Here is a 46,934-nt window from a genome sequence, read left to right as displayed (position 1 = left end):
CAGAGCGGACCGATCCCCGCCTGACGTCAGTGCGTGCGTACATCCAGAGGCTGCCGGCCAGCGGCCGGCACTACCGTGCCCGTCTGCAGGAAGGGCCGAAGCTCCTCCTGCAAACACAGTTGCTACAGGGACGTATTCACGGCGTCCCCCGACACTCCCACCCGCACGCCCCAACGAGCGATCCCGCTTCTGAACCCACCGCAGAGGGGGCTCAGCCCGTTGGCCGGGAAGCCTCAGTAGCCCGCCGCCTGCCCATCCTTGCGACTCTCCGACGCGCCGTAATACACGCCCGTGTCCGGATCACGCAGGATCGCCTGGTAGCCGCCGTACGGACCATCGGCAAACACCACGCGGTGACCCTTGCGCATCAGCGCACGCACCGTCTCGTACGGGAACCCGGTTTCCAGGTTGACCTCGCCACCATCGGTCATCGCCGTCGCCTGCCCGGTCGGCTCGGTCGAACCTTCGTGCTGGATGCGCGGCGCGTCGCCGGCTTCCTGCAGGTTCATGCCGAAGTCCACCAGGTTCATCACAATCTGCGCGTGCCCCTGTGGCTGCATCGCGCCGCCCATCACGCCGAAGCTGGCATACGGCTTGCCGCCCTTGGTGATGAAGGCCGGAATGATGGTCTGGAACGGACGCTTGCCCGGTGCGTAGCCATTGGGATGATTCTTCTGCAGCACGAACATCTCGCCGCGATCCTGCAGGATGAAGCCCAGCCCCGGCGGCGCCATGCCGCTGCCCATGCCGCGGTAGTTGGACTGGATCAGCGACACCATCATGCCGTCGGCGTCGGCCACGGTCATGTAGATCGTGTCGCCCTCTTCCAGCTGCTTCGGTGTACCCGGCTGCACTTCCTTCAGCGCCTTGTCCATCGAGATCAGCGCGCGGCGCTGCGCGGCGTAGTCCTTGGAAATCAGCTTCTGTACCGGTGCCGGCTGGAACGCCATGTCGGCGTAGAAACGCGCGCGGTCGGCGAAGGCGAGCTTCTTCGCTTCCACGAACAGGTGCACGTGCTCGGGTGAGCCGAACGGAATTTTCGAGAAGTCGTAGCCTTCCAGCACGTTGAGGATCTGCAGTGCGGCGATGCCCTGGCTGTTCGGCGGCAGTTCCCACACGTCATAGCCACGGTAGTTGCTGCTGACCGGTTCAACCCACTCGCCATGGTGGTCGGCCATGTCCTGGTAGCTCAGGTAGCCGCCATTCTTCTTGAAGTAGTCGCCGATGGTGTGGGCAATGTCGCCCTTGTAGAAGGCATCACGCCCGCCGTCGGCAATCTTCTGCAGGGTGTCGGCCAGGTTCGGGTTCTTCCACATCTCGCCCTTGCGCGGCGCGTGGGCGTCGATGGTGAACTGTTCCTTGAAACCCGGATACTGCGACAGCTTCGGCACCGAGCGATCCCAGTAATAGGCGATCACTTCGGCCACCGGATGCCCTTCGCGCGCATAGCGGATGGCGGGGGCCAGGTTGTCGGCCATCGGCTTGCGACCGAACCGGGCGTGCAACGCGAACCAGCCATCCACCGCGCCCGGTACCGATACCGGCAGCGGACCGGTGGCCGGAATCTCCTTCAGGCCACGGCGCTGGAACTCGGCCAGGGTCAGCGACTTCGGCGAGCGGCCGGAGCCGTTGTAGCCGTAAAGCTTCTGCGTCTTCGGGTCCCACACGATGGCGAACAGGTCGCCGCCGACGCCATTGCCGGTCGGTTCCATCAGGCCCAGCGCTGCGTTGGCCGCAATGGCGGCATCGACCGCCGAGCCACCGGCCTTCATCACGTCCAGCGCGATCTGGGTGGCCAGCGGCTGCGAGGTGGCGGCCATCGCATGCGGGGCGATCACCTCCGAACGGGTGGCGAAGGTGTGGCCGGTAATGCGGTCGGCGGCCTGGGACAGCATGGGCACGGCAGCCAGCACGGCAGCCGCCAGCAGGGAACGGGCAAGACGTCGGGACACGGTCGGGTTCCGATGGAAGGGTGGTGACCCGATCTTCGCTGCTGCGGCGATCAGGGGCCATCGGGCATAGGTCATGGACGACAGTCCTTCGGTGGGTGCGGACCTTGGTCCGCACTGCTTTCGGCTTCGATGACTCCGGCGCGGACCAAGGTCGGCACCTACCAAGGCGAAATCACCCGGATTCCGCGCAAAAAACCCGATGAAAAGAGTGAATTCGGGTTCACCGAAACACTTTCAGCGGCAACCATCCTTGTGCCACAAGCGATTGCACTGCATGCAGTGGAAACTGACGGGAATATCGCTGCGAGGGTTGACAGCGCCGAAACGGCTGTGGTTTTCTCGATCACATGTTGCATCACAACACGCCACCCCGAACCCACATTGAAGCCGCCGATACCGGCGCCGCCTCGCTGCGTTCGATTCTTGTGCTCGTACTTATTACCCAACCAACAGGTGCGGGACGAGCCAGCGTGTAAGCAGCAAATACACCGGAACTCTTCAAAACCCGCACCCGCCCAGGTGCGGGTTTTTTCATTTCAGGACCTGGTTTCAGACGCAACCACCATGACCAACGCCCATCGCACAACCCGGACCCGCTGCACCACGAATCCTCGTGGTGGCAGTACCTGTGCGACGCGCGGCGTTGCCCTCCCCGCTTTTCCCTGACCGGCCGGTACGTCGCTTCGACTGCCGGCCGTCTTTTTTCTTCCCACCCGCAAGGAACCTCCCCCATGAGCACCAACGAACTGCCCCAGACCAAGATCGCCGTCATCGGCTACGGCAGCCAGGGCCGCGCGCACGCGCTGAACCTGCGTGAATCCGGCTTCGATGTGGTGGTAGGCCTGCGCCCGGGCGGCCCCACCGAGGTCAAGGCGCAGGCCGATGGCTTCACCGTGAAGGCACCGGCTGATGCGGTGAAGGATGCCGACCTGGTCGCAGTGCTGACCCCGGACATGGTGCAGAAGAAGCTGTACGAGGACGTGCTGGCACCGAACATGAAGCAGGGCGCGGTGCTGCTGTTCGCGCATGGCTTGAACGTGCACTTCGACATGATCAAGCCGCGCGACGACCTGGACGTGGTGCTGGTCGCGCCGAAGGGCCCGGGTGCGCTGGTCCGTCGCGAATATGAGATCGGCCGCGGTGTGCCGTGCATCTGGGCGGTCTACCAGGACAAGAGCGGCAAGGCCGCCGAGTACGCACTTGCCTACGCAGGCGGCCTGGGTGGCGCACGTGCCAACCTGATCCAGACCACCTTCAAGGAAGAAACCGAAACCGATCTGTTCGGTGAGCAGGCGGTGCTGTGCGGCGGCGCTTCGGCGCTGGTGCAGGCGGGCTTCGAGACGCTGGTGGAAGCCGGTTACCAGCCGGAAATCGCCTATTACGAAGTGCTGCACGAACTGAAGCTGATCGTCGACCTGTTCTACGAAGGTGGCATCTCGCGCATGTTGGAGTTCATCTCCGAGACCGCGCAGTACGGCGACTACGTCAGCGGCCCGCGGGTGATCGACGCCGGTACCAAGGAGCGCATGAAAGAAGTGCTGAAGGACATCCAGGACGGCACCTTCACCAAGAACTGGGTGGCCGAGTACGAAGCGGGCCTGCCGAACTACAACAGGTTCAAGCAGGCCGACCTGGAGCATCCGATCGAGAAGGTAGGCAAGGAACTGCGCGCCAAGATGGTCTGGTTGCAAGGTCAAGCCGCGTAACAACGCGGCACCCCCACCCGCTCTGCAAGGTTCCCCCATGAACTCTCCCACACACCGCAGCGCGCCGCCCAACGGCGCGCGCTGGCTGACCCAGGCGCTGGAGGCCGAGGGTGTCCGTACGCTGTTCGGCTACCCGGGCGGCACCATCATGCCGTTCTACGACGCGCTGGTGGATTCGTCGCTGAAGCACATCCTGGTACGCCATGAGCAGGGCGCGGCGCTGGCCGCCAACGGCTTTGCGCGCGCCAGTGGCCAAGTTGGCGTCTGCGTGGCGACCTCCGGGCCGGGCGCGTCGAACCTGGTCACCGGCATCGCCGATGCGATGCTCGATTCGGTGCCGATGGTCTGCATCACCGGCCAGGTCGCCACGCCACTGCTGGGCACCGATGCGTTCCAGGAACTGGATGTGTTCGGCTTGACCATGCCGATCGTCAAGCACAGCTGGCTGGTGCGCAGCGTCGATGATCTGCCGCGCGTGGTGGCCGATGCCTTCCGCATCGCCCGCGAGGGCCGTCCCGGACCGGTGCTGATCGACCTGCCCAAGGATGTGCAGCTGGCCGATGCCAGCCACCTGCCGGCGCATGTGCCGGCCAGCGTCGAACCGCCGCCGGCCGCCGCCGACGCCGCCATCGCCGAAGCCATCGCCGCATTGGCCGCGGCCGAGAAGCCGGTGGTCTATGCCGGTGGTGGCATTGCCCTGGGCGATGCCGTGCAGGACCTGCGCGCGTTCGTCGAAGCCAGCGCCATCCCGACCGTGATGACCCTGCGCGGCCTGGGCGCGCTGCCTCCCCAGCACCCGCAGTCGCTGGGCATGCTGGGCATGCACGGCACCCGTGCAGCGAACATGGCCGTGCAGGAGAGCGACCTGCTGCTGGTGCTGGGTGCGCGTTTCGATGATCGGGCGACCGGCAAGCTGGCCGAGTTCGCGCCCTTCGCCCGCGTGGTGCACATCGACGCCGATGCGTACGAGATCTCCAAGCTGCGCAGCGCCGATGTCGCCGTGCCCGGCAACGTCGGCCATGCCATCCGCGCCCTGCGTGCGGCCTTCCCCTCCCCCAAGGCCCACCAGGACGCATGGCGCAAGCGCTGCGCACAGCATCGCGACCGCTTCGCCGCCCGCTACGACGCACCGGGCCAGCACATCTACGCCCCGGCGCTGCTGAAGCGCCTGAGCGAACTGGCGCCGACCGATACGGTGATCGCCTGCGACGTCGGCCAGCACCAGATGTGGGTGGCGCAGCACTGCCGCTTCAATCATCCGCGCAACCACCTGACCAGCGGTGCGCTGGGCACGATGGGCTTCGGCCTGCCGGCGGCGATGGGCGCGCAGTTCGCCTGCCCTGAGCGCACCGTGGTACTGGTGTCCGGCGATGGCAGCTTCATGATGAACGTGCAGGAGCTGGCGACCATCGCCCGCTGCCGCCTGCCGGTGAAGATCATCCTGCTGGACAACAGTTCGCTGGGCATGGTGCGGCAGTGGCAGGAGCTGTTCTTCGCCGAGCGTTACAGCGAGATCGACCTGTCCGACAACCCGGACTTCGTGGCCCTGGCCAAGGTATTCGGCATCGCGGCCACGCGCATCGATGCACGTGATGACGTTGAAGGCGGCCTGGCCGCGCTGCTGGCCGAGCCCGGCCCGGCACTGCTGCACGTGGCCATCGATGCGCGCGCGAACGTGTGGCCGCTGGTGCCACCCAATACCGCCAACAGCACCATGCTGGAAAGCAACCCTGCACATGCACGCCAGGAGATCCCCAATGCAATACCGGCTTGACCTGGTGCTGCAACCGGCCGAAGGCGCGCTGCTGCGCGTGATCGGCATGGCCGAACGCCGCGGCTTCGCACCGCGCGCGATCACCGGTGCGCCGGTGGCCGCCGATGATGGCCGTTGGCACCTGCAGCTGGTGGTGGACAGCCAGCGCCCGCCGGAAACACTGTGCCGGCAGATGGAAAAGATCTACGACTGCGTTTCGGTGCAGATGACCGCACTGGAAGGAGTATCCGCATGAACGCCCGTACCGTATTCACCACGGTGCCGGTACGGAGGCGTCTTCTTCGCCGCCCGTGCCCGCAGGCGCTGGTCGGCAACACCCTGCTGGTGGCCCATGCCGGCCGCTGATGCCAGCACGGAAAGCGATGTCGGCGACGTAACCGTTGCCGACGTACTGGCTGCGCAGGCCCGCCTGCGCCGCTTCCTGCCGCCCACGCCGCTGCACCATGCCGAGCGCTTCGGCACCTGGCTGAAGCTGGAGAACCTGCAGCGCACCGGCTCGTACAAAGTGCGCGGCGCGCTGAATGCCCTGCTGGCCGCCCGCGAACGTGGCGATACCCGGCCGGTGATCTGCGCCTCGGCCGGCAACCACGCGCAGGGCGTGGCCTGGGCCGCCTATCGCCTGGATGTGCCGGCCATCGCCGTAATGCCGCATGGCGCACCGGCCACCAAGATCGCTGGCGTCGCCCATTGGGGCGCGACGGTGCGCCAGCATGGCAACAGTTATGACGAGGCTTATGCGTTTGCCGTCGAACTGGCGCAGCGCCATGGCTACCGCTTCCTGTCCGCGTTCGACGATGCCGATGTCATCGCCGGCCAGGGTACCGTCGGCATCGAGCTGGCCGCGCATGCGCCGGACGTGGTGATCGTACCGATCGGCGGTGGCGGCCTGGCCTCCGGTGTCGCCCTGGCGCTGAAGTCGCAGGGCGTGCGCATCGTCGGCGCGCAGGTCGAAGGTGTCGATTCGATGGCCCGCGCGATCCGTGGCGACGTGCGCGAGATCAATCCTGTGCCGTCGCTGGCCGATGGCGTGCGGGTGAAGATCCCCGGTTTCCTGACCCGCCGCCTGTGCACCTCGCTGCTGGACGATGTGGTGATCGTGCGCGAAGCCGAACTGCGCGAGACCCTGGTGCGGTTGGCACTGGAAGAACACATCATCGCCGAGGGCGCCGGTGCGCTGGCACTGGCCGCCGGGCGTCGCGTCGCCGGCCGCCGCAAGTGCGCGGTCGTCTCCGGCGGCAACATCGATGCCGGCGTGCTCGCCGGCCTGCTCACCGACATCCGTCCGCGTCCGCCACGCAAACCGCGCCGACGCCGGGCAGAAACTCCGCGCTCGCCCGGCAAGGCGACCGCCACCGCTTTCCCAACGCCTTCCCCTTCCCCCCTGCAAGCCGTCGCACCCGCTGTCGAGGAGATTTCCCTGTGACCACCATCGAACGAATTACCACCCCGCGCATCCGCATCTTCGACACCACCCTGCGTGACGGCGAGCAGTCCCCCGGCTGCAGCATGAGCCCGCCGCAGAAGCTGGTGATGGCGCGTGCGCTGGACGAACTGGGCGTGGACATCATCGAGACCGGCTTCCCGGCCAGCTCGCAGTCCGACCGCGAAGCGATGGCCCTGATCGGCCGCGAACTGCGCCGCCCAAGCCTGAGCCTGGCGGTGCTGTCACGCTGCCTGCAGGCTGACATCGAGACCTCGGCGCGTGCACTGGAAGCGGCGGCCAACCCGCGCCTGCATGTGTTCCTGTCGACCAGCCCGCTGCACCGTGAGCACAAGCTGCGGATGACCCGCGAGCAGGTACTGGAATCGGTACGCCGGCACGTAGCGCTGGCGCGCTCCTACATCGATGACGTCGAGTTCTCCGCCGAGGACGCCACCCGCACCGAACTGGATTACCTGATCGAGGTCTCGCGCGTGGCGATCGCTGCCGGCGCCACCACCATCAACCTGCCCGACACCGTCGGCTTCACCACGCCGGAAGAAATCCGCACGATGTTCCAGCAGGTCATCGCGGGCGTCGCCGATGTGCCGAACGCGGGCAACGTGATCTTCAGCGCGCACTGCCACAACGACCTGGGCCTGGCCGTGGCCAACTCACTGGCCGCCATCGAAGGTGGCGCGCGCCAGGTCGAATGCACCGTCAACGGCATCGGTGAACGCGCCGGCAACTGTTCGCTGGAAGAAATTGCGATGGTGTTGAAGGTGCGCCAGGCCTTCTACGAGCAGGACACCGCCATCGACACCCCACGTATCGTCGGTACTTCGCAGCTGCTGCAGCGCCTGGTCGGCATGCCGGTACAGCGCAACAAGGCCATCGTCGGCGCCAATGCCTTCGCCCATGAATCGGGTATCCACCAGCACGGCATGCTGCGCCATCGCGGCACCTACGAAATCATGCGTCCGGAAGACGTGGGCTGGGAGGACTCGCAGATGGTGCTGGGCCGCCACAGTGGCCGTGCTGCCGTCGAAGCGCGCCTGCGCGCGCTGGGCTTCTGGCTGGAAGAAGACGAGCTGAAGCTGGTGTTCGAGCAGTTCAAGGGCCTGTGCGAGCAGCAACGCGTTGTCACCGACGCCGACCTGCAGACACTGATGCAGGGCGGCTCCACCGCACAGGGCTACCGCCTGGCCTCGATGACCATCAGCGATGTCGGCAGCCGCGCCAATGCGCTGGTCGAACTGTCCGACCCGGACGGCAACCGCGTGGCCGAGACCGCGCAGGGTGATGGTCCGGTCGATGCCCTGTTCGGCGCCCTGTCGGCCGCCACCGGCGTGCAGCTGATGCTGGACAGCTACCACGTGCACAGCGTCGGTATCGGCGCCGATGCACGTGGCGAAGCCAACCTGAGCGTGCGCCACGAGGGCGTCGAGTACGACGGCACCGGCACCAGCAAGGACATCATCGAAGCCTCCGCGCTGGCCTGGCTGGACGTAGCCAACCGCCTGCTGCGCCAGCGCCAGGCCAACGCCGGCGTCAGTACTGAAGCACCTGCCACCGCCACTGCCTGAGGAATCCAAGATGAGCGCCTTCGACACCGCAACCGCCACCAGCAGCGCTGGCCAGCAGTGGAATGCCCAGGACTATGCGATCGACGCCGGCTTCGTGCCGACCCTCGGCGGCGCGGTAGCGCGCCTGCTCGACGCGCGGGCCGGCGAGCGCATTCTCGACCTGGGCTGTGGCGATGGCGTGCTCACCACTGAACTGGCCCTCAGCGGCGCACACATGCAGGGCGTCGATGCCTCACCGGAAATGGTGATCGCCGCGCGTGCACGAGGTGTCGATGCGCAGGTGATGGACGGCCACGCGCTGACCTTCGATGGCGCGTTCGATGCAGTGTTCAGCAACGCGGCGCTGCATTGGATGCCCAACCCGGATCGCGTGCTGGAAGGCGTGCGCCGCGCCCTGCGCCCCGGCGGCCGCTTCGTCGCCGAGTTCGGCGGTCATGGCAACGTGGCCACGATCATTGCGGCGGTACAGGCCGCGCGCGTCGCCCATGGCCACGGTGCCAGCGCATTCCAGTGGTACTTCCCCAGCGCCGATGCCTACGCCGAACGCCTGCGCCAGCATGGCTTCCAGGTGCAGCTGATCGAATGCCTGCCACGCCCGACCGCGCTGCCGACCGGCGTTGCCGGCTGGCTGCGGGTGTTCGCCGCACCGCTGCTGGACGACCTGCCGGCCGTCGCGCGCGCCACCGTGCGCGATGCCGCCGCCCTGCTGGCGGATCTGCCGCGCAACGCCGCTGGCCAGCCGCTGGCCGACTACGTGCGTCTGCGCGTGCTCGCGCGTCGGCGCTGACCTGACCCTGTTACTTTCTCTTCGATGTCCGCTACTTCGTACTCCTGCCAGGCAAACGCATGACTTCCGCACCCCGCACCCTGTACGACAAACTGTGGGACGCCCACGTGGTGGTTCCAGAAACCGACAGCGCGCCCGCCGTGCTGTATATCGACCTGCACCTGATCCATGAAGTGACTTCGCCGCAGGCCTTCACCGAACTGCGCGAGCGCGGCCTGAAGCCGCGCCGTCCGGATCGGACCAAGGCGACGATGGACCACTCCACGCCGACCCTGCCGCCCGCCGCCGATGGCACCCTGCCCTACGCCAGCGCCGCGTCCGAAGCGCAGGTCGCCATGCTGGCACGCAACTGCGCCGAGCACGGCATCGAGCTGTTCGACATGGCCTCGGACAATCGCGGCATCGTCCACGTGATCGCACCGGAACAGGGCTTCACCCAGCCCGGCATGACCATCGTCTGCGGCGACAGCCACACCTCCACCCACGGTGCGTTCGGGTCGCTGGCCTTCGGCATCGGTACCAGCGAAGTCGGGCATGTGCTGGCCACGCAGTGCCTGCTGCAGCGCAAGGCGAAGACCTTCGCGATCACCGTCGATGGCCCTCTGGCACCCGGCGTCGGCGCCAAGGACGTGGTGCTGCACATCATCGGCGTGATCGGCGTCAATGGCGGCACCGGCCACGTGATCGAGTTCCGCGGCAGCACCATCGAAGCGATGGACATGGAACAGCGCATGACCCTGTGCAACATGTCGATCGAAGCCGGTGCACGCGCCGGCATGGTCGCTCCCGACCAGGTGACGTTCGACTTCGTTGCCAATACGCCACGTGGTCCCAAGGGCGCCGACTTCGACGCCGCCGTGGCCCGCTGGACGCAGCTGCGCAGCGACGAAGGCGCGCGCTTCGACAGCGAGGTGCACATCGATGCTGCCGATATCCGCCCGACCCTGACCTGGGGCACCCACCCCGGCACCGCCATCGCGGTGGACGCGCCGATCCCGGCAGCCAACGATGCCGCCGCGCAGAAGGGCCTGGATTACATGCACTTCCAGGCGGGACAGACGCTGGCCGGCACACCGGTGGACGTGGTCTTCGTCGGCTCCTGCACCAACGGCCGCCTGAGCGACATGCGCGAAGTAGCGCAGGTGCTGCGCGGTCGTCGCATCGCCGAGCGCGTGCGCATGCTGGTGGTGCCCGGCTCGGAAATCGTCAAGCGCCAAGCCGAAGCCGAGGGCATCCACGAGATCGTGCGCGCGGCCGGTGCCGAGTGGCGCGAGCCGGGTTGTTCGATGTGCATCGCCATGAATGGCGATCTGGTCGCCCCCGGCCAACTGGCAGTCAGCACCAGCAACCGCAATTTCGAGGGCCGCCAGGGCCCGGGCTCGCGCACCCTGCTGGCCTCGCCGATGAGTGCCGCCTGGGCCGCCGTGCAGGGCCACGTGGCCGATGCCCGTGAACTGTTCGCACAGGAGGTGGCCTGATGAGCGGCTTCCGCACCCTGCATTCGGCCAGCGTGGTGCTGCGCCAGACCAATATCGATACCGACCAGATCATTCCGGCGCGGTTCCTGTCCACCACCGAGCGCGCCGGCCTGGGCCGCAACGCGTTCAACGACTGGCGCTGGCAGGCCGATGGCTCCCCGGTGGCCGACTTCGCCTTCAACCAGCCGCACAACGCCGGCCGCAGCATCCTGCTGGCCGGGCGCAACTTCGGCTGCGGCTCATCGCGCGAGCATGCGCCGTGGGCGCTGACCGACCTCGGCCTGCGCGCCATCGTCAGCAGCGAGATCGCCGATATCTTCCGCGGCAATTCGCTGAAGAACGGCCTGCTGCCGATCGTGCTGGACGAAGCCGACGTGCAGGTGCTGATGCAGCGCCCGGACGATGAACTGACCATCGACGTGGCCACGCGCGAACTGCGCACACCCGATGGCCGCGTCTACTCCTTCCCGTTGGACGGCTTCTCGCAGACCTGCCTGCTGGAAGGCGTCGATCAATTGGGTTATCTGTTGGGCCGTGTCCCTGAAATCGAACGTTACGAGGGTGAGCATGCACGCTGAGATTGTTGTCCTGCCCGGTGATGGTATCGGCCCGGAAGTGGCCGCCGCTGCGGTCGCCGTTCTGAACGCCGTGGCCGAACGCTTCAACCACACCTTCACCTTCAGCGAGCACGATATCGGTGGCATCGCCATCGACCGTCACGGCGAGCCGTTGCCAGCCTCTACCCTGGCCGCCTGCCAGGCCGCCAACGCGGTGCTGCTGGGCGCGGTGGGCGGCCCGAAGTGGTCCGACCCTAACGCCAAGGTGCGCCCGGAGCAGGGCCTGCTGGCGATCCGCAAGGCGCTGGGCCTGTATGCCAACCTGCGTCCGGTGCGCACCCACGAAGCGGCACTGCACGCCTCGCCGATCAAGGCCGAGCTGCTGCAGGGCGTGGACTTCGTGGTGGTGCGCGAACTGACCGGTGGCATCTACTTCGGCGACAAGACCCGCGATGCCGACAGCGCCAGCGATCTGTGCCGCTACACCGTGGTCGAGATCGAGCGTGTGCTGCGCACTGCCTTCCGCCTGGCGCAGCAGCGGCGCGGCAAGGTCACCTCGGTGGACAAGGCCAACGTGCTGGAAACCTCACGCCTGTGGCGTGACGTGGCCGCGCGCATCGGCCGCGAGGAGTTCCCGGACGTCGCGCTGGAACACCAACTGGTCGATTCGATGGCCATGCACCTGCTGGCCAAGCCGCGCGAATACGACGTGATCGTGACCGAGAACATGTTCGGCGACATCCTCACCGATGAAGCCTCGATGCTGGCCGGTTCACTGGGCCTGCTGCCCTCGGCATCGCTGGGCGAGCCGGGTGCGGTGGGCATCTACGAGCCGATCCATGGTTCGGCACCGGACATCGCCGGCAAGGGCATCGCCAACCCCTACGCGACGATTTTCAGTGCGGCGATGCTGCTGCGCCATTCGCTGGGCCTGGAAGCCGAAGCCGCAGCGGTGGAAGCGGCGGTGAACGCAGTGCTGGACGATGGCGTGTTCACTGCCGATCTGGCGGCAATGGGTTCGGCCGTGAGTACGGCGACGGCCACCGACGCGGTGCTGGCCAAGCTGGGATGACACACGCGGGTGCCGGGACATGCCCGGCACCCTTTGCATGCCGATCGGTAGCGCCGCCCTACCCCGCCTGCTGTTGGTTGCCCGGCATGAGATCAGCTCAGCGCGTGGTGCTGCGCGCGTAATCGCTGGCGCAACCGGCAACAACGCGGCCTTCGTTGGTGCGCATCACGATGTGCTGTGGGATCCAACTGCCACCGCTGAAAGCAACCGGCGGCAACAGGCGCTGCCAGGCAGCCTTGCCGACCCTGTGCGAGGTATCCAAGCCTGCCTGGGCAAGCACGGGCTCCAGCGCAACGTCGCCAAGATCCGCGCCGAAGAAGCCACCGAACGCCAGCGCAATCGTGTGTGTGGAAACGCCGTAGGCCTGGATGGGCGCCTGCAATCCGATCAGCAGCAGGTGCAGATCATCATCATCGACGCTGTAGTTCACCTCGTTGACCGAACGGACTTCCTGCGGCCATTCGAACTGCGGCTGTTCGTAAAGCCGCTGCCAGAACGCCTGCAGCCGGCGCATGCTTCCTTCGTCGGCGCGGCAGTGAATGGCATTCTGCAGGTCCTGGACTTCAACAACCGGCAGCTGTCGTACGGCTGCCCCGTTACCCTTCGTGGCAGGAGCGCAACCCAGTCGATAGCCGTCGCCCGCACTGCGCACGATGATCGGCGTGTAGGGCGTCGACCATAGCTCGAACGGCTCCTGCAGCGTGCTCGACTGCAGCCGCAAGCCGTACGCAGCGACGATACGATCGCGCTGTGCGGAGTCCAGCGCAACTGAGAAACCGAGCGCATCAGCGAACAACCGCGGTACTTCGACACCGTGGACGGTCATCGACTGTGGCGGAGTGATGACGGTCACCCGGTGATCGTCATCCTCGCCCTCCTGCTCGAATCGCCAGTCGCGCAGGTACGGCAGTCGTTCGGCCGCGTCGGCATAGCGTGCCGCGCGCAGGCGGCTGATGACGGCCTGCTGGACGTCCGCGCTCGCACCGCACTCAAGTACGTCCCGCAGGTCATGCAGGAACGGCAGAGCATCGGCGTCTGCCGTCTGCGCAGTGGCAGACCCGCTGCAGGCGACCAGCAGCAGCGCCGAGGCGCAGGTCGTGCGGAAGAACATGGCAGGCGCTCCGGCCCTGGAACTGGCCGCTATTGTGCCCGTGAACGCCCTGATGCTGTCCACTTGGGGACCAACAGTAGATCCACGCCATGCGTGGATGAACGTATTGGAAGCCAGGAGCACCCACGCATGGCGTGGATCTACGGCACGAACTCAAGCCTGGCGTGTCTCTACTTGGTGGTGTAACCACCGTTGACCAGGATGGTCTGCCCGGTCATCCACCAGCCATCGGTTACCAGGAAGCGGATCCACGGCACGATGTCGGCGATGTCGGTCAGGCCGGTACGGGTGAATGCCGACAGCGCCGCGGCGGTCTTGTGATACGCCTGCGCATCGGCACTCTCGGCCGGATAGAAGAACGGCGTATCCATCGGCCCAGGACCGATCGCAGTAACCGAAATCCCACGCTCACCGAATTCCTTCGATGCTGCGCGGGTGAAGTGCTCCACCGGCGCCTTTGTACCTGCGTAGCTGGAATAGAACGGCGTGAACGCGCCGAGCAGTGAAGTGACCAGCGTGCAGATGCGGCCGCCGTCGTTGACATGGCGCCCGGCTTCCTTGAGGAAGAAGAACGCCGTCTTCGCATTGACCGCGCTCATCTGGTCGTACTCCACCTCGCTGATCTCCAGCATCGGCTTCTTCAGTACTTTGCCGACGGTGTTGATGGCGATGTCAGGGCGACCGACGGCGGCAACCGCGTCGGCGAACAGGCGCTCCATCGCCGCCGCCGAGGTCAGATCGGCCTGCAACGCCACCGCCTTGGCGCCTGCGGCCTGCACGGCGGCAACGGTCGCCTCGGCATCGGCCTGGGTGGCGGCGCTGTTGTAGTGGATGACGATGGCCTTGGCGCCCTGCTCGGCGAAGTCGCGGGCGATCAGCCCGCCGAGATTCTTGGCGCCACCGGCGATCAGCACGGTCTTGCCCTGGATACGGTGGTCGGTCATGGCATCGGTCTCGGGGAAGAGGCTGCCGGACTGGCAACCCTGTGCTGACGACGATATCGTGCAGAAATCGCGGATAAAGCCCGCAACATTGACTTAACTTTCCAGAGTGGGCGAACAATGGACCGGATCGAGCGTTTCCGCATCTTTGCGCGGGTGGTGGAGTGCTCCAGCTTCACCCGCGCCGCCGACCAGCTCGGCCTGCCCCGTTCCACCGTGTCTGCGGCCGTGGCGGAGCTGGAGCAGCGTCTGGGCACCCGCCTGCTGCAGCGCTCCACCCGCAGGGTCTCCACCACGCACGATGGCGACACTTTCTACGTACGCTGCCTGCGCCTGATCGCCGAAATGGAAGATGCCGAGTCGCTGTTCCGCCAGGACGACGCACAGCCGAAGGGCCTGCTGAAGATCGATGTGCCCAGCCGGATCGGTCGCCGCATCATCGCTCCGGCCCTGCCCGACTTCTTTGCACGCTATGCGCAGGTGGAAGTGGACCTGGGCATGACCGATCGGGCGGTAAACCTGATCGAAGACGGTTGCGATGCGGTGCTGAGAGTCGGCCAACTGGGTGACTCCAGCCTGGTGGCCCGCACGCTGGGCCAGCTCGACTTCGTCAATGTTGCCGCACCGGCTTACCTGCGCGAACACGGCGTACCGCAGCATCCTGCCGACCTGCAGCAGCACCGTGCGGTGAACTACGCATCGCCGACCACGGCGCGGGTGGAGCCGTGGGAATGGGAGGACGGCGCGCAGCTGCGCACGCTGCCGATGACCGGCTGGGTGCGGGTGAACAACGCCGAGGCATCGATTGCCTGCTGCGTCGCGGGGCTGGGACTGCTGCAGATTCCGCGCTACGACGTGCAGGCCGAACTGCAATCGGGCGCGCTGGTGGAAGTGATGCCGCAGCACGTCGCGCAGCCGTTGCCGGTGACCCTGTTGCTGCCGCATCGGCAGCATCGCGCGCAACGTGTGCAGGTGTTTCTGGATTGGCTGGAGCCGCTGCTGCGCGACGGTTTGCAGCTGCAGTAGATCCACGCCATGCGTGGATGGACGGGCCAGGACATCCGCAGCCACCCATGGGGTGGCTCTACTGGTAGATCCACGCCATGCGTGGATGCATGCATCCGTGCCAACCAAGGTTGGCACCTACCAGGGCGGTGGCCAACCTCAGTAGATCCACGCCATGCGTGGATGGGCGGGCCACGCATCCGTGCCAACCAAGGTTGGCACCTACCAGGGGCGGCGGCCCGGGAAACCCGGGGCATTACGCCCCGGATTCGTCCGGCTTGACCCGGAACCACGCCGCATACAACGCCGGCAGGAACACCAGCGTCAGCACCGTGCCCACGATCAACCCACCCATGATCGAAATCGCCATCGAACCGTAGAACGCACTGCGCGACAGCGGAATCATCGCCAGCACCGCCGCCAGCGCGGTCAGCACGATCGGGCGGAAACGCCGCACCGTCGCATCGATGATCGAATGCCAGCGGTCATGCCCGGCATCGATGTCCTGCTGGATCTGGTCGATCAGGATCACTGAATTACGCATGATCATGCCCGCCAGCGCGATGGTGCCCAGCAACGCCACGAAGCCGAACGGCGCGCGGAACAGCAGCAGGAACAACGTCGCACCGATGATGCCCAGCGGCGCGGTCACCAGCACCATCGCCGCACGCGAGAAGCTGCGCAGCTGCAGCATCAGCAACGTGGCCACCACGATCAGGAACAGCGGCATGCCGGCCTTGATCGAGTTCTGGCCGCGTGCCGAATCCTCCACCGAGCCGCCGGTTTCCAGCAGGTAGCCGCTGGGCAATTCGGCACGGATGCCATCCAGCGTCGGCACGATCTGCTGCACCACGTCCAACGGCTGCTTGCCATCGCTGATGTCGGCACGCACGGTCACCGTCGGCAGGCGGTTGCGGTGCCAGATGATGCCGTCCTCGAAGGCGTATTCCAGCCGCGCGACCTGCGACAACGTCACCGCGGTGCCACTGCTGGTCGGAATCGCCAGGCTGCCGAGCAGGTCCAGCTGCGCGCGCTCGTTGTCCGGGCCACGCAGCAACATCTCGATCTGGCGGTTGCCTTCACGATAGGTGCTCACGCTCATGCCCGACAACGAACTGCTGAGGAACTGGCTGACCTGGGCACTGCTGACACCCAGCGCGCGTGCACGATCCTGGTCGATCACCAGCCGCACCACCTTGCTCGGCTCGCTCCAGTCCAGGTTCACGTTCATCACGTGCGGGTTCTCGCGCACCTTGGCCTCGACCTTGCGCGCAATCGCCTGCACCTGCGCGATGTGCTCGCCGGACACGCGCATCTGCACCGGATAGCCGACCGGCGGGCCGTTCTCCAAGCGCGTCACGCGCATCTGCACATCCGGGAACTGCCTGATCACGTCCTTCAGCATCCAGTCGCGGGTCGATTCGCGGGCCTTGGCGTCTTCGGTGAGCACCACGAACTGGGCGAAGTTGGTGGCCGGCAGCTGCTGGTCCAACGGCAGGTAGAAGCGCGGAGAACCGGTGCCGACGTAGGCCACGTAGTTGCTGATGCCTTCGCGGCCCTTCAACAGCTTCTCTAGCTTGTCGGCCTGTGCCTGGGTCGCGGCCAGCGACGCACCTTCGGCCAGCTCGATGTCCACCATCAGTTCCGGGCGGGTCGAGTCGGGGAAGAACTGCTGCGGCACGAAGCGGAACAGCATCAGCGAACCGATGAACAGCGCGATGGTCGCGCCGATCACCCACCAGCGATGGCGCAGGCAGGTATCCAGGAAGGCCCGGAAACGGGTGTAGAACGGCCGCTGGTACGGATCATGGTCGTGCGCATGCTCCTTCGGAGCGATCCAGCGCGCGAGTGCCGGATGCCGGTCTGCCCACTGCAGGCGCTTGGCACGCCAGCGACCGGCCAGACTGTCCGGCTTCGGCAGCTGCGGATTGAACAGGTCCGGCAGCATCTTGTCGCCCAGGTACGGGATGAACAGCACTGCCGCGATCCATGACACCACCAACGCGATGGTCACTACCTGGAACAGCGAGCGGGTGTATTCACCGGTGCTCGATGCGGCAGTGGCGATGGGCAGGAAGCCGGCAGCAGTGATCAGGGTGCCGGTCAACATCGGGAAGGCGGTGGATTCCCAGGCGAAACTGGCCGCGCGCAGGCGGTCGTAGCCCTGCTCCATCTTGGTGGCCATCATCTCCACCGCGATGATCGCATCGTCCACCAGCAGGCCCAGTGCCAGCACCAGCGCACCCAGCGAAATCTTGTGCAGGCCGATGTCGAAGTAGTGCATGACGAAGAAGGTCATCGCCAGCACCAGCGGAATGGTCACGCCCACCACCAGGCCGGTACGCAGGCCCAGCGAGAAGAAGCTGACCAGCAGCACGATCACCACCGCTTCGGTGAGTACCTGCACGAACTCGCCCACCGACTCTTCCACCGCATGCGGCTGGTCGGACACCTTGCGCAGCTGCATGCCGGCCGGCAGGGTCTTCTGCAGGCGTTCGAACTCGGCATCCAGGGTGGCACCCAGCTTGAGGATGTCACCGCCGTCCTTCATCGCCACCGCCAGGCCGATCGCATCCTGGCCCATGAAGCGCATCTTCGGCGAAGAGGGATCGGCAAAGCCGCGCTTGACCTCGGCAATGTCGCCCAAGTGCAGCGTACGTTCGCCGGCCTGGATCGGGAATCTGCGGATGTCCTCGATCGAATCGAACTGGCCGGTCACGCGCAGCTGCACGCGGTCGGTCGGAGTCTCGAAGAAACTGGTGGCGGAAACCGCGTTCTGATCGGCCAAGGCCTGCTGCACCTGCTGCAGCGATACGCCCAGCGTGGCCAGCTTGGTGTTGGACAGCTCGATCCACACCTTCTCGTCCTGCAGGCCGACCAGGTCGATCTTGCCAACGTCGGGCACGCGCTGCAGTTCCAGCTGGATGCGATCGGCATAGTCGCGCATCACCGCGTAGTCGAAGCCTTCGCCGGTCAGCGCATAGATGTTGCCGAACGTGTCGCCGAACTCATCGTTGTAGAAGGGCCCGACGATCTCCCTCGGCAGCGTCGCGCGGATATCGCCCACGCGCTTGCGCACCTGGTACCACAGGTCCGGGATCTGCTTGGAGCGCAGGCTGTCGCGCGCCATGAAGATCACCTGCGACTCGCCCGGCCGCGAGTACGAACGGATGAATTCGTACTCGCCGGTGTTCATCAGAGCTTTCTCGATCGGCTCGGTCACCTGCCGCGAGACCTGCTCGGCGGTGGCGCCCGGCCACATCGTGCGTACCACCATCGCCTTGAAGGTGAACGGCGGATCTTCGGACTGGCCCAGGTGCTTGTACGACCAGGCACCGATGACCGCGAACGCCAGCATCGCGAACAACACCAGCGCACGGTTGCCCAGCGCCCATTCGGAGAGATTGAAGCGGCGCACGGGTCAGTGCCCCTTGCCTGCGGCCGGCGCCGGCTTGGCGGCCGACGGTGCCAGCACCGGGCGGTTCTGGCGATCGACCGGCGTCACCACCTGGCCTTCGCGCAGCAGATGGCCGCCGGCAGCGACCACCCAGTCCGCCGCGCCCACGCCGGACACCACGGGCACGGCCTGCGCGCCATAGGCACCGACCTGCACCGGGGTTGCCTTCAGCGCACCACTGGACGGATTGACCACCCACACGCTGGCCTTGCCGTCACTGCCGCGCAGCACGGCCGCCAGCGGCAGCTGCAACGCGCCGCTGCGACCGGCAGTGGCGAACACCCGCGCACTCTGGCCCAGCTCCACTTCGCTCAGTGCTTCCGGCGCCAGGCTGACCCGCGTGGCATAGGTGCGGGCCTGTGCATCGGCGGCCGGGGCGATCTCGCGCAGGGTGCCGGGCAGAAGCTGACCCGGGCGGTTCCACAGTTCCACCTGCACCGACTGCCCGACCTTGTAGTCGCGGATGTTGCTTTCCGGCAGCGCGATCAGCACCTCGCGGCCACCATCGGCGGCCAGGGTGAACACCGTCTGCCCCGCGCTCACGACCTGCCCGGCTTCGGCCTGGCGGCTGGCGATCACGCCATCGGCGGGCGCGCGCAGCTGCGCGTACTCGGCCTGGTTGCGGGCCACGGCAAGGTTGGCCCGCGCGGCATTGGCCTGGCCTTGTGCGGCCTTGAACGCCGCCGTCTGCTGGTCCAGTGCCGAGCGGCTCACCAGCTGGTCTTCGGCCAGCTTGGCGTAGCGCTTCTGGTCATCGCGGGCGCGCACCAGGTCTGCTTCCGCCGCCGCCAGCTGCGCCTGCGACGCCGCCGCCTGCGAGGCGTAGTCGGCCGCATCCAGCTCGGCCAGCAGCTGGCCCTTCTTCACCCGCTCGCCGGCGTCGACGTGGCGCTTGACCAGATTGCCGCCAACGCGGAACGACAGGGGACTTTCCTGGCGGGCACGCACCTCGCCGGGGTAGGCGGCCGCGGCTTGTCCGTCCTGCGTGGTGGGATGCACCACCAGCACCGGAATGGCCTCCACCGGCTCGGCGGCCTGCTTGCCGCACGCTGCCAACACCACGACCAGTACGCCTACGCCCAACCAACGCATGTTTTTCATGAGGTACAGGACCTGAAAAGAAATCCGGGGGGAACGCGCCGGCAACATACTGTTGCAACGCGTACATTAGTGAACCAGCCGGTATAGTATAAATATCGAACCGCTTGGTCTAGTATTAGCGGGATGAGTTCTCCCACTTCCCGAAAGCCGTTGGCCAAGCCCGCTGCCAAGGCTGCCGGTCCCGGGCGCCCCAAGGATCTGGGCAAGCGCGCGGCGATACTCGAGGCAGCCAAGACACTGTTCATCGAACAGGGCTACAGCGGCGTGAGCATGGACAGCATCGCGGCCCAGGCCGGCGTCTCGAAGCTGACCGTATACAGCCATTTCGGCGACAAAGAGACCCTGTTCTCCGAAGCTGTGCAGTCCAAGTGCATGGAGATGCTGCCCGACGCACTGTTCGTGGCCGACGTCGAAGGCCCCCTGCGCGACCAGTTGCTGGGCATCGGCATGGCGTTCTTCGAGATGATCACCTCCGACGCGGCCCTGTCGATCCAGCGGGTGATGATGGCCCCGGAGACCGACGAGCGCCTGCGCGAACTGTTCTGGCAGGCCGGCCCGCAACGCACCTGCGAGGCGCTGGCCGACTTCATGCGCTTGCGTGCCGAGCGCGGTGAACTGGACATCCCCGACTGCTACATCGCCGGCCAGCAGTTCCTGACCCTGGTGAAGGGCGAAGTGCACATGCATATGATGTGCGGCATGCCACTGTCACCCGTCGAGACCGATGCTGCCCTCCACGTGGCCGCCAGCGTGGATTTCTTCCTGCGCGCCTACGCCCCGCGAGAGGCCGGAACCGCTGGATAACCAAAACTGAACGAACCGGAGGTCGCGATGACTTCCGGCACTGCGACCCCGGCCACCCCGCAGCTGATGCTCTGGGCGCGCCGCCGGCCTCCGGCACCGGTAAAATGGCCGGCCCACTGCGCTGGATTTGAACCTCATGACGATTGATTACGCCCACGCCCGCGAACTGATGGTGGAACAGCAGATCCGTCCCTGGGACGTGCTGGACATCAAGGTGCTCGACGTCCTGGCCCGCCTGCCGCGCGAGGCCTTCGTCGCCGACGCGCACCGGGCGCTGGCCTATGCCGATGTCGAACTGCCGATCGGCAACGGCCAGAAGATGATGAAGCCGGTCATCGAGGGCCGTACCCTGCAGGCACTGGATCTGCAGCCGGGTGACGAAGTGCTGGAAATCGGCACCGGCAGCGGCTTCCTGTCGGCCTGCATCGGCGCGCTCGCGCGCGACGTGTTGAGCCTGGAAATCGATCCGGAACTGGCCGCTGCTGCACGCGCCCGCCTGGATGCCACCGGCCTGGGCACCAACGTGCGCGTGGAAGTGGCCGATGGCCTGGCCTGGCAGACCGAACGCCGCTTCGACGTGATCTGTGTCACTGGCGCCGTTGACGTGGTGCCGTCACAGTTCGCTTCGTGGTTGCGTCCGGGTGGTCGTCTGTATGTCATCCAGGGCCGTTCGCCGGCCATGGAAGCGCTGCTGGTGAAGGCCGATGGCAGCACCGAGTCGCTGTTCGAGACCGATATCGATTACCTGCGTGGTGCCGCCCCGGCCCCCCAGTTCCACCTCTGAGTCCAAGGAAGCCGCAATGATCCGCCGATCCCTCGCTGTTGCGCTGGCCACTGCCCTGCTGCCGTTGTCCGCCCATGCCGCCGACCTGCTGCAGGTCTATGAAATGGCGCGCAATGGCGACCCGCAGCTGTCCGCCGCCGAATCCACCCGGCTGTACGACAAGGAAGGCGCCGTGCAGGCGCGCGCTGCCCTGCTGCCGCAGATCAACGGTGCAGCGCAGCTGAACCGCTCGCGCAGCGAGCCGAACGCTGATGCCAACTCCGGCTCGTTCACCAGCAAGCGCCGCAGCTATACCGTTGATGGCACCCAGACGCTGTTCAACTGGACGCAGATCAACAACCTGCGCTCACAGCGCGAGCTGAGCAAGGCGGCGGATTTCACCCTTGATTCGGCCAACGACAACCTGATCGTGCGCACCTCGGCGGCTTACTTCAACGTGCTGGTGGCGATCGAATCGCTGAACGCCGCACAGACCAACGAAGCGGCCGCGAAGAAGCAGTTCGACTTCGCCGACAAGCGACTGGAAGTGGGCCTGGCGCCGATCACCGACGTGCACGAAGCACGCGCCCAGTACGACCAGGCGCGCGCCAACACGATCGTTGCGCAGAACACCCTGGCCGACAACTACCAGGCCCTGACCGAACTGACCGGCCAGCCGGTGATGAACCTGAAGGGCCTGCCGGCCGATTTCCGTCCGGAAGTGCCGGCCAACCGCGGCAACCTGGACCAGCTGGTGCAGCAGGCGACCACGCAGAATCCGGCGCTGAAGGCGCAGGAACTGAAGGTCGGTGCCGCCGAAGCCGGCGTGCAGGCGGCCCGTGGTGGCCACTACCCGACCCTGTCGCTGGGCGGCAGCTGGGGCAAGAGCGCGACCTGGGGCGACAGCGTCGGCGCCGGTTCGCTCTCCCCCGATGCACGCACCAACAGCATCGGCCTGACTCTGAGCGTGCCGATCTTCTCTGGCGGCGCCACCCAGTCCGGCGTGCGCCAGGCGCTGGCACAGCGTGACATCGCCCAGGATGGTTTCGAGCAGCAGAAGCGCGCACTGGACCGCAACACGCGCAATGCCTACCAGACCCTGGTGCAGGGCATCAGCGAAGTGGAAGCGCGCCGCCTGGCCGTGGTTTCCGCACAGAGCGCCTACGATGCCTCGCAGGTCGGCCTGGAAGTGGGTACCCGCACGGTGCTGGACGTGATCCAGAACCAGCGCATCCTGTTTTCCGCGCAGCTGGATTACGCACAGGCCCGCTACAACTTCCTGCAGAACCGCCTGCTGCTGAGCCAGGCCGTGGGTGGCCTGGATGTCGCCGAGCTGCAGGACATCAACCGCCTGCTGACCCAGGACGCGGGCAACCCGTCCACGACCACGAACTGAGTCGGCGCACCGGTCTGATCAGAAAGCCACCCGCAAGGGTGGCTTTTTTAGTGATCGCAGATGGCTGGCGCCGCGCGTGGCGCTAGCGCGAACGCCCCGCCTGTCGACGCATTACGCCTGCCGAAACGACCGCCAGCACCACCAGCAGCGGCAGGAACAGCCGGGACGTAACAGCTGGCAACAGGCACAGGGCGGTCGCCACAAGTGCGAGCAACATCGGGATCAGTCGCCATTCGACGCCCGCCGTCCGCGACTGCCATTGGCTGCGGGCAACGCCCAGGCACACGGCGGCAAGGACCAGCAGGCCTGCAGGCCCGGGCAACTGCGGAAGCCAACCATCCGGCAGCGACAACGCCAAGGCAGCCGCCAGCACGGTCAGCGCAAGCGTCACCAGCAGACGCGCATGGGGGCCCGCATCACCCGACGCAGGCCGCCACAACTCCAGCCCCAACCGCGCCGCCAACAGCAGCGACACCATCTGCAGGGCCGCCAGCCCGGCGCTGCCCGCCAATGGCAACAACGGCAGAAACCATTGCAGCTGCGGCACGCCCTGCAATGCCACCGACAGCGGCCGGGTGCTGGCCAGGGCCGCAAACTCGACCAGGCCCGATTGCAGCGCAGCCACTACCATCAGCCACAACATCGCCATCAGCAACGCCGCGCCGGCGGCGTTGGAAACCTGCGGACGAGGGCGCGGCAGCCTCCCGGCAAACCCTGCCAGCAGACCTGCACCGAGCAGGACACCGAGCAATGCCACACCCGCTGCAAGCACGCCGCCCAATCCGAAGCGGTAGGGCGCGGTCGCTGATGGCAGCCAGGGAATCCAGTGTGCGTAGTGCACGTGGCGTGCCGCCAGCAACAACAGCAACAGGCCCACGCCCAGCTTCACCGTCAGCAGTGCACTGGCCACCAGCAACGCGCACGGCATCCGCAACACTGCAGTGGCAGCGCCCAGCAGCAACAACAGGATCGACGCCGCCATCGGCAATGGCATCCACTGCGTGGGAGCGACGTCGACGGCCCCAGCGGCGGCGTACAGATGGCTCGCCATCGATTGCGCCTGGCCTGCGGTGGTCGCCGTCAGTTCCAGCAGCAGGGCGATCACCAGTACATCCGCAAGCGGCTTGCCCCAGGCGGCACTGAGCAGACCGTGCAGACCGGAAGGATCCGGCACGCGCCGCATCGCCGAACGCAGGCAATACAGCATCGGCAGCGTGCCCAGCGCCGCCAGCAGCAGGCTGAGGACAATGGCGGGCCCGGCCTGCGCCGCCGTATGCTGGCCGACCAGGGCGACAACGCTGCCGCCCATCAGCAGGGTCAGCGCCACCACCAGCAGATGGTCGGTGCCCAACCCTCTGGTCTTCGCGCTGCCCTGCAGCGCGCCTCCGTTGTCGCCGATCATTCAAAGCTCCCTTGATGTCGTCCAAGCGCGGTCGACAGCAGGCTGGCAGCCTGACGCGGTAGGCGGAATCGGAATCTGCGCCATACGAATGATGCTGTGACAGCCTGCACGCAGCGGACGGCGGCAGCGGTCCGGCTACGACAGATTCAAGGCCATCAAGCGCGCTTGATACAGGCGATCACGACAGAGAGAGCCAGCGGGCAGGAGGCCTGGCGGCAACACACGGGGGCTCAGGCCAGCGGTGGCGGCAAATGCGGAGCCACCAGCTGCAGGGTCCGCTGCAGCGCGCCGCGACCATTGCTGACCAGCGTGCAACCGGCGCGGGCCATGTCTTCACGCGCCTGCGCGTCGTCGAGCAGGTGCAGCAGCAGATCACCCACCGCCTGCACGTCCTCACCGATCAGCAGTGCGCCGGCCTCACGCATGCGCCGCGAGATCTCGGCGAAGTTGTGCAGGTGCGGGCCAGTCACCGCTGCAGTGCCCATTGCCGCAGGCTCCAGCAGGTTGTGGCCGCCGATGGCCTGCAGGCTGCCGCCCACGAAGGCAACCTGGGCACAGCCGTAGAACGGCATCAGTTCGCCCAGCGTGTCGATGACGAAGACATCGCTGGCGGCCCCTGGCCACTGCTGTGCGCGCCGCGTCGCCACGTTCCAGCCCTGCTCGCGGGCCAGCGCCTCCACCTTGGGGAAGCGCTCCGGATGCCGCGGCGCCCACAGCAGCAGCAGGTCCGGATGCTGCTGGCGCAGGCGGCGGTGCAGGTCGATCACCGCCTGCTCTTCGCCATCATGCGTGCTGGCCGCGATCCATACCGGGCGCATGGCCGGTACGTGGGCATGGAACTGTTCGATGAACGGCTGCACGTCCGGCGTGGCGATGTCGAACTTCAGGTTGCCCAGCGCCTGCACCTGTTCCGGCGCCGCCCCCAGCTGCACGAAGCGTGCGGCGTCGTCCTGTGACTGTGCGGCCACGCAGGTGACCGTGCGCAGCGCACGCCGGATCAACGCCGCCAGTACGCGGTAGCCGCGCAGCGACCGTGCCGACAGGCGTGCATTGAGGATGTAGACCGGAATGCGACGGTCGCGGCAACCGAACAGCATGTTCGGCCACAGCTCGGTTTCCAGGATCAGCGCCAGGCTGGGCTGGAAGTGGCCGAGGAAGCGGTTAACGCTGCCCGGCACGTCGTAGGGCAGGTACACGTGGTCCAGCGCATCACCCCACAGCGCGCGCACCCGTTCCGAGCCGGTCGGGGTGATGGTGGTGATGACCCAGCGGATGTCCGGCCGCTGCGCGCGCAGCGCGTTGACCAGCGGTGCAGCGGCGTTGACCTCGCCCACCGAGACCGCGTGCAGCCAGACCCGCGGCTGGCCGCTCGGCTGCGGATAGGACGCATAGCGTTCATCCCAGCGCCGGAAGTATTCACGGACCCGGAAGCCGCGCCAGACCAGGTGGTACACGGTGATCGGCAGCAGGAGGTACAGCACGGCCGAGTACAGGCCACGCAGGATCCATTCGACAGGGTCTTTACGCATGCGGCAAGGATACGGGAGCCCCCCGGGAAAGACACGCGGCCGGGTTGGTAGAATGGCGGCATGTCCGATGCCACCACCGCCGTCCGTCCGTCGCTGCGCGATCCACGCAACTGGCCGATGTTTGCCGTCATGTTCACCGCCTTCGGGATCGCCCGGCTGCCGTGGACGCTGCAGCGCGTGCTCGGCCGCGGCGTCGGCTCGATCGCCTGGCGCCTGGCCGGCAGCCGCCGCCACGCCGCCGAGGTCAACCTCAAGCTGTGCTTCCCCGAGAAGGACGAGGCCTGGCGCAAGCGCCTGGTGCGCGACAGCTTCGACGCACTGGGCGTGGGCATCTTCGAATGCGCGCGCTCCTGGTGGGGCAGCATCGACAGTATCCGCCCGCAGGTGCACATCGAAGGGCTGGAACACCTCAAGCAGATGCAGGCCGAAGGCCGTGGCGTGCTGCTGGTCTCGGGCCATTTCATGACCCTGGAGATGTGCGGCCGCCTGCTGTGCGACCACGTCGACCTGTCGGGCATGTACCGCAAGCACAAGAACCCGGTGTACGAGTGGGCGGTGAAATTCGGTCGCCTGCGCTACGCCAAGGCGATGTACGCCAACGAGGACATCCGTGCGACGGTGCGCCACCTGAAGAAGGGCGGCTTCCTCTGGTACGCGCCCGACCAGGACATGCGCGGCAAGGACACGGTGTTCGTACCGTTCTTCGGCCACACCGCATCCACCATCACCGCGACCCACCAGTTGGCGCGGATGACCGGATGTGCGGTCATCCCCTACTTCCATCGTCGCGAAGGCGGGAAGTACTTCCTGAAGATCGGCGCGCCGCTGGAGAACTTCCCCAGCGAAGATGTCGAAGCGGATACCGCGCGGGTCAATCAGGCCATCGAACAGATGGTGCGCGAGGCGCCGGACCAGTACCTGTGGATCCATCGCCGCTTCAAGCGTCAGCCCGGTGGGCGGAGCGATTTCTACAAGTGATTTGACGGGCGGTCGGGAACGCCCCATCCACGCATGGCGTGGATCTACTGAATAGACACGACCATCGTCGCGCGCACTCCAGTAGATCCACGCCATGCGTGGATGCTCTCCGTTCCGACACCGGAATCTACAACGGCCAGCGACACCACGCATGCGGGTATTCCCCCAACTCGCTGGCCAGTCCAGCCCGCACCGGATTGGCCAGGATGTACATCGCCTTTTCATGAAGGGATTCATCGGTGCGCACCGCATGGTCGTGGTAGCCGTGCTGCCACAGCGGCCCTTTCAGTCCCAATTGCCGGTTCAGCAGCCGACTGCTGCGTGATTTGAGCACGGCCATGCACTGGGCCAGGGTTCCCTTCTGCAGTTCCATCAGCCAGTGCAGGTGGTCGGGCATCACCACCCAGGCGAAGCTGTGGCTGAAACCATTGCGTTCGATGAAACGCAGGGTATCGACCAGGACCGCCACGTTGGCGGCATCGGCGAACAAGGGCGCACGGCCGTGGGTCGCCGTGGTCAGTGAGTACACGTTGCCGGTTCGGGAATAGCGACCGTAACGGAGTCTGGGGCTTGCCATGGGCACAGACTGCGGGTTGCGCGACCCTGCGTGCATTGGCGGACCACCTCGCGGCAGGTCGGGAAAAGCCGCGACGACGGCCAATGTTCATGGGAAAGCCCATCCACGCATGGCGTGGATCTACTGATCAGACACGACCATCGTCCCCGCGTAATCCGGTAAATCCACGCCATGCATGGATACAGCCCCGCCCCACGCACTCCAGTAGAGCCACGCCATGCGTGGATACGGCGCTACGTGGCGCGCGGCAGATCGTCCGGTTCGCGCACCAGCAACGTGCCGACGAACAGCGCGGCGAGCAGCACGGTCAGGCCGCCCCAGAACGCGGAATAAAACGCCAGGTGGGTGTTGAGCGGGAACACGGTGACCGCCAGTGCCAGCATCGCCGGCCGTGCACGCTCACGCGCCGCTGCCGGGGCGAAGCGCCATGCACGCCATGCCTGCGCCACCGCCGCCAGCCACAGCAACAGACCCAGCACACCGGTTTCGGCAAGGATTTCCAGCACGATCTGATGGGCGTGCAGCGCCGGCATCGTGCCCCACACCGCCGGCCCTTCATCCGCAACGCAATGGGGATAGGCATCGCGGAAGCCACGTGCACCGACACCATTGATCGGATGCGCTTCGATCATGCAGGCCGCCGCGCTCCAGATGCGGGTACGACCGGACAGTGCCTGTTCGACCCCGTCCTCGCCCCCATCCCAGGCCATTGCGGTGCGGGCCACACGCTCCCGCAGCTGCGGCACGCTGGCGGTCAGTACGCCTGCCGAGAGAACCCCCAGCAGCGCGAGCAGGCCCAGCCGCTTCCACCCCAGTTGGCGCACGCCGCTGTAGACAACCACCAGACTGAAGGTGATCCATGAGGCACGGGAGCCGGCCAGCAGCAGCACCACACCCACTGCAGCAGCGGCCAGCAACCAGCCCGCATTGCCGAAACGGCGCGCCACCGGCAACAACAGGAACGGCGAAAGGCTGGCCAGCACCTGGCCGAATTTCAGGTTGCACGGCCCAAGCGCCCCGCTGAGACGATCAGCCAGCGCGGCTTCTTCAGCCGGACACAATGCGTGGCCGCTGATGGCCAGCTTGATCTGCTGCAGCGACCAGAACCATGGGCTGGTACCTGCCAGTGCCTGCACCAGCGCGTCGAGCGTCCACAGGCCGGTGATCAGCGCCAACCCACCCAGGGTCAAGCGCCGCCGCTGCGGGGTAGCCACCGCGATCGCCACCAGCCACATGAAAGGCAGATAGCGCAGCCCGGCCGCCGCCTTGGTCCACGACGCCGACGGGTCCACGGCATCGAAGGCCGAGAACGCCTGCGGCAACCAGTAGCCGAGGAAGAGAATCGATGTCAGCGCCCACGCGGCCGGGCTCAGCAGATGCGGTCGATGCTGCACCCGGCGGATGACCATGCGTGCGGCGGCGTACAACGCTCCCAGGCCCAGCACCGTTTCGGCGATGCCTGGCAGCGGCCACAACGCGACGTAGGCCAGCACCCACCAGGGTGCCCAGCGGCCGGCGCGCTCGTCGCGCAGGGGCGGCGTGGCGTCAGCCAGCGAGGTCGGCATAAAGACGGAGGGTATCGCGCTGCATGGCCTGCAGGGTAAACGGGATACGACCCGGCAGTGATGGCGGCTGTGCCAGCAGGGCCAGCGCACGTTCACCCAGCAGTTGCGCATTGCCCAGCGGCACGGCGCCACTGGGCTGCAGCTGCTGCAGCAGTTCGCCGACGCCGCCGTGGTCCCAACCCAGCACCGGCCTGCCGACCGACAACGCTTCGACCACGGTGCGACCGAAGGCTTCCGGCTTGTCCGACAGCTGCAGCACCAGATCGCTGGCGGCGTACGCCTGGGCGATGCGCGCGGTCGGCGTGCTGATGTGCACGGTGTCGGTCACGCCAAGCAGGTCTGCCTGCTTGCGCAGCTCTGCCACATAGGCTTCGCGGCCAGGCTCGTCGGTGCCCAGCATCCACAGCTGTGCCGGCACGCCTGCTGCACGGACATCGGCCAGCAACTGCAGCGCGTGGACGTGCCCCTTCAGCCGCGTGCCGCGACCGGGCAACAGCAACAGCGGTCCATCGACCTGGGCCAGCCACGGGTAGTCCGCCGCCAGCGCCAGCCGCGGCCGCCGATCGGCGCGGGCCACACGTGGGAACTGGCTGACATCCACCCCGCGCGGGATCACCTGCAGCCTGGCGTGCGGCACCGTCGGGTAATGCGTATGCACGTAGTCGCGCACGCTGTTGGATACACAGATCACGCGTTCGCCGCTGGTCATCACCGCGCTGTAGCGGCTGGGCGAATTCAGCCCATGCACGGTAGTGACCCAATGCGGGCGCTGCGCCGGCTGCATCGCACGGATCGCGTACAGCCCCAGCCACGCCGGCAGGCGCGAACGGGCATGGACGATGTCGGCGCCCACATCGGTGAAGAGGCGACGCAGGGTCGGCAGATGGCGCAACGTCAGCAGCGACTTGCGGCCGATATCCAGGGTCAGGTGTTCGGCACCGCTGTCGAGCAGCGGCTGCACCAGGCGACCACCGGCCGACACCACCAGCGCGCGATGGCCGGCAGCGACCAGGGCCGCGGCGATTTCAAGGGTCGAGCGCTCGACACCGCCGGAGTGCAGCGCCGGCAGCAACTGCACCACGGTCAATCGGCGCATCGAGGGGGCGGCCGCTTAGTCGGCCAGCACGAACACGGCGCCGCAGTAAGCACACTGCGCTTGCCCGTTGGGCTCGTCTTCGATCGGCAGGTACACCCGCGGATGCGAGTTCCACAGCGCCATTTCCGGAGTCGGGCAGCTCAGCGGCAGATCGCTGCGGTGCACGGTGTAGCGCTTTTCGGCGTTGGCGGGCGCGGTGGCGGTATGGCTCATGGCGGATGTCGATGAACGGATTGCGAGGCCTGCGATTCTAGCATCTGGGCCCGGCAAACACCGTGCGCTGCGTGGCCGCTGCGCGCGGCGGCCAGCTTCCAGCCTTCGCCGATGCTGCCCCGCGCGACCGCGCTGACCCTTTGGCGCCGGCGCGGCCCTGCCCTGCGGCGGGAAATCCCCAAGCAGGCCAGTCAGTTCCGCGCAGAACCGGCCGCCGTTCGAATTTCCCGCATTTGGATCGAACTAAATGGCACTTGTCAGGGCGCTGCCCGCTGTTGCAGCATCGGGTCCGATCCATTCCTGACCCGATCGCATGGCCCGCCCCCCACCGGACCTGCATCGCCTCCCGACTGCCCTGCGGCGGACGGGGCGATGCTGTCCGTGGTGTTCGCCGATGCGGGTTCTGCCTGCCGCCTGCCCTACCGGGAGACCCTGCATGACCCTGTCCGATCCACGCCGCGCCCTGCTTCCGCTCGCCCTGGCCCTGGCCTGTGCGACCACTGCGACGCCGGTGCTGGCGCAAGGGCTGCAGACCTCCTTCGAGCCGGGCGAGCCGGCACCGGCCAGATCCGCTGGCGCGCTGTCCGTCGAGGTCGGCAGTGGCCCGGGCGCGCCGTACGCGGCCAAGCGCAATGTCGGCTACAGCGGCCTGCATGCCTTGCACTACAGCGCCAACGGCGGCCAGGCACGCCGCGAACTGTTCAAGACCGATGTGCCCATCGACGCCGACACCACGTTGTCCTGGCTGGTACTGCCGGAGATCGTTGGCAAGGACACCGTGGCCTCCACCTATGTGTCGCTGGACCTGCTGCTGGACGATGGCAGCCGCGTCTCCGCCAGCGGCGCGCGCGACCAGCACGGCGTGGCGCTGGGCGCACAGGCGCAGGGCGATTCGAAGACGCTGTATCCGCAGCAGTGGGCGCGCAAGGCGGTACGCCTTGGCGATGTGCCCGCGTTGAAGGGCCGCCGCGTGATCGGCATCGAGCTCGAGGTGGCCAGCGCCGATGGCGCGCCCGTGTCGGGCTGGATCGACGACGTGCGCCTGGACGTGCAGCCACGACAGGCACCGCAGCGTGTCTCCGACTGGGTGTTGACCACGCGCGGCACCCAGGCCAATGGCACTTTCTCACGCGGCAACAACTTCCCGGCCACCGCTGTACCCCACGGCTTCAACTTCTGGACGCCGGTGACCGATGCCGGCGCACTGAACTGGCTATACCGCTGGAACGAGCAGAACGATGCGAACAACCGGCCGCAGCTGCAGGCGCTTGCCCTGAGCCACCAGCCCAGCCCGTGGATGGGCGACCGCCAGACCTTCCAGGTGATGCCCTCCGCCACGCGCGGTGTGCCTGAAGCTGATCGCAGCAAGCGGGCGTTGTCCTTCGACCGCGCGCAGGAAAGCGCGCGCCCGTATCGGTACGACGTGCGCTTCGACAACGGCATCGCCGCATCCATCGCCCCCACCGACCATGCCGCGCTGTTCCGCTTCGATTTCCCCGCAGGCGGCGACGCCAACCTGCTGTTCGACAACGTTGATGCGCGCGGCGGACTCACCCTTGATGCCGCCACGCAGACGCTATCCGGCTACACCGATACCCGCAGCGGCCTGTCCAACGGCGCCACCCGCATGTATGTGGTGGCCAGCTTCGACAAGCCGTGGCGCAGCAGCGGCCAGATCGGTACCGGCCGCCCGACCGGCTACATCAAGTTCGACGCAGGCAGCGAGCGCCGGGTGACGATGCGCATCGCCACCTCGCTGATCTCCATCGAGCAGGCACGCCACAACCTGGCGCTGGAAATCGCCGCAGCCGATACGCTGGAAAGCGTGGCCGGGCGTGCACAGGATGCGTGGGACGCGCGCCTGGCCCGCTTCGACATCGGCAACGCCAGCGACGACCAGAAGACCACGCTGTACTCCAGCCTGTACCGGCTGTACCTGTACCCCAATTCCGGCCACGAGAATGCGGGCACCGCCGCCGCTCCGGATTGGCGCTATGCAAGCCAGGCCAGCGCCGCCGATGACAACACCGATGGCAGCGCAACGCGCAGCTTCGCACCGGTGCGCGACGGCAAGGTCTTCGTCAACAACGGCTTCTGGGACACGTTCCGCACCACCTGGCCGGCGTATGCGCTGTTCACCCCGGATGATGCCGGGCAGCTGGTACAGGGCTTCATCGAGCAGTACCGCGCCGGTGGCTGGATCGCGCGCTGGTCCTCGCCCGGCTACGCGGACCTGATGGTCGGCACCAGTTCGGATGTGGCCTTCGCCGATGCATGGCTGAAGGGCATCGGTGGCTTCGATCCCGAAGAGGCCTATGCCGCAGCGCTGAAGAACGCCACCGTGGTGCCGCCGGACCGCCATGTCGGCCGCAAGGGCATGGACCGCTCAACGTTCCGCGGCTACGCCAGCGCCGACGTGCACGAGGGCATGTCGTGGACGATGGAAGGGGCGCTCAATGATTTCGGCATCGCCAACATGGCCGAAGCGCTGGCCAAGCGTGCAGGCACGCCGGCCGCGCGCGAACGCTACGCCACCGAAGCCGACTACTTCCGCTACCGCGCCGCCAGCTACGCGACGATGTTCGATCCGGCCGCCGGCTTCTTCCAGGGCCGCAAGGCCGATGGCAGCTGGCGCCTGGATGCCAAGGACTATGACCCGCGCGTGTGGGGCCACGACTACACCGAATCCAATGGCTGGACCTTCGCCTTCACCGCCGCCCACGATGGCGAAGGCCTGGCTGCGCTGTACGGTGGCCGCGACAAGCTGGCCGCCAAGCTCGATACCTTCTTCGCCACGCCGGAAACCGCCGACGCCGCGTTCGCCGGCTCCTACGGTGGCACCATCCACGAGATGACCGAAGCGCGCGACGTGCGCATGGGCATGTACGCGCACAGCAACCAGCCGGCACACCACATCCCGTGGATGTACCTGTATGCCGGACAGCCGTGGAAGACCCAGCAGCATGTGCGCGGGATCCTGTCGCGGCTGTATGTCGGCAGCGAGATCGGCCAGGGTTATCCGGGCGACGAGGACAACGGCGAGACCTCGGCGTGGTACGTGCTGGCCTCGCTGGGCCTGTATCCGCTGCGGATGGGCGCGCCGGAATACGCGATTGGTTCGCCGGCGTTCCAGCATGCGCGCGTGGAGCTGCAGGGCGGTGCGGTATTGACCGTCAATGCGCCGCAGAATTCGCGTGAGAACGTGTACGTGCAGTCGCTGAAGATCAACGGCAAGCCGTGGACGAAGACCTGGGTGCCGCACGAAGTGATCGCCAAGGGTGCGACCCTGGACTTCGTGATGGGCCCGCAGCCGTCGCGCTGGGGCAGCGGCGTGGATGATGTACCGCGCTCGCTGACCGCCCGTGGCCAGCGGCCGCACCTGCTGCACGACCTTCTGGGCAGCGGCGCGCAGGCAACGCTGGCCGACGGTCGCGCCCTGCCCGCGCTGGTGGACGACGATGCCACAACGGCGGTGCCGCTGGGTGGTGGCGCGACCATCGCGCTGAGCCACGTGGGCGATGGCGTACCGACGATGTACACGCTGACCAGCGGTGACGGCGCTATCCGCGGCGGCGAATGGACACTGGAAGCACGTACCGGCAACGGGCGCTGGGTAACACTGGACCAGCGCCGCGGCGAAGATTTCACCTCGGCCCGGCAGACCCGCCCGTTCCGTATCGCTTCGCCCTCACGCTACGCCGAGTACCGTCTGCGCCTGGCTGCGCCGGGGCGCCTGCAGCTGGCCGAGATCGAACTGTTGGCGCCCTCCCCCCTACAATGACGTCCATGCGCCTACGTTTCCTCCCCCTCGCTCTTGCCGCCCTTGTATTTCCAAGTCTCAGCCAGGCACAGCCGCAGACCCAGGCCTTCGATGGCCAGGTCAGCCGTGACGGGGTGACCCTGTACTACCAGGATGCTGCCGGTGCGCTGGCCGCGCCGGTACGCAAGCGCATCATCGATACGTTCTACTTCGCCTACCTGCGCGAGCGTGCGGACTTCCGCCCGGCCGCGCCGAACGAAGTGCGCATCGTGATCGATCCGGCGTACAACGGCGTCGCCTTCGTCGGCGACAAGGACAAGGCCAGCACCATCACCATCAATCCGGGCTGGCTGGTGCAGCACCCGGATGACATCGATCTGGTGACCCACGAAGCAATGCACATCGTGCAGGGCTACCCCAGCTACGGCGACAAGCGCGTGCCGGGCTGGCTGGTGGAGGGCATCGCCGACTACGCGCGCGATCGCTACGGCATGAACAACGCCGCTGCCGGCTGGGCGTTGCCGGACAAGCTGAGCCAGGGCCAGACGGTGGAAAGTGGCTATCGGGTAACCGGTGCTTTCCTGAAGTGGGCCGAAGCGGCGCACCCGGGACTGGTGCTGGCACTGGACAAGGATCTGCGCGACGGGCGCTATGCACCCGCGCTGTGGCAGAAACACACCGGCAAGACGCTGCCGGCGCTGTGGACGGAGTTCGCCAAGCCGCGCTCCCCGGCCCCTGCGCCGCCGCCCGCGCGACGCGCGAAGCGGCGGTAAGTTCGACGCTGCCGGGGCGATGCCCCGGCGGCCTTCAACGCGATTGCACGAAGCCGGCGTACAGCGCGAACAACTGCTGGAAATACCGCTTGCTCACTCGACTGCGCATGACACTGCTCCGCCCATGGAAAGTTGGTCGGGCCCAGGGTGGGAAGGCCGGTCCGGTCCCTTCCCACGGCCAGGCCGCGTGGGCGTATTGGGCCGCAGCGAGGTTGCAGGGCGATTACCGGGCGGCTGCAGTTCTCCGGTAGCGCCGGGCCACGCCTGGCGGAATGCGAGAAGCGCCGCGCTGCGCGCTCGCCGGGCATGGCCCGGCGCTACCCGATCCGGTTTCCGCTGGGCGGAAACAGAAACGCGCCCCGCGGGGCGCGTTTCTGCAGATCGCAGCGGAACGAAGGCTTACGCCTTCTTTTCCGCTTCGATCTGCTTGCGGATCTGCGCATCGACGGCGGCAATCGCGGTCATGTTCAGGATCCGGCGCGAGGTCGCGCTGGTGGTCAGGATGTGCACCGGCTTGTTCACGCCCATCAGGATCGGGCCGATCGCCACGCCATCGGTGAACACGCGCACCAGGTTGTAGGCGATGTTGGCCGCTTCCAGGTTCGGCAGCACGAACAGGTTGGCACGGCCCTGCAGGGTCGAGCCCGGCAGCAGCTTCTGGCGCAGGGCTTCATCCCATGCGGTGTCGCCCTGCATTTCGCCGTCCACGTTCAGACGCGGGTTGCGCTTGAGCAGCAGCTCGCGCACCTGGCGCATCTTCAGCGCATCCTTCGAATCGTGGCTGCCGAAGTTGGAGTGCGACAGCAGTGCCACCTTCGGCTCGACGCCGAACAGCTTCATGCGGTACGCCGCCTGCAGGGTCGCTTCGCACAGCTGCTCGGCGGTCGGGTCTTCCTGCACGTGGGTGTCGACGAAGAAGAACACACCCTGCTGGTTGATCACGCCGGTCATCGCCGAGGTCGAGGTGACCTTCGATTCCAGCGGCAGCACGCTGCGCACGTAGCCCAGCTTCTTGTGGAAGCGGCCGACGATGCCGGTCAGCATCGCATCGGCTTCGCCACGGGCCACCATCACCGCGGCGATCAGGGTCGGGCGCGAACGCATCAGGTTCTTGGCGGCGGCCACGGTGACGCCACGACGGCCGGTCAGGCCGTGGTAGTACTGCCAGTATTCGTTGAAGCGCGGGTCGTCATTGATGTTGGTGACTTCAATGTTCTCGCCGATCTTCAGGCGCAGGCCGAGGCGCTCGATGCGCGATTCGATCACTTCCGGGCGACCGATCAGGATCGGGTGTGCCAGGCCGTCGTCGACCACGTTCTGCACCGCCTGCAGCACCACTTCCTCTTCGCCTTCGGCATACACCACACGCTGCTTGTCGCTGCGCGCGCGGTCGTAGACCGGCTTCATCATCAGGCTGGTGCGGTAGACGAACTGCGACAGCTTCTGCCGGTAGGCTTCCATGTCGGCGATCGGACGGGCGGCCACGCCCGAATCCATCGCGGCCTGGGCCACGGCAGCCGACAGCTCCACCAGCAGGCGGCGGTCGAACGGACGCGGAATCAGGTACTCGCGGCCGAAGCTCGGGGTCTCGCCGCCATAGGCCGAGCCCATGTCGGTGGCGGCGCGACGGGCCAGCGCGGCGATAGCACGCACGCAGGCGATCTTCATTTCCTCGTTGATCGCGGTCGCGCCGACGTCCAGCGCACCGCGGAACAGGTACGGGAAGCACAGCACGTTGTTGACCTGGTTCGGGTAGTCCGAACGGCCGGTACCGATGATCGCGTCCGGACGCGCAGCGCGCACCAGTTCCGGCATGATTTCCGGGGTCGGGTTGGCCAGCGCGAAGATCACCGGGTCCGGCGCCATCGTCTTGACCATCTCGGCGGTCAGGATGCCCGGCGCCGACAGGCCCAGGAAGATGTCCGCGCCGTCGACGATCTCGGCCAGGGTGCGCTTGTCGGTGTCGCGCGCATAGCGCAGCTTTTCCGGGTCCAGGTCGGTACGGCCGGTGTGGATCACGCCCTCGCGGTCGAAGGCCAGGATGTTCTCCGGCTTCAGGCCCAGCTGCACCAGCATGTTCACGCAGGAAATGCCGGCCGCGCCCATGCCCGTGGTCGCCAGCTTCACTTCTTCGATCTTCTTGCCGGTGATCGCCATGGCGTTCAGCACCGCGGCGCCGACGATGATCGCCGTGCCGTGCTGGTCGTCATGGAACACCGGGATCTTCATGCGCTCGCGCAGCTTGCGCTCGACGATGAAGCACTCCGGTGCCTTGATGTCTTCCAGGTTGATGCCGCCGAAGGTCGGCTCCAGCGAGGCGATGATGTCGACCAGCTTGTCCGGGTCGTTCTCGTCCACTTCGATGTCGAACACATCGATGCCGGCGAACTTCTGGAACAGCACGCCCTTGCCTTCCATCACCGGCTTGCCGGCCAGTGCGCCGATGTTGCCCAGGCCCAGCACCGCGGTGCCATTGGAGATCACCGCCACCAGGTTGCCGCGGGCGGTCAGCTCGCTGGCCTGCTGCGGATCGGCCTTGATCGCTTCACAGGCGTACGCCACGCCCGGCGAATACGCCAGCGACAGGTCGCGCTGGGTCAGCATGGGCTTGGTAGCGGAAACCTTGATCTTGCCGGGCGGAGACATCCGGTGGTAATCGAGGGCGGCCTGTTTGAAATCTTCGTTGGACATCGATGTGGGTTACATGAATGGGCAGAAGGGACAGGGGATCATACCCCCGTTGGAGCGGTCGGACCTGTCGCTATGCTGTCGCAGTGATGCTGCGACCGCACAATTCCATGGCGTATGCGACGTTATCAGAGCACAGCTTCGACAGCCGTGGGACGCCTTGAAACGCTGCGGGGCCGTGCCACTGTCGTGACCGGCCCCGCAGTACCACACACCCGGATCAGCCCTTGGCGGGCAGCGCCTCGGTCATTGCCAGCGGCACGGCGTCGACCGGCGGCGGCAGTTCGCTTTCGCGACCATCCAGCGCCAGCTTCAGACGGTCGCGGTCCAGCGCGCCTTCCCAGCGCGACACCACCACCGTGGCCACCGCGTTGCCGATGAAGTTGGTCAGCGAGCGGCATTCGCTCATGAAGCGGTCCACGCCCAGGATCAGCGCCATGCCGGCCACCGGCACTTCCGGCACCACCGCCAGGGTGGCGGCCAGGGTGATGAAGCCCGCACCGGTGACGCCAGCGGCGCCCTTGGAGCTGAGCATGGCGACCAGCAGCAGGGCGATCTGGTGGCCCAGGGTCAGTTCGGTGTTGGTGGCCTGGGCGATGAACAGCGCGGCCAGGGTCATGTAGATGTTGGTGCCGTCCAGGTTGAACGAGTAACCGGTGGGGACCACCAGGCCGACCACCGACTTGCTGCAGCCGGCACGCTCCATCTTCTCCATCAGCGACGGCAGCGCCGACTCCGACGAGGAGGTGCCCAGCACCAGCAGCAGCTCGGCCTTCAGGTAACGGGCCAGCTTGAACACCGAGAAGCCACACAGGCGGCAGACCACGCCCAGGATCACCGCAACGAACAGGAAGGCGGTGAGGTAGAACGAGCCGACCAGCCAGGCCAGGTTGACCAGCGAGCCGACGCCGTACTTGCCGATGGTGAAGGCGATGGCACCGAAGGCACCGATCGGCGCGGCCTTCATCAGGATGTGCACCAGCTTGAACACCGGGGCGACCAGCGCTTCCAGGAAGTTCTGGATCGGCTTGCCCTTCTCGCCCACCGAGGCCAGCGCGATGCCGAACAGCACCGCCACGAACAGCACCTGCAGGATGTTGCCGTCAACGAAGGCGCTGAGCAGCGTCTTCGGGATGATGTCCATCAGGAAGCCGACCAGGGTCAGGTCGTGCGACTTCTCGACGTAGCTGTGCACCGCGGTCTGGTCCAGCTCGGCCGGGTTGATGTTCATGCCGGCGCCGGGCTGCACCACGTGCGCCACGATCATGCCGACGATCAGCGCCAGCGTGGAGAAGAACAGGAAATACGCCATCGCCTTGGCGAACACCCGGCCCACCGTGCGCAGATGGGTCATGCCGGCGATGCCGGTGACGATGGTCAGGAAGATCACCGGGGCGATGATCATCTTCACCAGGTTGATGAAGGCATCGCCGAGCGGCTTCATCTTCTCGCCGATCAGCGGCTCGTAGTGGCCGAGGACAGCGCCCAGGACGATCGCCACGATCACCTGGAAATACAGCTGGCGGTAGAGCGGCAACGGCTTGCTGGGCACCGGTGCAGCGGTCGGGATGTGCATGGCGGACTCCGGAAGGGGCGTTTTCAGGCACGTACGGCCCCGGAAGTGCACGGGAACCGTTACCGTGGAAACTGATCGCACGCCCCTGGATTGCAGGCGCGGGGTGCGACCAATGGACGCCTTTGTACGCGCCACGCACCGCCGCGCAGATAACCTATTGGTACTAGCCCCCCGGTTCAGGTGGCTGCGCTGCCTACACTGGCGCCGCACCGCTGATCGCGGGGATGCCGGTGGCCCGACCTGAACGGCCGGGCGCGTCATTGCGAAAGTTCCGGCCATTGCGGCCGTTGTTGTCCTGTCCACACGCATTCTGAGAGAGCCGCACCACCCATGCGCCCGATTCCCACCTTGCTGGCCCTTTCCCTGGCCGCCCTCCCCGCCTTCGCATCCGCTGCGGATTTCGACAACTGGCCGACCAAGTACGCCTTTGGCGACGGCACCGAACTGGCCGCTACCGCCAACATCGCCTACGACTACAACGACTTCTCGTCCGCCAGCGGCATCGAGGATGACGACGCGGTGCGCCGCAAGGAATTCGGCGCGACCCTGAAAAAGAAGGGCGTGTACGACGCGATGGTCTACTACGACTTCCAGGCCGACACCTGGCTGGACGTGTTCGTGCGCTTCGAGAGCAAGGCGTTCTTCGGTCGCGATGTCGGCCGTTTCCGCTTCGGCTACATGAAGACCCCGGTCGGCCTGGATGCCAACACCTCTTCGCGCGCCGGCAGCTTCCTTGAGACCGCGCTGCCCGTGCAGGCGTTCTACGCAGGCCGCCGTACCGGCGTGGAATGGGTGCTGGAGCGTCCGCAGTACCTGCTGCAGGCCGGCGCCTATGGCGGCAAGGACCTGCAGGGCGACAACCCCGGCACCACCCAGGCGGTGCGTGCGGTGTGGACGCCGGTGAAGGCACCGGGCGATGTGATCCACCTGGGCCTGGCCTATTCGCAGGAAAATCCGCGCGGTTACCATGATGGCCGCGACGTGCATCATGAAGCCAGCGCGCGCCTGCGCGCCCGTCCGGAAGCCGGCCTGACCGACATCCGCCTCGTCGATTCCGGGGCCCTGGTCACCGCTGACCAGATCCGCCGCACCGGCCTGGAAGGTATCTGGATCCGCGGCCCGTTCTCGCTGCAGGCCGAAGCGCTGCAGGCCACCGTCACCCGCAATGACGGCAAGCCCGATTACACCGGCCACGGCCAGTACGCGATGGCCAGCTGGGTGCTGACCGGCGAATCGCGCCCGTACAACGCCGGCGCCGTTGCCAACATCAAGCCGGCGCACGACTACGGCGCGGTGGAACTGGTGGCCCGCTACAGCCGCCTGGACCTGGACGACGGCAGCATCCTCGGCGGCCGCCAGCACGACCTGACCCTGGGTGCGAACTGGTACCTGACCAGCCACTTCAAGTTCCAGGCCAACTACGTGAAGGTCGACGCCAGCCGTCGCGGTGTGCACAGCACCCCGGAGATCTTCGAACTTCGCGCGCAGATGCACTTCTGATCCCTTCCACGTGTCAGATCCCGGCGGGCGTGTACACCGCGCCCGCCGGCCCTGCGTAGACTGCCGCCATGTACTGGCTCAGCCGCCACCGCCTGCAGTTGCTGACCGTTCTGGTGATGGTGGCCGGCACCGTGCTGTGCGCGGCCGCCGCCGGCCACTACGCCTGGCGACGCGCGCTCGGCACGGAAAGCGCACAGGTGCAGCGCCAGCTGCAGCTGTATGGCCAGGGGCTGCAACAGCGCATCGACCGGTTCGGCACCCTGCCGCAGGTGATGGCGCTGGATCCAGACCTGCAGCACGCACTGCGGGTACCGCCCTCGCCCGCCGAGCGGCAGCGCCTGAACCTGAAACTGCAGCGCGCCAACCAGGTCACCCGCACCTCGACGCTGACGCTGGTCGGCCGCGATGGCGTGGCCGTGGCCGCCAGCAACTGGGACCAGCCGACCAGCAACGTCGGCGAGGATTACAGCTACCGCCCGTACTACCAGCAAGCACTGGCCCATGGCCGTGGCCGTTTCTACGGCATCGGCATGACCACCGGCGTGCCCGGCTACTTCATGTCCGAAGCCATCCTGGATGCCGACAGCCAGCGCATCGGCGTGATCGTGATCAAGATCGAGCTGTCCGCACTGGAACAGGAGTGGTTGAACAGCCCGGACGTGGTGCTGACCAGCGACAACCACGACGTGGTGTTCCTGGCCAACCGCGATGCATGGCGCTACCGCCTGCTGCGCCCGCTCGGCGCGGAGGAACGCAACGAGATGCGTGCGGCGCGGCAGTATGCCGATCGCTCGCTGCAACCGCTGCGTGCACGCACCGAAGATGTGCTGGCCGATGGCGGCCGCATGGTCCGCCTGCTCGACCCGGCACTGCCGCAGGCAATGCTGTGGCAGACCCTGGCGCTGCCCGACGAAGACTGGAGCCTGCATCTGCTGCACGACGCCAGCGCGGCCACCAGCGCGGGCCGAGGCGCGGCCGTGGCCGGCGCCGCCGCATGGCTGGCACTGGGTTTCCTGGTGTTGTTCGTGCAGCAACGGCGTCGCTTGTCCAAGCATCGCCAGCGCAGCCGGCGCGAGCTGGAAACCCTGCTCAAGCAGCACGCGCAGGAGCTGCGCACCGCCCAGGACGGCTTGTTGGAAGCGGCCACCGATGCCGACGTTGGCTTGAGCCGCAGCCTCGAACATCTGCCACAGGGCGTGGTGGTGATCGACAAGGAACAGCGTCTGGTGGCGTGGAATTCTCGCTATCTGGAACTGTTCCGCTTCCCGGCCGGGCTGGTGCGGGTGGGCCGCCCGATCGAGGAACTGTTCCGCTTCAACGCACGTCGTGGTCTGTTGGGCCCCGGCCCGATCGACGAAGCCATCGAACGCCGCCTGACCCACCTGCGCAGCGGCCGCCCGCACATGCGCGAGAGCGAGAAGGACGACGGCACGGTGCTGGAGATCCGCGGCAACCCTTTGCCCGATGGTGGCTTCGTCACCAGCTATGCCGACATCACCAGCTACAAGAACGCCGCACGCGAACTGCGCTCGCTGGCCGATGCGCTGGAACACCGCGTAGCCGAACGCACGCAGGATCTGGACGAAGCCCGCCGCGAAGCCGAACAGGCCAACCGTTACAAGACCCGCTTCGTCGCCTCGGCGGTGCACGACCTGCTGCAGCCGCTGAACGCCGCACGCATGTTCGTGTCGGTGCTGCGCGGCAAGCTCAGTGACCCCGCGCAGCAGCAGACCAGCGACCATATCGACGCCGCGCTGGCGGCGCAGGATGCGATTCTCAACAGCCTGCTGGATATCTCTCGGCTGGAATCGGGGTCGTTGCAGGTCCGCGTGCGCGCTTTTGCGCTTTCGCCTTTACTGGAAACCCTGGCGCGCGAGTTCGGCATCGCCGCACAGAGCCGTGGCCTGCAGCTTGACTGGGTTGACACCCGCGCGGTTGTGGTCAGCGACGAAGCGCTGCTGCGGCGCATCCTACAGAACTTCCTGTCCAATGCGCTGCGCTACACGCCACGTGGACGCGTGCTGATCGGCTGCCGGCGTGCAGGTGACCAGCTGCGCATCGAGGTGCATGACCAGGGCCCGGGCATTCCGGAAAGCCTGCAGGGCGAGATCTTCGAAGAATTCCGCCGCCTGAACGACGGCGTGGAGCAGGAACGTGGCGCCGGCCTGGGCCTGGCCATCGTCGAGCGCATCGGCCGCCTGCTCGGCCACCGCATCAGCCTGCGTTCCACGCTGGGCAAGGGCAGCGTATTCGCCGTCAGCGTGGCACTCGGGCGTGCCGACGAGGTGATTGCACCGCCCGGCGGCGCCGGTCATCGCGACCGAGCCGTCTGATGACAGCCCGCTGCGGCAATGTCGGGTATGGAGCATCGATGATGACCCGCATGTCTGCGCGGCGACCCGTGCCCTGCTGGAACGCTGGGGCTGCAATGTGGAACTTGCCGACGGCCCGCAGGGCGCGGTGGAAATCGCCAGCGCGTTGAACGTGCCGCAGCTGTTGCTGCTGGACGTGCGCATGGGGCAGTGGCACGGACCGGACCTGTATGAAGCGCTGTGCACGCTATGGCAAGCGCGGCCGCCGGTGATCCTGGTGACCGCCGAGCGCGATGATGCGCTGAAGGCGCATGCTGCCGAGAACGGTTGGGGCTTCCTGCTCAAGCCGGTGCGGCCACCGGCGCTGCGTGCATTGATGACGCAGTTGCTGTTGCGGCATCGCGGGTAAAGGTGCTGCACCATGCGAGGACCATCGGCCGCTCTTTGAGACGAGGCTGAAAAGCGATCGCCCCCATGGATAGAGGATGGGCATAGTCTGAACAGCAGACGAGCCATTGCCCTACTTACCACCGTTGCTGAAGATCAGAAAATTGCATGACCGGGCCAATCGGCCAGCCAGACCAGAGGCATTGATCGTGCCCGTTTCTCCCGTACCTCCTGCATCCACAAGATATTTCAGCCCGATCGTGGCGACGCTTCTCGGCCTTTGCTGCAGCGGATGCATCGATGGAAAATCATCGAAAGAAGATGGGAATCAACAGACAACTACAGAAGAAAGCAGCATCAGCCAGCGTCATCCAGACACAACAGAATCAGCCAACCCGCGTGGCCGCACCATATCGAATCAGCGCATTTCGGCGTCGGCCAGGAATAGTACGGAACGCACATCCGAGTACCTTCAGGTCGAGTCTGGATTCATGCAGAACAGAGGCATCTCAAGCCAGACTGCTGAAGACCTTCTGCGGTCCAGCCGTAGTACCTATGAAGCAATCGATCGCATGACCATCGACGCAGCATCCAGCCCGGATGCGCAGGACCTGGCCAAGCACTATCGATCGTCTCTCATGCGCGCAATGGATCAGAACGCCGTTCTTGAGCGCCTTGCGTGCGGCCTGAGCATATGCATTGGTATCGCTCGAGCCCGAAGCAATGCCGATCACCAGGCATGGGGCCAGAGGCTGGCGTCAGACCGATCGTCTCCCACATACAGCTACGCGGAAGTATCTGAGGGTATCGGTGCGGGATACGAGAACAGATTCATGTTCTCTACCGATCCGGAACTGAATTCGATCAGCGGAAACTGATCCAGGAAGCGGAACAGAATCAACAACGACCTGATACACGGGTCAATTCAATGTCCTGCCGCGATCAGCCATCCATCCCAGCGCGCGCATCACCTTCGGGCTCCAGCGCCTTCACCAACACTGCCGCTTGGGTGCGGCTGTGGCATTCAAGCTTCTTCAGGATCGCGGTGACGTGCACCTTCACCGTGTTCTCGGCCAACCCCAGCTCATAGGCAATCTGCTTGTTGAGCAGGCCGTCGGCCAGGCACAGCAGCACCCGGAACTGCTGCGGCGTGAGCTGCGCCAAACGGCTGGCCAGCAGCGCGTCGGCCTCGGAACGCTCGGCGGCCATCGCCGGGAACCACAGGCCACCATCGAGTACCGCCTGCACCGCCTCGCCGATGGTTTCGGCTGGGGCCGACTTCGGGATGAATCCGGCGGCGCCGAACTGCTGCGCGCGGCGGATCACCCGCGGATGATCGTTGGAGGACAGGATCACCACCGGAATGTCCGGGTGCGAACCGCGAACGTGCAGCAGCGCGGAGAACCCATGTGCACCGGGCATGGTCAGGTCCAGCAATACCAGATCCACATCGGGCTGTGCATCCAGCGCCGCGGCCAATGCTTCGGCGCTGGCGACCTCGCGCACCTGCGCCAGCGGCAGGCTCTGCCGCAACGACTGCACCACCGCCGAACGCAGCAGCGGATGGTCATCGGCGATCAGGATGGTGTATTCGCTCATGCGGCCATTGTACGGGCAGGCCGGAGCCTCAGCGCCCCGCCGGCTCCACGCTGCTGCGCCAGGCATCGAGGAACTGGCGGCGCTTGAGCGCATCCAGGTAGACCAGCAGGCCGGGGCCGAGCTGGATCGGGCGGCGGCTGCGGCCGGGCGCTTCGCCGCCGCCTGCATCGCCGCGCACGATCGGCATCAGCCGCGCCTCGCGCGCGAGCACCTGCTGGCCGCGTGGCGACAGCAGATAGTCGAGGAAGCGTCGCGCTTCCTGCGGGTGCGCTCCGGTGCGCGGAATCACCGCGGTACGCAGCACCACCAGCGTGTAGTCCTCCGGCTCGACGATGGCCAGCGGTGCGCCCGCGTCGATACGCGCCTGCGCATACGAGCCCAGCACGTTGTAGACCAGCGACAACTGGCCGCTGGCCACCTGGTCCAGCAGCACGCCGGTGCGTTCCTCGCGCACCACCGCGTTGTCCCCCAGCGCGCCCAGCAGGGCGCCGGCGATGCTGCCGCGCTGGGCATCCTGGGTCGCCAGCAGGTAACCCACGCTGCTGCGTTCGATGTCGTAGGTGCCGACCTTGCCGCGCAACGGCGTGCCTTGCGCACGCAGCAGGTCCAGCAGCTGTCGACGTGTGTGCGGCACTTTCGCGGCCGGCAGCCTGCGGGTGTTGTAGACCATCACCACCGGCTCGTAGCTGATGCCGAACGCCTCGCCACGCCACTGCGCCCACGCCGGCAGCGCCTGGGTCTGCACCGAGCGGTGCGGCAGCGCGTGGCCGTCGTTGACCAGCTTGGTCTGCAGGTCCATGCCGCTGGAGATCAGCAGATCCGGCGACGCAGGTCCGGCGCGGTCATGCAGGTAACGCGCGTACAGGTCCTGGGTGATGATGTCTTCGTACACCACCTCGCTGCCCGGATACAGGCGCTGATAGTCGGCGATGACCTCGGCGAAGACCTCGATATCGGTGGTGCCATGGATGCGCAGCTGCGCGGTGGCGGTGCCCTGTGCGGGAAAGCGGCGTACATCGCCGGGCGCAGCGAGGGCCGGCACGGCCAGCAGCAGGGCAACAACAGCGGCAAACAGGCGGATCATGTGCTGCTCCGGGGCAGGCGGATGGTGGCGACCAGACCGCCCTGCGGTCGATTGCTGAGGTCGATCTGGCCACCATGGCTGTCGACCACCCGCTTGACGATGGCCAGGCCAAGGCCGGCACCGCCGGAGGGCGCGCCCTCGCCCCGTGCGAAACGCTCGAACACGCGTTCGGCATCCACTGCGGCGATGCCCGTGCCGTGGTCGGCGATGGTCAGCACGGCCTGCCCGCCCTCAGCGGTCAGCGCGATCTGCAAGGGACCATCGCCGCCATACTTAAGCGCGTTGTCGACGAGATTCTTGATGGCCTCGCGCAGCAGCAGCGCGTCGCCGTGCACCTGCACCGGCTCGGCCGTCATCGCCAGCTGCACGCGCGGGGTGGGCCCGGCCTGCGGCAGCGCTTCGTGCAGCGCCTGGTGCACGGTCTCGGCCAGGTCCACGGTGGCGAAGCGCTGCAGATGTGATCGATGGATCACGCTGGCATCGCTGAGCAGCTGGTTGAGCAGGCGGCTCATGTGAGTGGCATTGCGCTCGATCGCCAACAGGCTGCGCCGCATGTCCTGCGGATCGTCGTCGTCCAGCGCCAGTTGCGCCTGCGCACGCAGCGCGGCCAGCGGCGTGCGCATCTGGTGCGCCGCCTCGGCCATGAATGCACGCAGGGTTTCATTGCTGCTGGACAGGCGTTCCATGAAGCGGTTCAGCGCTGCCACCATCTGGTCCATCTCGCGCGGCACGCGCGCATCCAGCGGCTTCAGGTCGGACGGTTCGCGGCGTGACAGCTCGCGCTCGACCCGCACCAGCGGCCGGAACGCGCGGTGCACGCCGAAGGCCACCAGTGCCAGCAGCAACCCCGACAACACGCCAATCGCCAGCAGCGCGCGGTTGACCAGCTCCTGCGCCACCGCTTCGCGCGCACGCCGGGTCTGCCCCACCTGCACCTGCACCTCGCCCTGCGCGGAGGCAGCGGCAAAGCTGCGGCCGACCACGA

Annotated in this window: 34 protein-coding genes and 1 pseudogene (1 of these 35 only partly in view); 19 read left to right on the top strand and 16 right to left on the bottom strand. The window is 66.8% G+C overall.

Features of this window, described 5'->3' with window-relative positions:
* Window positions 1-233 precede the first annotated feature (233 nt).
* Window positions 234-1,895 (bottom strand): gamma-glutamyltransferase, encoded by a 1,662-nt coding sequence (ggt, locus tag CR919_RS17020; RefSeq protein WP_099821021.1) that lies wholly within the window; start codon window positions 1,893-1,895, stop codon window positions 234-236.
* Window positions 1,896-2,683: 788 nt separating this feature from the next.
* Between ggt and ilvC the strand changes: the two genes are divergently transcribed.
* From ilvC to leuB, 9 genes are all read left to right on the top strand, one after another.
* Window positions 2,684-3,658 (top strand): ketol-acid reductoisomerase, encoded by a 975-nt coding sequence (ilvC, locus tag CR919_RS17015; RefSeq protein ID WP_099821015.1) that lies wholly within the window; start codon window positions 2,684-2,686, stop codon window positions 3,656-3,658.
* A 37-nt stretch (window positions 3,659-3,695) separates the two neighbouring features.
* Window positions 3,696-5,432 (top strand): acetolactate synthase 2 catalytic subunit, encoded by a 1,737-nt coding sequence (gene ilvG, locus CR919_RS17010; protein WP_099821014.1) that lies wholly within the window; start codon window positions 3,696-3,698, stop codon window positions 5,430-5,432.
* A complete protein-coding gene (locus CR919_RS17005; protein WP_089236730.1) occupies window positions 5,416-5,667 on the top strand; it encodes an ACT domain-containing protein in 252 nt (83 codons plus the stop codon). Before ilvG ends, CR919_RS17005 begins: the two co-directional genes overlap by 17 nt.
* Window positions 5,668-5,763: 96 nt before the next feature.
* The gene (locus tag CR919_RS17000) at window positions 5,764-6,855 is read left to right on the top strand and encodes a threonine dehydratase (RefSeq protein WP_099821013.1); all 1,092 of its coding nucleotides are present in this window, start codon (window positions 5,764-5,766) and stop codon (window positions 6,853-6,855) included.
* Complete coding sequence (locus tag CR919_RS16995; RefSeq protein WP_099821012.1) at window positions 6,852-8,438, top strand: 2-isopropylmalate synthase; 1,587 nt, start codon at window positions 6,852-6,854, stop codon at window positions 8,436-8,438. Before CR919_RS17000 ends, CR919_RS16995 begins: the two co-directional genes overlap by 4 nt.
* Window positions 8,439-8,448: 10 nt before the next feature.
* On the top strand, window positions 8,449-9,225 hold the full coding sequence (locus CR919_RS16990) for a class I SAM-dependent methyltransferase (RefSeq protein WP_099821011.1): 777 nt from the start codon (window positions 8,449-8,451) through the stop codon (window positions 9,223-9,225).
* Between the two features lie 59 nt (window positions 9,226-9,284).
* A complete protein-coding gene (leuC, locus tag CR919_RS16985) occupies window positions 9,285-10,703 on the top strand; it encodes a 3-isopropylmalate dehydratase large subunit (RefSeq protein ID WP_099821010.1) in 1,419 nt (472 codons plus the stop codon).
* On the top strand, window positions 10,703-11,281 hold the full coding sequence (gene leuD / locus CR919_RS16980) for a 3-isopropylmalate dehydratase small subunit (RefSeq protein ID WP_099821009.1): 579 nt from the start codon (window positions 10,703-10,705) through the stop codon (window positions 11,279-11,281). The genes leuC and leuD overlap by 1 nt, the downstream gene beginning before the upstream one ends.
* Entirely contained in the window at window positions 11,271-12,332 is a 1,062-nt protein-coding gene (gene leuB / locus CR919_RS16975) for a 3-isopropylmalate dehydrogenase (protein ID WP_099821008.1), read from the top strand. Before leuD ends, leuB begins: the two co-directional genes overlap by 11 nt.
* Before the next feature lie 97 nt (window positions 12,333-12,429).
* On the opposite strand, the gene CR919_RS16970 is transcribed toward leuB, so the two are convergent.
* Both CR919_RS16970 and CR919_RS16965 read right to left on the bottom strand, forming a co-directional pair.
* Window positions 12,430-13,566 (bottom strand): hypothetical protein, encoded by a 1,137-nt coding sequence (locus CR919_RS16970; RefSeq protein WP_133119632.1) that lies wholly within the window; start codon window positions 13,564-13,566, stop codon window positions 12,430-12,432.
* A gap of 47 nt (window positions 13,567-13,613) precedes the next feature.
* Window positions 13,614-14,387 carry an SDR family oxidoreductase gene (locus tag CR919_RS16965; protein WP_099821006.1) on the bottom strand — a complete coding sequence of 258 codons (774 nt, stop codon included), beginning with the start codon at window positions 14,385-14,387 and terminating at the stop codon, window positions 13,614-13,616.
* A 117-nt stretch (window positions 14,388-14,504) separates the two neighbouring features.
* On the opposite strand from CR919_RS16965, the gene CR919_RS16960 reads away from it, so the two are divergent.
* Window positions 14,505-15,410: a LysR family transcriptional regulator gene (locus tag CR919_RS16960; protein WP_099821005.1), complete on the top strand. Its 906-nt coding sequence runs from the start codon at window positions 14,505-14,507 to the stop codon at window positions 15,408-15,410.
* Between the two features lie 235 nt (window positions 15,411-15,645).
* Here the strand turns inward: CR919_RS16960 and CR919_RS16955 are convergent, their stop codons facing one another.
* Both CR919_RS16955 and CR919_RS16950 read right to left on the bottom strand, forming a co-directional pair.
* Window positions 15,646-18,807: an efflux RND transporter permease subunit gene (locus CR919_RS16955; protein WP_099821004.1), complete on the bottom strand. Its 3,162-nt coding sequence runs from the start codon at window positions 18,805-18,807 to the stop codon at window positions 15,646-15,648.
* Window positions 18,808-18,810: 3 nt separating this feature from the next.
* Window positions 18,811-19,947 (bottom strand): efflux RND transporter periplasmic adaptor subunit, encoded by a 1,137-nt coding sequence (locus tag CR919_RS16950; protein ID WP_099821003.1) that lies wholly within the window; start codon window positions 19,945-19,947, stop codon window positions 18,811-18,813.
* 123 nt (window positions 19,948-20,070) lie between these two features.
* Here CR919_RS16950 and CR919_RS16945 point away from each other — a divergent pair, with 123 nt between their 5' ends.
* The 3 genes from CR919_RS16945 to CR919_RS16935 all read left to right on the top strand — a co-directional run bounded on the left by CR919_RS16945 (window position 20,071) and on the right by CR919_RS16935 (window position 22,910).
* Entirely contained in the window at window positions 20,071-20,751 is a 681-nt protein-coding gene (locus tag CR919_RS16945) for a TetR/AcrR family transcriptional regulator (RefSeq protein ID WP_099821002.1), read from the top strand.
* 136 nt (window positions 20,752-20,887) lie between these two features.
* Complete coding sequence (locus tag CR919_RS16940) at window positions 20,888-21,535, top strand: protein-L-isoaspartate O-methyltransferase (RefSeq protein ID WP_032975442.1); 648 nt, start codon at window positions 20,888-20,890, stop codon at window positions 21,533-21,535.
* A 16-nt stretch (window positions 21,536-21,551) separates the two neighbouring features.
* The gene (locus CR919_RS16935; RefSeq protein ID WP_099821001.1) at window positions 21,552-22,910 is read left to right on the top strand and encodes a TolC family outer membrane protein; all 1,359 of its coding nucleotides are present in this window, start codon (window positions 21,552-21,554) and stop codon (window positions 22,908-22,910) included.
* An 82-nt stretch (window positions 22,911-22,992) separates the two neighbouring features.
* Here the strand turns inward: CR919_RS16935 and CR919_RS16930 are convergent, their stop codons facing one another.
* Both CR919_RS16930 and waaA read right to left on the bottom strand, forming a co-directional pair.
* Entirely contained in the window at window positions 22,993-24,312 is a 1,320-nt protein-coding gene (locus CR919_RS16930) for an amino acid transporter (protein WP_243380269.1), read from the bottom strand.
* Between the two features lie 230 nt (window positions 24,313-24,542).
* Window positions 24,543-25,841, bottom strand: coding sequence for a lipid IV(A) 3-deoxy-D-manno-octulosonic acid transferase (waaA, locus tag CR919_RS16925; RefSeq protein ID WP_099821000.1), 1,299 nt, complete (start codon window positions 25,839-25,841; stop codon window positions 24,543-24,545).
* Between the two features lie 60 nt (window positions 25,842-25,901).
* Here waaA and CR919_RS16920 point away from each other — a divergent pair, with 60 nt between their 5' ends.
* Complete coding sequence (locus CR919_RS16920) at window positions 25,902-26,819, top strand: LpxL/LpxP family Kdo(2)-lipid IV(A) lauroyl/palmitoleoyl acyltransferase (protein ID WP_025874133.1); 918 nt, start codon at window positions 25,902-25,904, stop codon at window positions 26,817-26,819.
* 127 nt (window positions 26,820-26,946) lie between these two features.
* Here CR919_RS16920 and CR919_RS16915 read toward each other — a convergent pair whose 3' ends face one another.
* The 4 genes from CR919_RS16915 to CR919_RS16900 all read right to left on the bottom strand — a co-directional run bounded on the left by CR919_RS16915 (window position 26,947) and on the right by CR919_RS16900 (window position 30,270).
* Window positions 26,947-27,396 carry a transposase gene (locus tag CR919_RS16915; protein ID WP_099820999.1) on the bottom strand — a complete coding sequence of 150 codons (450 nt, stop codon included), beginning with the start codon at window positions 27,394-27,396 and terminating at the stop codon, window positions 26,947-26,949.
* A gap of 233 nt (window positions 27,397-27,629) precedes the next feature.
* Window positions 27,630-28,961 (bottom strand): O-antigen ligase family protein, encoded by a 1,332-nt coding sequence (locus CR919_RS16910; protein ID WP_099820998.1) that lies wholly within the window; start codon window positions 28,959-28,961, stop codon window positions 27,630-27,632.
* On the bottom strand, window positions 28,942-30,057 hold the full coding sequence (locus CR919_RS16905; protein ID WP_099820997.1) for a glycosyltransferase: 1,116 nt from the start codon (window positions 30,055-30,057) through the stop codon (window positions 28,942-28,944). The genes CR919_RS16910 and CR919_RS16905 overlap by 20 nt, the downstream gene beginning before the upstream one ends.
* A 15-nt stretch (window positions 30,058-30,072) precedes the next feature.
* Window positions 30,073-30,270 carry a zinc-finger domain-containing protein gene (locus tag CR919_RS16900; RefSeq protein ID WP_025874129.1) on the bottom strand — a complete coding sequence of 66 codons (198 nt, stop codon included), beginning with the start codon at window positions 30,268-30,270 and terminating at the stop codon, window positions 30,073-30,075.
* Window positions 30,271-30,706: 436 nt separating this feature from the next.
* On the opposite strand from CR919_RS16900, the gene CR919_RS16895 reads away from it, so the two are divergent.
* The gene (locus CR919_RS16895; protein WP_099820996.1) at window positions 30,707-34,051 is read left to right on the top strand and encodes a GH92 family glycosyl hydrolase; all 3,345 of its coding nucleotides are present in this window, start codon (window positions 30,707-30,709) and stop codon (window positions 34,049-34,051) included.
* On the top strand, window positions 34,048-34,803 hold the full coding sequence (locus tag CR919_RS16890) for a basic secretory protein-like protein (RefSeq protein WP_099820995.1): 756 nt from the start codon (window positions 34,048-34,050) through the stop codon (window positions 34,801-34,803). Before CR919_RS16895 ends, CR919_RS16890 begins: the two co-directional genes overlap by 4 nt.
* A gap of 399 nt (window positions 34,804-35,202) precedes the next feature.
* Here the strand turns inward: CR919_RS16890 and CR919_RS16885 are convergent, their stop codons facing one another.
* Together CR919_RS16885 and CR919_RS16880 are read right to left on the bottom strand one after the other, a co-directional pair.
* A complete protein-coding gene (locus CR919_RS16885; protein ID WP_025874126.1) occupies window positions 35,203-37,494 on the bottom strand; it encodes an NADP-dependent malic enzyme in 2,292 nt (763 codons plus the stop codon).
* A 217-nt stretch (window positions 37,495-37,711) separates the two neighbouring features.
* Window positions 37,712-39,067, bottom strand: coding sequence for a dicarboxylate/amino acid:cation symporter (locus CR919_RS16880; protein ID WP_099820994.1), 1,356 nt, complete (start codon window positions 39,065-39,067; stop codon window positions 37,712-37,714).
* Between the two features lie 330 nt (window positions 39,068-39,397).
* Here CR919_RS16880 and CR919_RS16875 point away from each other — a divergent pair, with 330 nt between their 5' ends.
* The 3 genes and pseudogenes from CR919_RS16875 to CR919_RS21100 all read left to right on the top strand — a co-directional run bounded on the left by CR919_RS16875 (window position 39,398) and on the right by CR919_RS21100 (window position 44,144).
* Window positions 39,398-40,567 (top strand): porin, encoded by a 1,170-nt coding sequence (locus CR919_RS16875; protein ID WP_033831977.1) that lies wholly within the window; start codon window positions 39,398-39,400, stop codon window positions 40,565-40,567.
* 68 nt (window positions 40,568-40,635) lie between these two features.
* A pseudogene (locus tag CR919_RS16870) lies at window positions 40,636-43,288 on the top strand (PAS-domain containing protein).
* 124 nt (window positions 43,289-43,412) lie between these two features.
* Window positions 43,413-44,144, top strand: a complete 732-nt coding sequence (locus tag CR919_RS21100) for a hypothetical protein (protein WP_133119631.1) — start codon at window positions 43,413-43,415, stop codon at window positions 44,142-44,144.
* Between the two features lie 64 nt (window positions 44,145-44,208).
* On the opposite strand, the gene CR919_RS16860 is transcribed toward CR919_RS21100, so the two are convergent.
* The 3 genes in view from CR919_RS16860 to CR919_RS16850 are tightly spaced (at most 28 nt apart) and all read right to left on the bottom strand, a layout consistent with a single transcriptional unit that may run on beyond the window.
* Window positions 44,209-44,865, bottom strand: coding sequence for a response regulator transcription factor (locus CR919_RS16860; RefSeq protein ID WP_099820992.1), 657 nt, complete (start codon window positions 44,863-44,865; stop codon window positions 44,209-44,211).
* Between the two features lie 28 nt (window positions 44,866-44,893).
* A complete protein-coding gene (locus tag CR919_RS16855; RefSeq protein WP_099820991.1) occupies window positions 44,894-45,949 on the bottom strand; it encodes an ABC transporter substrate-binding protein in 1,056 nt (351 codons plus the stop codon).
* A protein-coding gene (locus tag CR919_RS16850; protein WP_099820990.1) for a sensor histidine kinase crosses the window boundary here: on the bottom strand, window positions 45,946-46,934 show its 3' portion. The gene runs 403 nt beyond the window's last position; 989 of the gene's 1,392 nt are visible here — the last part of the coding sequence; its start codon lies beyond the right edge, outside the window; it ends in the stop codon at window positions 45,946-45,948. The genes CR919_RS16855 and CR919_RS16850 overlap by 4 nt, the downstream gene beginning before the upstream one ends.

This window comes from Stenotrophomonas sp. LMG 10879 (assembly GCF_002750935.1).
GTDB lineage: Bacteria > Pseudomonadota > Gammaproteobacteria > Xanthomonadales > Xanthomonadaceae > Stenotrophomonas > Stenotrophomonas lactitubi_B.
The sequence above is the reverse complement of the archived record's forward strand: the minus strand, read 5'-3'. Positions and strand labels throughout refer to the sequence as shown.

Bases quoted from the DNA above. Each gene is read 5' to 3' on its own strand.
- CR919_RS16890 (WP_099820995.1), top strand. From the start codon at position 34,048: ATGACGTCCATGCGCCTACGTTTCCTCCCCCTCGCTCTTGCCGCCCTT.
- CR919_RS16915 (WP_099820999.1), bottom strand. From the start codon at position 27,396: ATGGCAAGCCCCAGACTCCGTTACGGTCGCTATTCCCGAACCGGCAAC.
- CR919_RS16905 (WP_099820997.1), bottom strand. From the start codon at position 30,057: ATGCGCCGATTGACCGTGGTGCAGTTGCTGCCGGCGCTGCACTCCGGC.
- CR919_RS16945 (WP_099821002.1), top strand. From the start codon at position 20,071: ATGAGTTCTCCCACTTCCCGAAAGCCGTTGGCCAAGCCCGCTGCCAAG.
- CR919_RS16880 (WP_099820994.1), bottom strand. From the start codon at position 39,067: ATGCACATCCCGACCGCTGCACCGGTGCCCAGCAAGCCGTTGCCGCTC.
- leuB (WP_099821008.1), top strand. From the start codon at position 11,271: ATGCACGCTGAGATTGTTGTCCTGCCCGGTGATGGTATCGGCCCGGAA.
- waaA (WP_099821000.1), bottom strand. From the start codon at position 25,841: ATGCGTAAAGACCCTGTCGAATGGATCCTGCGTGGCCTGTACTCGGCC.
- CR919_RS16910 (WP_099820998.1), bottom strand. From the start codon at position 28,961: ATGCCGACCTCGCTGGCTGACGCCACGCCGCCCCTGCGCGACGAGCGC.
- leuC (WP_099821010.1), top strand. From the start codon at position 9,285: ATGACTTCCGCACCCCGCACCCTGTACGACAAACTGTGGGACGCCCAC.
- CR919_RS16875 (WP_033831977.1), top strand. From the start codon at position 39,398: ATGCGCCCGATTCCCACCTTGCTGGCCCTTTCCCTGGCCGCCCTCCCC.
- CR919_RS16930 (WP_243380269.1), bottom strand. From the start codon at position 24,312: ATGATCGGCGACAACGGAGGCGCGCTGCAGGGCAGCGCGAAGACCAGA.
- CR919_RS16900 (WP_025874129.1), bottom strand. From the start codon at position 30,270: ATGAGCCATACCGCCACCGCGCCCGCCAACGCCGAAAAGCGCTACACC.
- CR919_RS17000 (WP_099821013.1), top strand. From the start codon at position 5,764: ATGCCGGCCGCTGATGCCAGCACGGAAAGCGATGTCGGCGACGTAACC.
- leuD (WP_099821009.1), top strand. From the start codon at position 10,703: ATGAGCGGCTTCCGCACCCTGCATTCGGCCAGCGTGGTGCTGCGCCAG.
- CR919_RS16990 (WP_099821011.1), top strand. From the start codon at position 8,449: ATGAGCGCCTTCGACACCGCAACCGCCACCAGCAGCGCTGGCCAGCAG.
- CR919_RS16965 (WP_099821006.1), bottom strand. From the start codon at position 14,387: ATGACCGACCACCGTATCCAGGGCAAGACCGTGCTGATCGCCGGTGGC.
- CR919_RS16860 (WP_099820992.1), bottom strand. From the start codon at position 44,865: ATGAGCGAATACACCATCCTGATCGCCGATGACCATCCGCTGCTGCGT.
- CR919_RS16960 (WP_099821005.1), top strand. From the start codon at position 14,505: ATGGACCGGATCGAGCGTTTCCGCATCTTTGCGCGGGTGGTGGAGTGC.
- CR919_RS16935 (WP_099821001.1), top strand. From the start codon at position 21,552: ATGATCCGCCGATCCCTCGCTGTTGCGCTGGCCACTGCCCTGCTGCCG.
- CR919_RS16940 (WP_032975442.1), top strand. From the start codon at position 20,888: ATGACGATTGATTACGCCCACGCCCGCGAACTGATGGTGGAACAGCAG.
- ggt (WP_099821021.1), bottom strand. From the start codon at position 1,895: ATGCTGTCCCAGGCCGCCGACCGCATTACCGGCCACACCTTCGCCACC.
- CR919_RS16885 (WP_025874126.1), bottom strand. From the start codon at position 37,494: ATGTCCAACGAAGATTTCAAACAGGCCGCCCTCGATTACCACCGGATG.
- CR919_RS17005 (WP_089236730.1), top strand. From the start codon at position 5,416: ATGCAATACCGGCTTGACCTGGTGCTGCAACCGGCCGAAGGCGCGCTG.
- ilvG (WP_099821014.1), top strand. From the start codon at position 3,696: ATGAACTCTCCCACACACCGCAGCGCGCCGCCCAACGGCGCGCGCTGG.
- CR919_RS16895 (WP_099820996.1), top strand. From the start codon at position 30,707: ATGACCCTGTCCGATCCACGCCGCGCCCTGCTTCCGCTCGCCCTGGCC.
- CR919_RS16950 (WP_099821003.1), bottom strand. From the start codon at position 19,947: ATGAAAAACATGCGTTGGTTGGGCGTAGGCGTACTGGTCGTGGTGTTG.
- ilvC (WP_099821015.1), top strand. From the start codon at position 2,684: ATGAGCACCAACGAACTGCCCCAGACCAAGATCGCCGTCATCGGCTAC.
- CR919_RS16855 (WP_099820991.1), bottom strand. From the start codon at position 45,949: ATGATCCGCCTGTTTGCCGCTGTTGTTGCCCTGCTGCTGGCCGTGCCG.
- CR919_RS16920 (WP_025874133.1), top strand. From the start codon at position 25,902: ATGTCCGATGCCACCACCGCCGTCCGTCCGTCGCTGCGCGATCCACGC.